This window comes from Streptomyces sp. NPDC055962, assembly GCF_042270185.1.
GTDB lineage: Bacteria > Actinomycetota > Actinomycetes > Streptomycetales > Streptomycetaceae > Streptomyces.
On the sequence record NZ_JBHJYN010000006.1, the window covers coordinates 1 to 57,671 of the forward strand.

Consider the following 57,671-nt stretch of genomic DNA (forward strand, 5'->3'; position numbering starts at 1 on the left):
TGCGCGAGGTGCGCAACGACCACGCCCCCGCCCCCGCCCCGCGCGGGGGGCCCGCTCTCTCCGCCGGGGGGGGGGGGGGGGGGGGGGCGCCCGCCGCCGGGGGGGGGGGGGGGGGGGGGGGCGGCCCCGGCCCGGGGGGGGGGGGGGGGGGGGGGGGGGGCGGGGGGGGGGGGGGGGGGGGGGGGGGCGGGGGGGGGGGGGCCCCCCGCCGGGCGCGCGGGCGCCCGGCCGGCGCCCCCCCCCCCCCCGGCGTTTCCGGACGCTACGCGGACACGGTGACGACCTCCACGGCCTCGGCCGCCGCGAGGGCGTTGGCGGCGGCCTCCTCACGGTCGGATCCGAGGGCGACGACCTCGCCCGCCCGGGACCAGGAGCTGGTCAGAGGCGCCACCCGCCCGCCCGGGTCCACGGACATCCAGATGTCCACGACACCGGGCAGGGCGCGCGCCGCGTCCAGACCGCGGATCTCCCGGACGGTGCCGGGGGCCGCGTCGAGGAAGCGGATCGCCGCGCCCCTGACCGGGGCGGCGGCCATCGTGGGCGGCCGTCCTTCGAGCACGTCGAGCAGGCCGCGCACCAGGTCGCTGTCGTAGGCGAGCGCGATGAGCAGCGGGATGTAGTCCCCGGGCAGCCGGGCCGCGCACTCCAGGAGATGGGGTGTGCCGTCGCGCAGGATCCACTCCGCGTGCAGGATGCCGCTGCGGAAGCCCGTGGCGGCCACGAGGGTGTGCATCGCCTTCTCGGCCGCCACCGCGTCATCGGCGGCGGCGGGGACGACATGGCCGCGCTCGACGGGGTGCGGTCCCGGGTAGAGCTGCGTCGCGGTCGCGTTCAGGAACACGACCGCGCCGTCGTGGACCAGCGCCTCGACGCTGAGTTCGGGGCCGTGCAGCCACTCCTCGGCCACGTAGCCGGCGGTGCCCGCGCGCCCGGTGCGCAGGTTCGCCTCGTCCGCGGCCGCCGTCCGCCGCCACGCCTCGACGGTGTCGTCCCCGGCGCCGATGAGCTGGATACCGACGCTGCCCTGGAGATGCGTCGGCTTGAGCACGCACTCACCGCCGTGGGCGGCACGGAAGGCCGCCACCTCCTCGGGGCCGTCGACCCGCCGCCAGTCCGGCTGGGCGATGCCCTGCTCCGACACCCGCTCACGGAGCAGGGACTTGTCACGGAAGGCGCGGACGGCCGCAGGGCCGCCGTTCGGCAGCCCCCAGGACTCGGCCAGTGCGGCGGCGGAGACCACCGTGTACTCCAGCCCCGGCAGCACGGCGCGTACGGTGGCCGGCCGTTCGACGTGCTCGGCGAGCCGCGCCGCACCGGCCTCGTCCTGCACCGGGGCCTCGGCCAGCCCGGCGGCACAGGCGAAGCGTGCCAGCTGCCCGGCCACGTCCCTGGCCGCGCATATCGAGGGTTCCTCGACCACCAGCACCGAACCGGGCGGCAGCACCCGCTCCAGCTGGTTCAGCAGGCCGACGCTGTACCCCAGGACCACATGGGAGATCTCAGGAGATTCGGATTCCATCAGCGTGCTCATCGCTCCTCTGCAGGGGTGACACGGACGTGGATGCGGCCGACCGCCTCGTCCAGGACGCGGTCGCACGCAGTGGCGTCGTCGCCGGTGGCGATGACGGCCGCGAGCCGGGGCACCACCCCGCGCGGCGGGAGCAGCAGCTGCTGCCCGGCCTCCGCCAGCGCCACCGCACGCTCGACACCCGGCACCTCGCGTGCGGCGGACACGTCCAGCCGGTCGACGGTGCCGTCCTGTTCGGGATAGAGGAAGCGCACGGCGGCGCAGCGGTCCCGGGTGGGCCGCAGATCGGGGACGATGCCGAGCGAGGCGTCCAGGGCGGCCGCCGTCAGGTCGACGCCGGTGGCCAGCCGGCCGAGCAGCGGGATGAAGTCGCCGCCCAGGCGCCCGTTCAGCTCGACCAGGCGCGGCCCGCCCCCGGTGAGCCGCAGTTCGGCATGGGTCACGCCGGCCGTCACACCGAGCGCCGAGTGGACGCGGGTGACGATGTCGGTCAGGTCGTCCGCCCATGGCTCCTGGCGCCACGGCGACACCAGGTGCCCGATCTCCTCGAAGAAGGGCGGGTAGCCGATCCGCTTGCGCGCCAGGTTGACGCAGCGCACCTCACCGGAGACGACCACGCTGTCCAGGCTGATCTCCGGTCCGTCCAGGTACTCCTCGACCATCAGGCCGTCGAGCGCGTCGAGACCCGCGAAGGCGGCCCCGGCGGCATGCCGGTGGACCTCGTCGAGATCGGCGGGGGAGCGGGCCAGCACCACTCCGCTGCTGCCCGCCAGGGCGCGCGGCTTGAGGACCACGGGATAACCGATCCGCGCCGCCGCCTCGTGCGCCTCCGCGAGGGACCTCACGACGGTGTAGCGGGCGGACGGCAGTCCGGCCCGCTCCAGCAGCTGCCGGGTGCGGAGCTTGTCACGGCAGTTGCGTACCGCCTGCGGTGTCATGTGCGCCAGCCCCAGACGCGCGGCCGCCCGGGCGGTCCGCTCCAGGTGCACCTCGCTCCAGGTCAGGAGGCCGGCCGGGCCGCTGTCCGGCTCCAGCAGCCCCGACACGGCCCGGGTCAGGGCGTCGACGTCCCCGGTGTCCACGACCTGATGCGCCGTGAGGTACGGGGACTCCCACTCCGGGGCGGTGTCCCCGACCGCCAGCACCCGGCCGTGCGCGGCCGCGTCCCGCAGCGCGTACTCCCGGTAGGCGCGGCCACCGGAGGCGACCACGACCACCCGCGCCGGGTGGGCCGGGTCCACCGGCTCGCACCGGAAGTCGAGGCGTTCCAGCGTCCGGGCGATCGCATGCTCGACGTCGGCGGAGGTGCGCCCCCGGAAGCGGAAACGGGCGCCCGAGTGCTCGTATCCCGGCAGGTCGGCCAGATACCCGCCGGGTGTGGGAAGCCGCTCGGCGTACGGTCCGTCCGCCTCGCCCGTCTGGGACGTCGCGGCCAGGACCCGGCACGGGCGCGCGGCCGGCGTGGGGACGAGCAGCCACCCGCCGTACGCCTCTTCCTCCTCGCCGGTCTCCGCGCCGGGGGAGTGGCCGTGCAGCGGCCTGCCCATCTGCACGTCGACGGTGGCGGCCATCAGGTCGACACCGTGCACCTCGCGCCAGACGAAGGGCACCTCGGCGCCACCGGGGCGGGCGCCCACCTCCAGGACGTGGAACACCGGGTCGGTGCTGTCGTCGGAGGCGAACAGCTCCAGATGGAAGACCCACGGGTCGGCCGACATCGCCAGCACGGCCCGCCGGGTGAACTCCCCGATGTTCTTCAGCAGCACCGGATCGTCGATCTCGGCCGAGCCGAGGGCTTCGCCACGGGCGAAGTCCAGGCAGGTGTTGACGTACCGCGACGCCCGCCACACCCGCAGATCGCCGCCGTCGACGATCCCGTCCACGTGCAGGACCGCGTGCGGGAGGTACGCCTGCACCATGAGCGGGAGGTCCGGCGGGAAGACGTACGCGTCCAAGGCGGCGGGGCCGTCCAGCCGCGTGACATCCGAACTGGCCGTGCCCCGGACCGGTTTGAGGACGACCGGCCAGCCGTGCCGACGGGCGAACCCGGCCACCGCCCGGTGCCCGGGGGCCGGTTCGGCGGCGGGCACCCGCACATCGCGCGCGGCGAGCCGCCGCGACATGGCCAGCTTGTCGCGGAAGGGGTGGAGCCCGGCCGGGGTCTCGCCCGGCACCCCGAGGTCCTCACGCAGCTCCGCGGCGACGTCCAGGTCCACCTCGTGCAGGGCGACGATCCGGTCGGGGCGGCCGTGGATCGCCACGAGTTCGCCGACCGCGGCGCGGACCGCGCCGCGGTCCTCGGTGCTCGGCACGACGCGGACGCCGGCAGCGGCGTCGGGCAGGACCGGACGGGCGCGTGCCGTGGTCACGTAACTGACCCGCAGGGCGCGGTGGTCGAGGTAGGAGGCGTAGTCGGCGTAGGAGTCGGTCCAACGGTGGAGGACGATCACATGGGCAGGCACAGGAGGCTCCATGGACAGAAGGTCGTGGTCCGGATCAGCGGGTGAGCCGGGCCGGGAGGCCGGCCGGCGGAAGGCGGCCGGATCGGGAGCCGGCCGGGGTCAGGCAGCCGCGTCCGTCAGCCGGGCGACGGTCCCCTCCAGCAGGTCCCGGGTGAGCGGGTCCGCCAGCCCCATGGTGCGCAGCCGCAGGTGGAGCGACTCGCCGCCCTCGTCGGTGGCCCGCAGATAGCAGGGGTGCCCGATGCGGGAGAAGGGCGACTCCCGGAGGGTGTCCGACTCGGCCGGGGCGCCGGGTGGCGGCGCCGCACCGGTGAGGAAGTTGAATCCGAGCGACGCCTCGTACGGCTCGCGGCCGGCCCGGACCTTGTCGCGCAGCAGATCCATCTCGTCCACGTCGTACATCCCGTACCGGTAGGCCAGCAGGCTCTGGGTGTTGACGTGCCCGACGTAGGCCGCGAAGTCGTCGGGGGCCGGGCCGACGGAGGCGGCCGTCCACTGGTTCATGGAGCTGACCACGGTGTTCCACGGAGGGACGAAGCGGTTGGAGGACATGAGCTGCGCGACCAGGGCGCCCGGCCCCGCCGCGTGCTCGACACTGCGGGCGAACGCGGCGAGCACCACGCTGGAGACCGGGACGGACAGCCGCTCCGCCAGGCGCCGGCACCCGGAGTACACCTGCCGGGAGCGGACGGAGTACTGGCACGCGGTGCCGGGCGGTGCCGGGGGCCCGGCCCCGGCGAGCGAGGCGGCGCTGAGGCCGAAGATCCGCTCCCAGTACGCCGTCAACGCGGCGCGGCGGGCGTGCCGGCCCTCGGAGCGCTGCCACGCGGCAAGCCCCCGGGGAGTGGAGACGGGCGCGGCGGCCGCCGGAGCGGACGCGCGCAGGGCCGTCCGGAAGTCAGACTCCAGGATGCCGTTGCTCCAGCCGTCGGCGGTGATGTGGTGCTGGACCAGCACCACCACCCGGGGGCGCCCCCCGTGGGTGAGGACCCGGAACCTCCAACTGGGCGCGGCACGCAGGTCGAAGGGCTCGGCCGCCAGCCGCGCGACGACGTCGTCGAACCCCTCCGGACCGCACTCGACCACACCGCGGTCCACCCTCTCCAGGAAGGGCAGCACCCGCTGGGCCGGGGCGAAGGGGTCCGTGAGGTCGTAGGCGGTCCGCAGCGACTCGTGCCGGCCGACGAGGGTCAGAACGGCGTTCTCGACCTCCGTCGCGCCGTACTCCTCGTCCTCGGGCAGCTGCCAGAACGTCTGGGTGTTGGCTTCGTGCCAGCGGCCCCTGCTCAGCTCCCGGACGTCGCGCCAGACCGAGAGCTGGCCGTAGGAAAGGGGGGCGGGCTCATTCACGGACGGCTCCGTTCGTTCGCACGAGGCTTGCGCCGGTACTGGTGACGCCGCGTCAGCCTAGAAGCGCCGCCCGGCACGGGAACAGGCAAGCGGGCGGCAGCTTGGGCACCTCCGGCGACAGGCAGCAAAGTTGCCTGCGTACTACCTGGACGCACCCCGTCCGCCTCGCCCACCGTGAGTGCCGGTGTCCCCCCGGTTCTCCAGGCTGAGCAGATGACGAGAGGTGTTTCCGTGGCCGATGCAGCGCTGGGCCTCCGGCTGTACGCGACGATCCCACCCCCCACGGGTCCCGGCGGCTATCCGGAGACGGTCCGGCGGGCCGCGCGCGCCGCCGAGGCGGCGGGCTTCACGGGCGCCCTCGTCTACTCCGACAACAACACCGTCGACCCGTGGGTCGTCGCACAGGAGGTGCTGGCCGCCACCGCGGACTTCGTCCCGCTGGTCGCCCTGCAACCCCTGTACGTGCACCCGTACGCGGTGGCGAAGAAGATCGCCACCTACGCCTCGCTGTACGGGCGCCGCATCGCCCTCAACCTGGTCGCGGGCGGGTCCGTCGGCGATCTCGCGGCGCTGTGCGACGAGAACGGCGCCCACGACGACCGCTACCGCCGGCTGACGGAGTATGCCCAACTGGTCGGGCTGCTGCTCGCCGGTGACGGACCGGTGACCTTCGAGGGCGACTACTACCGGGTGCGGTCCCTGCCGCTGTCACCCGCGCTGCCCGCCCACCTGGCACCCGAGCTGTTCATCTCGGGCTCCTCCGACGCGGGGCGCCGGGCCGGGCGGACCTTGGGGGCGGTCCCGGTGCGCTACCCGCTACCGCCGGGCACCGGCACGCGGGGGACGGGGGGCGACCCGGGAGGCGGCGGCGTACGCATCGGTGTCATCGCCCGCGACACCGACCAGGAGGCATGGAGCGTGGCCCACGAGCGCTTTCCGGCGACCAGGGCGGGCCGCCTCGCGCAGAGGGCCGCCCGCGGCGTCTCCGATTCGCGGTGGGTGGCCGATCTGTCCACCGCGGACGAGTTCCCCGGCGGGCCGGACAGCCCGTACTGGATGGGCCCCTTCCTCAACCACGCCACCTACTGCCCCTATCTGGTGGGCAGCCACGAGAAGGTGGAGCACGAGATCCGGAGCTACGTGGACTCCGGGTGCGGGACGTTCGTCCTGGACACGGCGCGTGCCGACGACGACTACGCCAGGACCGCGGCGGTCTTCCACCGTGCGCTGAAGCGGTGAGCGCCGAAGCGGGCCTGGCCGTCGGCGCGTCCGACCCGGTCGCGCTGCGCCGGGTCTTCGCCGCCTTCCCGACCGGGGTGACGGCCCTGGCCGCGCTCGTCGACGGCGAGCCCGTCGGCATGACCGCGTCCTCCTTCGTCCCCGTCTCGCTCGACCCTCCGCTGGTGTCGTTCTGCACCGCGCTCACCTCGACCACCTGGCCCCGGCTGCGCCGCGCCGCGCGCCTCGGGATCAGTGTGCTGAGCGGCAGCCAGGAAGAGGCCAGCAGGCAGCTCGCGTCCCCCGGCGCCGAACGCTTCGCCGGCCTCGCGTGGTACGGGACGCCCGGCAACGCCGTGCTGCTCAGGGGTGCCAGCGCCTGGTTCGACTGCTCGACCGAGCGGGAGATCGGCGCCGGGGACCACCGGATCGCCCTCCTCAGGGTGCACGCCATGGGCGTCGACCCGCAGGTGCCGCCCCTGGTCTTCCACGGCAGCAGGTACCGGAGACTCGCCGGCCGGTGACCCCTCCCGTCGGGCGGCAGCGCGCCGGAGGACGACCCCGCCCGGCGGTGACCGGTCCGCAGCGGCGGGAAGCAACCCACTCACGAACGAAAGGCACCCCCATGCCGCAGCACGTACAGGCCGGACAGCTCCCGAGGCAGGCGCGGATCGCAGCGGTCGGGGGCTACCGGCCGCGCCGCGTCGTCGGCAACGAGGAGATCTGCCGGCACGTGGACTCCACCGACCAGTGGATCCGCCGCCGGACCGGGATCGAGACCCGGCACGTCGCCGAGCCCGACGAGACGCTGGAGGTGATGGCGGCCGCCGCCGCCGACAAAGCTCTCGCCGAGGCCGGAGTGGACCCGTCCCAGGTCGGGGTGGTCATCGCGGCCACCATGTCCTACCTCTACCAGGCACCCCCGCTGGCCGCCCGGGCCGGCGCCCTGCTCGACGGGTTCCGGGGCGCGGCGTTCGACGTGTCGGGGGCCTGCGCCGGGTTCTGCCACGCCCTGGAACTGGCCCGTGTCCTGGTCGCGTCCGGCAGCGCCGACCACGTCGTCGTCGTCGGCGCCGAGCGGATGTCCGACATCGTCGACCCCACCGACCGGTCCACCGCCTTCCTCTTCGGCGACGGTGCGGGAGCCGTGGTGGTCGCACCGTCGCGCGAGACCCGCATCTTCCCCCCGGAATGGGGCAGTGACCCGTCCGGCGCCGACGCCATCGCACAGCCCGATCCGTGGGACTGCGGACCGGCGCGGCCGGAACCGGCGAACCGGTACCTGGGCATGCACGGGCAGGAGGTGTTCCGCTGGGTCACCGACTCCGTGCCCGCGGTCGCGGAAGGCGCACTGGCCCGTGCGGGCATGAGCGTCCAGGACCTCGCCGCTTTCGTGCCGCACCAGGCCAACCTGCGCATCACCGAGACCCTGGTGCGCCGACTCGGTCTCCCCTCGGAGGTACGCGTGGCGCGCGACGTCGTACGGACGGGGAACACCTCGGCCGCCTCGATCCCCCTCGCCCTGGAATCCCTGCTGGCCCAGGGAGAGATGTCGGGGCGCCCGGCCCTGCTGCTCGGGTTCGGATCAGGGCTCGGCCACTGCGCCCAGACGGTCCTCCTGCCCTGAACACCCCCGCGTCGTGCACCCGCTGCCGTGCTGACCCACAGGACGTGCCGTGACACGGCCCGGTGCGCCCGGACCGGATGCCGTGCCGGTCCACCGACCCGGCCCCCATCCCGCGAGAGGAACGCCCACGTGTCCGTCCAAGACCCGACCCCCCTGCGGAGAACCGCGGACCCTGCGGGCCTGGCCGCCCCCGACCGGACCGGGCCGCTGACCTGGGTCCAGCGGCTCTGGCTGCCCGAGGCGCCCGACCGCCAGATCGCCTCGCACGAGGACAACCAGTTCCGCGAACTGTCCCTCGCCACACCCCTCGACCCCGGCACCGCACGACGGGCGGTGCGTCAGGTGCTGGCCCGCCACGAGGTGCTGCGTACCCGCGTCACCGGCCTCGGAGACGACGCCCGGCAGGTCGTGGACGCCCTCGACCCCGGATACGAGCGGGTCCTGCGGACCGTCGACCTCGACACGTGGGACGAGGCCGTCGCCGAGGCCCGGCGCACGTCCTTCCGACTCGCCTCGCAGTGGCCGCTCACGCTGCTGATGGGCATCCGGGCGGGAAAGGTCCTGCGGGTCGCCGTGGTGGTCGATCACTGGGCCTCCGACGGCCTCGGCGTCCTCGTGCTGCACGACGACCTCGCCTCGGCACTCCTGGCCCATGCCCGCGGCACCGGCTGGACCCCCGCCGGACCCGTGGAACAGCCGGTCGACCTCGCCCTGTGGGAGTCGGCCACGCCCGCCGGAGCCGCGCACCTGCGACGGGCCCTGGCCTACTGGCGGAAGCAGTGCGAGCGTCTGTCACGGGACCTCTCCGGCCACAGGCCCGACCCGGTGCCGAAGGCACCGCTCGACGGCACCCCGCTGTCCTTCCCGGGCTGCACGATGACGTCCTTCCGGCTCGCCGAGGCCGCGTCCACGGTCGCCGACCGGCTTCGGGTCCCGGTCTCCGCCGTCTACCTGGCCGCCTTCAGCAGCGCCATCGGTGCCGCCGAACAGGCCGGTGTCGTCGGCACGCTGATGCTCTCCGCCAACAGACTGACGGCGGCCGCCATGCGTTCGGTCCGCAACGCCGTCATCAGCGCGCCGGTCGCCCTGGACCTCACGCAGCCCGGCGGTTTCGCCGCGACGGTGGCTGCCGCGGCGTCCCAGCAGGTCCAGGTCTTCCGGTACGCCAACGCCGACCACCGGCTGACGGGGGACATCGCCGAGGAAGTCCTGGGCGATCTGCGGGACGGCGCGCTCACCGGCGCGGTCTTCAACTTCATGCCCGAGGCCGCGCTGCGGGGCGACCCGATTCCGGCAGTCATGCGGGACGCGCCGTGCGACGTCGTGGAGGCGATGCCGAAGCGTGCGACCGCCGCTCCCCGCATGCTGATGGTCATCGCGCGGCAGGACCGGGTGACCCTGACCCTGCGCTGGCGCGAGGACACGAGCTGGCAGCGGTGGGCCGAGCCGATGCTCCGTCACATCGCCGACCTCATCACCCACGAGGCGGCACCGGACAAGCCCCTGCCGGCCTTCGGAGGCTGACCCGGAGTGCCGGCCGTACCGACGGAATCACCGTGTGCACATCCGGCGCCGGTGTCCGCGCCGGGCGTGCCGCGGACACCGGCGCCGGACGGCCGGAACCGGACCCGCCCCGACTGCCGCGCCCATGCCCGGGAGCCGGGGTGCGGAGCGGGGGACAAAAACGTTCCAATTCCCGACCGAGGGTGCAGCAGGCGCCCGCCGAAGGCTCTTCCGGTGTTCGTGCCGCCTCTGGCCCGAAGGCCCTGAGCCGGGCGCGTGCGGCGCGGCTGACCCTGCCGAGCCGGGGCGGACCGCACCTGCCCGCAGGTGTTGAAACCATTCACCTCATCGGCCGAATGGGCCTGCCCCGGTAATGATCATTGCGCTGTCCGGCTGATGCGGCTCAAGGCCCGCCCGGGATGTGGACGAAAGGTCAGGTGTTCGCACGTCGCGGACCCGTCGTGGTCCGCGATCCGCTCCTCCACCTCAAGGGAGAACGCATGCGCCTGCGCGCCCGCTGGGCACCAGCCGCTCTACTGCTGATCGCGCCCCTGATCGGCACCACCACGGCCGCGGCCGACACCGGCGAGACGCTCGTGCCGGTGCAGAAGTCGGCCCGGGCCGTGCCCGGCCAGTACATCGTGACCCTCTCGCCCGAGCAGACGCCGGGCGCCATGGCCGAACAGCTCGGCGTCAGCACCCTCTTCACGTACAGCAAGGTCCTGCACGGCTTCGCGGCTTCGCTCACGCCCGCGCAGCTCGAGCAGGTGCGGGGCGCGGCCGGCGTCCAGACCGTCGAGGAGAACAGCGAGGCGTCCGTCGCGCCGCCCGCCTCCAGGGCGGCGGGGAAGCGGGCCGTGGCCGGGAGCTGGGGGCAGGACCGCATCGACCAGCGCAGTCTGCCCCTGGACGGCACGTACGACGTGTCCGGTACCGGCCAGGGCGTGACCGCGTACATCCTCGACACGGGTATCGAGGCCGCCCACAGCGAGTTCGGCGGCCGGGTGGGCGCGGGCTACGACGCGATCGGGGACGGCCGCAACGGGGAGGACTGCAACGGCCACGGCACGCACGTGGCCGGGACCGTGGCCGGTGCGACGTACGGTGTCGCTCCCGCCGCCTCCCTCGTGCCGGTGCGGGTCCTCGACTGCGAGGGGTCGGGCACCTGGGCCGGGATCATCGCAGGCCTCGACTGGATCGCCCAGAACGCCGAGCAGCCGGCCGTGGTCAACGCCTCCCTCGGCGGGCCGGCGTCCTCGGCCGTCGACGACGCGTTCGACGCCCTCGCGGCGCAGGGGACCCTGCCGGTGGTCGCGGCGGGCAACGAGAACCAGGACGCCTGTGACGTCTCCCCGGCCCGCGCCGACGGTGTGCTCGCCGTGGGTGCCTCCGACAACCGGGACCGGCAGGCGACGTTCAGCAACTGGGGCACCTGCGTGTGGCTGTACGCCCCGGGTGTGGACATCGTGTCGGCGAAGCTCGACGGCGGGTCCACGGCGCTGAGCGGAACCTCCATGTCCAGCCCGCACGTCGCCGGGGTCGCGGCTCTCTACAAGGAGCAGCACCCCGACGCGGCGCCGCAGGAGGTCGCCGACTGGCTCGCCGCCGAGGCGACTCCGGACGTCCTGACGGGCCTGGGCTCCGGCTCGCCGGACCGGCTGCTGTACACCGGCGGTCTCTGACCTCCGGCCGGCTCCATCGGGCGGGGTCCGCGTGCGGCGGGCCCCGCCCTCCGTCATGCCCTGGAGCAGGCACTTTCCGACGGCTTGCAGATCTACGCAAAATACTTACGTACAGCGGACGCATGGACCTGCCCTCGATCCACGCCTGAGCGTCACCCCAAACGTGTTGCAGGGGCGGCCCTTTGGGCGTCATCCATGATGTTTTCCGCTGCTCCGTTTTCTGTCCCAACCGTGGACGCTCTCGCACTTGTCTGCAACTCTCTGACGGCAAAGCGCAAAACTCGGCTCGTCGCATGCAGAAACAAGTGCCGACGGGTCGTGCCGACAGAGCCGCGTCCTCGGTGTGTCCCGCGCCGAGGCCCAAGATCGGGGACATATGAGAGCCCAACGCTGGAGATGGCGGGCCCTTTCCGCTGTGGTCACCACCAGTCTTCTGATGATCGGATGGCCGTCGTTCACCGCCTCGGCGGCCGACGGGCCCAACATCGCCGCAGGCCGGACCGCCGCGGCGAGCAGCGCGGGCGGCGAGTACGTCGCCCGCAACGTGACGGACGGCAACCAGGCGACGTACTGGGAAGGTTCGGGCGGCGCGCTGCCGCAGTGGGTGCAGGCCGACCTCGGCACGACCGCCCGGGTCGACGAGGTGACACTGAAGCTCCCCGCGGGATGGGAGACCAGGCAGCAGACCCTCTCCGTCCAGGGGAGCGCCGACGGCACCAGCTTCTCGACGCTCAAGAGCTCGGCGGCGTACACCTTCAGCCCCGGCACCTCCAACGCCGTGAAGATAACCTTCCCGGCCACCCAGACCCGGTTCGTGCGGATCAACGTCACGGCCAACACCGGGTGGCAGAACGCACAGCTCTCCGAACTGGAGGTCAGGGCCGCGGGCGAGTCCTCGGCCAACCTCGCGGCGGGCAGGACGCTCCGGGCCAGCAGCTACACGGAGACGTACACGGCCTCCAACGGCAACGACGGCAACCGGGCGAGCTACTGGGAGAGCAGGAACAACGAGCTCCCGCAGTGGATCCAGGCCGACCTCGGTTCCTCGGTCCGGGTCGACCGGGTCGTGCTCCGGCTGCCCGACGGATGGGAGCAGCGCACCCAGACCCTGAAGATCCAGGGCAGCGCCGACGGCACGGAGTTCAGCGACCTGACCGCGTCCAAGGCGTACACCTTCAACGCCGCGGGCGGCCAGTCGGCGACGATCTCCTTCGACGCGACCACGACCCGCTACGTGCGGGTGCTCGTCACGGCCAACTCCGTCCAGCCGGCCGCGCAGCTCTCCGAACTGGAGATCTACGGCCCGTCCACCGGTGACACGCAGGCGCCGACCGCGCCGTCGGGTCTGGCCCTCACGGAGCCGGCCACCGGGCAGATCAAGCTGACCTGGTCGGCGTCCTCGGACAACACCGGCGTCACGGGCTACGACATCTACGCCAACAACACCCTGCTGACCGGTGTGGCGGGCGGTGTCACCACCTTCGCCGACACCCGCCCGGCGAGCGAGACCGTCTCCTACTTCGTCCGGGCCAAGGACGCGGCGGGCAACCAGTCGGGCAACAGCAACACCGTCACCCGCACCGGCGACTCCGGTGACACCCAGGCGCCCACCGCGCCCTCCGGTCTGGCGTTCACGGAGCCGGCCGCCGGGCAGATCAAGCTGACCTGGACGGCGTCCTCGGACAACAAGGGCGTCACCGGTTACGACGTCTACGCCAACAACGTGCTCCGCAAGAGCGTGGCCGGCGACGTGACCACGTACACCGACACCCAGTCCGCCGCCACGACCGTCAGCTACGTCGTGCGGGCCAAGGACGCGGCGGGCAACGTCTCCGGCGCCAGCAACACCGTGACGCGGAACGGGTCCACGAGCGGCGCCTCCAACCTCGCCGTGTCCAAGCCGATCACCGCCTCGTCGGTCGTCCACACCTTCGTCGCGGCCAACGCCAACGACAACTCCCTCAGCACGTACTGGGAGGGCGCGGGCGGCAGCTACCCCAACACGCTGACGGTCAAGCTCGGTGCCAACGCCGACACGGAGAGCGTCGTCGTCAAGCTGAACCCGGACAGCAGCTGGGGAGCGCGCACCCAGAACATCCAGGTGCTCGGCCGTGAACAGGACGCCACCTCGTTCACGAGTCTGGCCGCCGCCAAGGACTACGCGTTCAGCCCGGCGACGGGCAACACGGTGACGATCCCGGTCACCGCCCGGGTGGCCGACGTCCAGCTGAAGTTCACGTCCAACACCGGTTCCGGTGCGGGGCAGGTCGCCGAGTTCCAGGTGCTGGGCGCTCCGGCACCCAACCCGGACCTCCAGGTCACGGCGGTCACCGCCGCGCCCTCGGCCCCCGTGGAATCGGACGCCATCACCCTGTCCGCCACCGTCCGCAACTCCGGCGCCATCGCCTCTCCCGCCGGGAAGGTGGACTTCGAGCTCGGCGGTTCCAAGGTCGCCACCGCTTCGGTGGGCGCTCTCGCCGCAGGCGCCTCCGCCCAGGTCACCGCCTCCATCGGGGCGCGCGACGCGGGCAGCTACACGCTCGGTGCCGTCGTCGACCCGGCGGGCGAGATCATCGAGCAGAACGAGACGAACAACCGCTTCACCAGCGGCACGCCGCTGGTCGTGAAGCCGGTCTCCAGCTCCGACCTCGTCGCGAGCGCGGTCACGACCTCCCCGTCGAGTCCCTCGAACGGCGACACGGTCACCTTCTCCGTCGCCGTGAAGAACCAGGGCTCCGTGGCCTCCGCGAGCGGCAGCCACGGCATCACCCTCAGCCTGATCGACTCCAAGGGCACCACGGTCAAGACCCTCACGGGCGCGCACAACGGCGCCATCGCCGCGGGCGCCACGACCGCCCCGGTCTCCCTGGGCACCTGGACGGCCGCCAACGGCTCGTACACGGTGAAGGTGGTGCTCGCCGACGACGCGAACGAACTGCCGGTGAAGCGCACGAACAACACCAGCACCGAATCGCTCTTCGTCGGGCGCGGCGCGAACATGCCGTACGACATGTACGAGGCGGAGGACGGGGTCACCGGCGGCGGCGCCAAGGTCGTCGGCCCCAACCGGACCGTCGGTGACATCGCGGGCGAGGCGTCGGGCCGCAAGGCGGTCACGCTCGACAGCACCGGCAACTACGTCGAGTTCACGACACGGGCGACCACCAACACCCTGGTCACCCGGTTCTCCATCCCGGACTCCGCGGGCGGCGGCGGCATCGAGTCGAAGCTGAACGTCTACGTGGACGGCACCTTCCTCAAGGCGATCGACCTCACCTCGAAGTACGCCTGGCTGTACGGGAACGAGACCGGACCGGGCAACGACCCCGGCTCGGGCGCGCCCCGGCACATCTACGACGAGGCGAACCTCATGCTGGGGAAGACCGTCCCGGCGGGCAGCAAGATCCGGCTGCAGAAGGACGCGGCCAACACCAGCACCTACGCGATCGACTTCGTCAGCCTGGAGCAGGTCTCCCAGGTCGCCAACCCTGACCCGGCCACCTACACGGTGCCCGCCGGATTCACCCACCAGGACGTGCAGAACGCCCTGGACAAGGTCCGGATGGACACCACGGGCAAGCTCGTCGGCGTCTACCTGCCGGCGGGTGACTACTCCACCGCCAGCAAGTTCCAGGTCTACGGCAAGGCCGTGAAGGTCGTCGGCGCGGGTCCCTGGTTCACCCGGTTCCGTGCCCCGTCCACGCAGGACAACACCGACATCGGATTCCGTGCCGAGGCGAGCGCCAAGGGCTCCTCGTTCTCGAACTTCGCGTACTTCGGCAACTACACGTCCCGCATCGACGGGCCCGGCAAGGTGTTCGACTTCTCCAACGTCTCGGACATCGTGATCGACAACATCTGGAACGAGCACATGGTGTGCCTCTACTGGGGCGCCAACACCGACAGCGTGACCATCAAGAACTCCCGGATCCGCAACATGTTCGCCGACGGCATCAACATGACGAACGGGTCCACCGACAACCACGTCACCAACAACGAGGCACGTGCCACCGGGGACGACAGCTTCGCGCTGTTCTCGGCGATCGACGCCGGCGGCTCGGACATGAAGAACAACGTGTACGAGAACCTCACGTCCATCCTCACCTGGCGGGCCGCGGGAGTGGCCGTGTACGGCGGCTACGACAACACCTTCCGCAACATCCACATCGCCGACACCCTGGTGTACTCCGGGATCACGGTCAGCTCGCTGGACTTCGGCTACCCGATGAACGGGTTCGGGACCGCGCCCACGGCGATCGAGAACGTGTCGGTCGTGCGGGCCGGCGGCCACTTCTGGGGGACGCAGACGTTCCCGGGCATCTGGCTGTTCTCGGCCTCCAAGGTCTTCCAGGGGATCCGTATCTCGCACGTGGACATCGTCGACCCGACGTACAGCGGGATCATGTTCCAGACCAACTACGTGGGAGGACAGCCGCAGTTCCCGATCAAGGACACCGTGCTCACGGACATCTCGATCTCCGGCGCGCGCAAGAGCGGTGACGCGTTCGACGCGAAGTCCGGCTTCGGGCTGTGGGCCAACGAGATGCCGGAGGCGGGCCAGGGCCCTGCCGTCGGCGAGGTCACCTTCAACGGGCTGAAGTTCAGCAACAACGCCCAGGACGTGAAGAACACCACCCCCGGATTCAAGATCAACATCAACCCGTAGGGGCGGGGCCGGTCCACGGGCCCGTGCGGGCCTGCTCCGGCCTCCGGTGCGGCCTCCTCCCCGGGGTCGCACCGGAGGCCCGCACGGGCCCCTCCAGGGCTGCGTGGAGGGGCCGGGGTGCAGACATGCCTCGCGTAATCTCTTTGCAGTCATAAGTCTGTCTCTTGCGGCCCGAGGTCCGGAATTCGGTGGTGTCCCGCCCGGAGAGGGTGGGGCTCCCGAGGGTCGTCCCAGCTGCGCGAATCTGCCCGGCTCGCCCTGTGCGAGCCGGGCAGAGCCATGTCCGATCGGCTCCGAGCGGCTTGTGGGTGGCGACTCCTCACATGCGGAGCGCTGTCGAACATTTACGAAATCTGCGCGAGATATTGCGCTCACATGTCGCTGGTGGTTGAGTATGCCGCGCCCCGGCAGAGAAGTCGGCCGAGGCCTTCCGTGCTCATGCCCGAAGGGGACCACCGATGAGAAGTGCTGGGATTCGCCGTACCCGCCGTGCCTCCGCGGCCGCCGTCGTCACCGCGCTCGCCCTGACCGCCCTTGCCTCCTGCGGCACGAGCAGCAGTGGCGACACGAACGACGACTCCGGCAGCGGCTCGTCCGATCCGTCGGCACCGCTCGACCCGAAGGCCAAGGTGACGCTGTCGATCGACTGCATGCCGCCGGCCGCGAAGGCCGCGGAGCTGCGCGAGTGGAACGAGGACATCAAGACGTTCAACAAGAAGTACCCGAACGTCAAGATCAACGGGAAGTCGACGCCCGGACAGTGCCTGGAGCCCCCGCGGTTCACGGCCATGCTCAAGGGCAAGTCGCAGCCGGACGTGTTCTACGCGTACTTCACCGACCTGCAGCAGGTGCTGGACAACGACGGCGCCGAGGACATCTCCGCGTACGTCAACGACACATCCGTGCCCGCGCTGAAGGACATCCAGCCCCAGGTGCTGGACGTGGCCCGCAAGGACGGCAAGCTCTACGCTCTGCCGACCAGCAACTACACCATGGGCCTCATGATCAACCGGAAGCTGTTCACGCAGGCCGGTCTGGACGCCGACACCCCGCCGGCCACCTGGGACGAGGTCCGCGCCGCGAGCAAGAAGATCGCGGCGCTCGGCAAGGGCATCGCCGGCTTCGGCGAGTACAGCGCCGGGAACAACGGCGGCTGGCACTTCACCGCCACGCAGTACGGCCTGGGCGGTGACGTCGTGGATGCGAGCGGCAAGAAGGCCGCCTTCAACGACGACAAGGGCAAGCAGGTCCTCCAGCAGCTGCACGACATGCGCTGGAAGGACGACAGCATGGGGCAGACCCAGCTGCTGAAGTGGGGTGACCTGCAGAAGCAGATATCCACCGACAAGCTCGGCATGTTCCTCGCCGCACCCGACGACATCGCCTACATGGTGCAGCAGCTGGGCGCGAAGTACGAGAACTTCGGGCTCGGCCCGATCCCCGGCGCCGAGGGAACCCTGTTCGGCGGCAACAACTACATGATCAAGAAGGGCAGTTCGCCCGACAAGATCAAGGCGGCCGTCGCCTGGCTGAACTTCAAGAACCTGACCCCGGGCAAGGGGCAGTTCGAGTGGGCGCGCACCAAGGCGGACCAGCTGCCCGTCGGACTGCCGCAGCCGAACTTCTTCACCGGCGAGAGCAAGACGAAGGACGACGCCGACCGCGCCGCCAACGCCACGATGCCCGTCGAGAACTTCAAGGCCTTCATGGACAACCCCGTCCAGGGCAAGGCGGAGCCGCCGAAGGCCCAGGAGATCTACAAGATCCTCGACAACGCGATGTCCGGGGTCCTGACCAACAAGGACGCCGACATCGACAAGCTGCTCGACACCGCCGAGCAGCAGGTCAACCAGGTTCTGGCGAACCAGTAACGGACGTGCGGAGGCCGGGCCGGGCGGGCCCGGCCCCCGCATCCGTACCGTCTGCGAGCGACTGCACCGAGGAGAGACCATGTCGGCCCCCACCCTGTCCACCGGGAAGGCGAGCGCACCGCCACCCGGGCACCACCCGCGGCCCACCGGGCCGGACTCCGCCCGTGAGGAGTTCGTGCGCGCCCTGCGCCGCAACATCTCGGCGCACGGCTTCCTGATCGGAGCCGTCCTCTGCTTCTCCTTCTTCTCCTGGTACCCGATGGTCAGGGAGTTCGTCCTGGCCTTCCAGAAGACAGAGGACGGCACGACGACCTGGGCCGGCTGGTCCAACCTGAGCTACGTGTTCAACGACCCGGCGTTCTGGCAGGCCTGGCGCAACACGCTGCTCTTCACCGTGCTGGCGCTCGTCCTGGGATTCGCCGTCCCGTTCGTCGTCGCCGTGGTGCTCAACGAATTCCGGCACGCGCAGGGATACCTGCGCCTGCTGGTCTACCTGCCCGTCATGCTGCCGCCGGTCGCCTCGGTCCTGCTCTTCAAGTACTTCTACGACCCCGGCTACGGACTCTTCAACCGCATCCTGGAATTCCTCCATCTGCCGGCCCAGCAATGGCTCCAGGACCCCAGCACCTCGATGCTCTCCGTCGTCATCGCCTCCACCTGGATGAACATGGGAGGGGCCACGCTCATCTACCTCGCCGCTCTCCAGGGCATCCCCGGAGAGCTGTACGAGGCGGCCGAGCTCGACGGCGCGGGGCTCCTGCGCAAGATCTGGCACGTCACCATCCCGCAGACGCGGCTGATCCTGTCGCTGCTGCTGCTCATGCAGATCATCGCGACGATGCAGGTCTTCACCGAACCGTTCCTGCTCACCAACGGCGCCGGCCCCGAGGGCTCCACCACGACCGTCGTCTACCTCATCTACCAATACGCCTTCAACTTCAACAACTACGGCGGAGCGGCGGCCCTCGGCCTCCTCCTGCTCGTCGTCCTCGCGGGCTTCTCCGCGGTGTACGTACGCCTCAGCCGCAGCAGCGAAGACTAGGACGGGAGCACGACGATGGCATCGAACACGCTTGTCTCCCGGCGCGGACCCGGCGCGGGCAGGGCCCGCCGCCGGGAGGCCGACCAGGGCCGCCAGCGGACCCTGATCTCACCGGCCCAGCTCGGCCGGCCCCGGGGCAAGGCCCTCTACTGGATCATCTTCGCCGTGGTGGTGGCGGCGTTCACGCTCGCGTTCCTCGGCCCCCTCTACTGGATGGTGACCGGCGGTCTCAAGACCACCCAGGAAGTGGTGCAGAGCCCGCCCACCGCCTTCCCCTCCTCGATCCACACGGAGAACTACTCCCAGGCGTGGACCGTGATGGACCTGGCCCGACTGCTCTTCAACACCCTGTACTACGCGTTCGGGGCGCTGGCCTTCCAGCTCGTCCTCGACGTGGCCGCCGCCTACTCGCTGTCGAAGCTGCGTCCCGTGTTCGGCAAGGTCATCCTCGGCATGATGCTCGCCACGCTGATGATCCCGGCAACCGTGCTGGTGGTCCCGCAGTACCTCACGGTCCTCGACGTGCCGATCTTCGAACGCAACCTGCTCAACTCGCCCTGGGCCATCTGGCTTCCGTCGGTCACCAATGCCTTCAACATCTTCCTGCTGAAGCGGTTCTTCGACTCCATCCCGGGCGAACTGCTCGACGCCGCGGCCATCGACGGGGCCTCACCGCTGCGCACCCTGCGCTCCATCATCCTCCCGATCTCCCGGCCGATCCTCGGAGTCGTCTCGATCTTCGCGGTCGTCGGAGTCTGGAAGGACTTCCTCTGGCCCATGCTCACCCTGCCCGACCCGGGGAAGCAGACCCTCAACGTCGGCATCTACTCGCTCTCCAACGGGGTGCCGCAGAACGTCCTCATCGCGGCGCTCACCATCGCGTCCGTCCCGACGCTGATCATCTTCCTGCTCTTCCAGCGCAACATCATGAGCGGTCTCACCGCGGGCGGTCTGAAGGGCTGACGCCCACCCCGGAACACCGCCTCCCACCAGCACTCCGCCGCCGGCCCTCCATCCGCACGCCCCGCGCCCGGGCCGGGGGCGGAGTACCTCCTGCCCGAAAGGAACGTCACGTGGCAGCCATCCGTCCGACCGAGGCCACCGCACCGTGGTGGCGCGACGCCGCCATCTACCAGGTCTACGTACGCAGCTTCGCCGACGGCGACGGAGACGGCACCGGCGACCTCGCAGGAGTACGGGCCAGGCTGCCGTACCTCGTCGAACTGGGCGTCGACGCACTGTGGTTCACCCCCTGGTATCTCTCCCCGCTGGCCGACGGCGGCTACGACGTGGCCGACTACCGGGCCATCGACCCCGCCTTCGGTCACCTCGCCGAAGCCGAGAAGCTCATCGCCGAGGCGCGCGAGCTGGGCATCCGCACCATCATCGACATCGTCCCCAACCACGTCTCCGACCGGCACAGCTGGTTCCGAGCCGCGCTGGCCGCCGAGCCCGGCAGCCCCGAGCGCGAACTCTTCCACTTCCGCGAGGGGCGGGGCGAGCACGGGGAGATCCCGCCCAACGACTGGGTCTCCGAGTTCGGCGGGACCCCGTGGACCCGGATCGACGACGGCCAGTGGTACCTGCACCTGTTCGCCTCGCAGCAGCCCGACCTCAACTGGGCGCACCCCGCGGTCCGCCAGGAGCACGAGGACGTCCTGCGCTTCTGGTTCGAACGCGGCGTCGCGGGTGTCAGGATCGACTCGGCCGCGCTGCTCGCCAAGGACCCGGCGCTGCCCGACTTCGTCAAGGACACCGACCCCCACCCGTATGTCGACCGGGACGAACTCCACGACATCTACCGCTCGTGGCGTGCCGTCGCCGACGCGTACGACGGCATCTTCGTCGGCGAGGTCTGGCTCCCCGACTCCGAGCGCTTCGCCCGCTACCTGCGGCCCGACGAGCTGCACACCGCCTTCAACTTCAACTTCCTCGCCTGCCCCTGGGACGCCGCGCTGCTGCGCTCCGCGATCGACGACACGCTCGCCGAGCACGCCCCGGTGGGAGCCCCCGCCACCTGGGTGCTCTGCAACCACGACGTGACCCGCACCGTCACCCGCTACGGGCGCGAGGCGACCGGCTTCGACTTCGCCGCCAAGGTCTTCGGCACCCCCACCGACCTGGAGCTCGGCACCCGCCGGGCCCGGGCGGCCGCCCTGCTCTCCCTCGCACTGCCGGGCGCCGTCTACCTCTACCAGGGCGAGGAGCTCGGCCTGCCCGAGGCCGACATCCCGCGCGACCGGATCCAGGACCCGATGCACATGCGCTCGGGCGGCGTCGACCCCGGGCGCGACGGCTGCCGGGTCCCGCTGCCGTGGTCCGCCGGCGAACCGTACGCGGGCTTCGGGTCCACGGCCGAGCCCTGGCTGCCGCAGCCCGACTCCTGGTCCTCGTACGCCGCCGACGAGCAGGCCGGTGACCCCGCCTCCATGCTCACCCTGTACCGCGAGGCACTGGGACTGCGCCGCGGCGAGCCGGGCTTCGCCGCCACGCCCGGTGAGACCGCCGACGGCCGGCTGAACTGGCTGCCGTCCCCTCCGGGCGTCCTCACCTTCGCGCGGGGGCACGGCCTGATCTGCGCCGTCAATCTCTCGGGGAGCCCGGTCCCGCTGCCGGACCACGACGAGATCCTGCTGACCAGCGCCCCGCTGGACCCCTCCGGTCTGCTCCCGGGGGATACCGCGGTCTGGCTGCGCGGGAAGCGATAGCGGGGGAGCGGAGGCTGCGGCACAGTGGGCGTATGGACGATCTGGACGTTCTCGCCGACGAGCACCTCGCCGCAGCCCGCGCCAACGCCCACGGCCGCAGCGCGCACCTGCTGCTGCGCCAGGAGCCGCTGCGGCAGACGGTGATCGCGCTCACCGGGGGCTCCGCCCTCGACGAGCACAACGCGCCGCCCGCGGCGTCGCTCCAGGTGCTGCGCGGCGCGGTCCGGCTCACGGCGGGCTCCGGTGACGTGGACCTCGCGGCGGGCGTGCTGCACCCGATCCCCCAGGAGCGGCACGGCCTGCTGGCCCTGGAGGACGCGGTCGTCCTGCTCACCGCCGTCAACGACTGAGCCGGCCTGGAGTACACCGGCGGTACCGAGGCATGAGAGAAAGGGAGACGACCGGGGCGCCCGCACATCCGAGCCGGCGCCCCGGTCGTCCGCCCCCTCCCTACGTCCCCCGGAGTATCCGCGTGCCCAGCAGGACCGACGACACCGTCGCGGAACCGTCCTCGACCCCGGCAGGGCGCGCCGCCCGGGCGAGGCGCTGGCGCACCGCCCTGCGTCGGACCCCCGTGTCGTTGTGGAACGACGACCTCTCCGACTGGGCGGCGGCCCTCACCTACTACGCCATCCTCGCCCTCCTCCCGGCGCTCCTGGTCACGGTCTCCGTCATCGGCCTGGCCAACCCCGGCGCCACCAACGCCCTGATCGCCGACATCACGGCCTTCGCGCCCGCCGAGTCGGGTGCGGCCCTGCGCCGGCCCCTGGAGGCCGCCACCCAGGAGCGCACCGCCGTCTGGCTGTTGGTGGCCACGGGAACCGTCAGCGCCGTCTGGTCGGCCTCCAGCTATCTCGCGGTCTTCCGCAGGGCGATGCACGCGATGCACCAGGTGAAGGACACCCGTCCTCCCCTCCGCCAGGCGCCCATCATCGTGACCTCGGCCCTCGGGCTCCTCGTCCTGCTGATGGCCAGCGCCTTCGCCCTCGTCCTCACCGGCCCCCTGGCCCGGTGGCTCGGCGGCAAGCTGGGCCTGGCCCAGGCGGGTGAGACGCTGTGGGCCGGCCTGAAGTGGCCCGTACTGCTCTTCCTGGTCGTCTGCCTCATCGTGGTCCTCTTCAGCACCGGCCCCCGCTCCGCGCGCGGGGTCCGCCAGGGGCTGCCCGGCGGTGTCCTCTCGGCGTGCCTGTGGCTGATCGCCTCGGCCGGGTTCGCCCTGTACGCGACCCACGTCGGCAGTTACAGCAGGCTGTACGGCTCGCTGGCCGGCCTGGTCGTCTTCCTGATCTGGATCTGGTTCACGAACCTGGCGCTCCTCACCGGCGCCCAGTTCAACGTCGAGCTGGCACGCACGGCCGCCGACCGGGAGGGCCAGGTGCCCTGAGGGGCCCCAGGGCCTTGTGGGAGCGCTCCCAAGCAGCAAGGATGGAGCGATGACCCGGCCCGCGTACGTACGCCCCTACCGTCCCGCCGACCAGGAGGCCCTCGCGGACGTCTGCGTCCGCACGGCCGACAACGGCGGCGACAGCTCGCATCTGTACCCCGACCCCGGCCTGATGCCCGCGCTCTTCGCCGAGCCCTACGCCCACCTCGAACCGGAGCTGGCCTTCGTCCTGGACGACGGCACCGGCCGGGCGGTCGGCTACGTCCTGGGGACCGCGGACACCCGTGCATTCGTGGACGCCTTCCGCGAGGTCTGGCTTCCCAGGGTGACGGACCGCTTCCCCGAACCCGCGGGCGAACCGGGCACCCTCGCCGAGGCGATGACGGCCCTCCTGTACCGCCCCGAGCGGATGATCCTCCCGGAGCTGCACGGACACCCCGCACACCTGCACATCGACCTGCTGCCGCCGTGGCAGCGCAAGGGGCACGGCAGGGAGCTGATGGGCGCCTTCCTGGGCGCGCTCCACGACAAGGGCGTCCGGGCCGTGCATCTGTCCATGCTGACGGCGAACACCCCGGCCAGGGCCTTCTACGACCGGCTCGGTTTCCGGGTGATCGACGTGCCCGATCCCGGGCCGCTCACCTATCTGGGGCGTCCGACGGCGGGTGTGGGGACGGAGAGCTGGGCAGGTAGTGGGTGGCGAGCCCGGGAGAGGGCCCGGACCGCCGGTTCGGAGGGGTGAGCGGCATGACCGAGGGCAGCGCATGGAGTTTCGCGGACGACCGGGGCCGGCTGGTGGAGGCGGAGCGCCGGCCGTCCCGGGTGCTCGCGTACGTCCAGGCGGGAGCGACGTTGTGGGACCACGGGGTACGCCCGGAGGGGATCTTCGGCTCCGGGCACGACGGGGCGGAACCGGACCGCGCCAAGACGGGCACGCTCCCGCTGGACGCCGTGGACTACCGGGGTGCGGGTGACGACCTGGGCCTGGACACGCTGTTACGGGGCGGGCCCGACCTGGTCGTCGCCGTCAGCTACGGCCACGGCCAGCTCTACGGGCTGGACCCGGACACCGCAAAGCACCTGGAGGAGCGGGTCCCGGTCGTCGTGATCGACGTGGGCCAGGCCCGCACCCTGGACCGGGTCGCCGACCGGTTCGCCGAGCTCGCCGGCTCGCTCGGCGGCGCGCCGGCCCCCGGCGCTGCGGACGACCTGCGCGCCGCCCGCGGGCGGCTCCGCGCCGCAGCCCGGGCGGGCGGCCCGAGGGTGGTGGCCCTGTCGCCCGCGAGTCAGGACCAGGCGTACGTGGCCCGGCCGCACATGTGGCCCGAGCTGCGCGTCCTTGCTGAGCTGGGGGTCGTCCTCGCGTCCCCGCCCGAGGGTGCCGGGGTCAACTGGGCCACGGTCCGCTGGGCGGACGCCGCCGCCCTGGAGCCGGACGTCGTCCTCGCGGACGTCCGGTCCCACGCGATCCCCCTCGACGAGATCGCGGCGCCCGACTGGGGGCCCACGGGGGGACGCGTACGGACCGTGCCGTGGAACCCGGAACCCCTGTGCAGCCCCCAGGCCCACGCACGGTTCCTCGGGCTGGTGGCCCAGGCGCTGGAGGGGGCGGCGGGCGACTGAACAGCTTTCCCAAACAAATTCTGCAAAAATACTTTGGCAAAGCGGGGATGCGCTCTAGGGTGCCGTCATGGACACCGACGCGACCCACCGGGTGCTCGACCCCGAGCGCGACCCGGCGGCACTGAAGGCGCTCACCCACCCCCTGCGGCTGAGGCTGCTCGGCCTGCTGAGGCAGCACGGTCCGGCCACCGCGAGCGAGCTGGCGGTGAGGACGGGGGAGTCGTCGGCGTCGACCAGCTACCACCTGAGGGTGCTGGCCAAGTACGCCTTCGTCGCGGAGGCGGAGCACCGTGACGGACGGGAGCGCCGGTGGAAGGCCGTGCACTCCGTCACCTCGGCGAGCAACGCGGCCATGCTGGCAACCCCGGCGGGGCGGGCCATGACCGTACTGGGCAGACGCCGGCAGATCGAGCACCTGCAGCAGTCGGTGGACCGGCACGAGGCGGACATCGAGGCGGGCCGGCTCGGTGAGGAGTGGCACGACCCGTCCGGGATCGACGACCTCATGCCGCGGCTCACCCCGGAGTCCCTCCGCGAGCTCCGGGACGCGTTCGGCGCCAAGCTGGCGGAGCTGACCGCGCGCGACGAGCACGATCCCCGCGCCGAGCGGGTCGTGCTGCTCACCGCCGGCCTCCCGCTGGCCCCCGACGACGGAGGCTCGGGCACACCCGGCGGCGAGCGGCCTCCGGAGGGTCAGGGCTCACCCGGCGGCGAGGCGCCCGCGGGCGGTCAGGGCGCGACCGGCGACGGACCTTCGGGCGGCCGAGGAAGCGCACCCGGTGGACACGGTGCCCCTGACGGCCGGAACGGCGCACCCGGCGGCGAGGCCCCCGGCACCGGGAACGCCGCGTGAGCCTGCCGCCGGGCACCGGGCTCGGGGAGCACGCCGCGCGCCGCAGATTCGTCACGGTGTCGTTCCTCTTCTGGCTGCCCGCGGGCCTCGCCCTGGCCCCCATGGTCCTGCTGCTCACCGAGCGCGGGCTGACGCTCGCCGCCGTCGCCGCGGCCTACGCCGCCCACTCCCTGACCGTGGCCGTCCTCGAACTCCCCACCGGTGGCCTCTCCGACGTCATCGGCCGTCGCAAGGTCCTGGCCGGCGCCGGGATGCTCAACGTCCTCGCCCTCGTCCTCATAGCCCTGGGGACGGCCCCGTGGGTGATCATCCCCGGCATGGCCCTCATGGGTGCGGGGCGAGCCCTGTCCAGCGGCCCCGCCGAGGCCTGGTACGTCGACACCGTGCACGCCCATGCGGGCCCCGACGCGGACCTGCGCACCGGTCTGGCGCACGGCAGCGCCGCGTCCTCCGGCGCGATCGCGCTCGGTGTGCTCGTCGGCGGCGCCACGCCCTGGCTGCTCGGCCTCGGCGACGACCCGGGGGAGGGCCTGCGGGCGCTCACCTCCGACCTGGTCCTGCCGCTGTCCGTGCCCGTGCTGCTCGGCGCGGCCGTCCACGTCGTGTTCGTCCTCTACGTCCTGACCGCCCTCACCGAGCCGCCCCGGCCCGCCGCCACCCTGCGCGGAGTCGTGCGCAGCGTGCCCGGTGCCATCGGCGCGGGGCTGCGGCTCGGCGCCGGGGACACCCTCGTCCGCCGCATCCTGCTGTCCACCGGCGCCGTCGGCACCGCCCTCGCGGCCCTCGAACTGCTCACCCCGGGCCGCGCCGCCGCGCTGACCGGATCGCCGGAGTCCGGCGCGGTGCTCTTCGCGGGGCTCGCGGCGGCCGGGTTCGTCTGCTCCGCGCTCGGCAGCCGGCTGGCGCCGCTCGTCGCCCGGCTCGCGGGCGACGGCGAACGCGCGGTCATGGCCGGCCTCGGCGCCGGCACGGCCGGCCTGCTGGCCCTGGGGGCCACCGCGGGCGCCGACGGCGGGGTCGCGGCCGCACTCGCGGTGGCCGGCTACGGGCTGGTGTACCTGGGTCTCGGCGCCGCGGGGCCCAGTGAGAACGACCTCCTGCACCGCAGGGTCGACTCCGGGGGCAGGGCGACCGCGCTCTCCGTGCAGTCGCTGGCCCAGCAGATCCTCGGAGCCGCGGCGGGCCTCGTCATCGGCGTACTGCCCCTGGGCCCGCTGCCCTGGCTGCTCGGCGCCGTCGTGCTCCTGGGCGGGACCCTTCTCTGGACCCGCCGCGCCCCCGCCGTGCCCGTCCCGTCGCCCGAGTGAGGCGGGGCCGGACACTGCCCCGTACGGCCGTCCCGGATCGCGCCCGCACCCGCCCTTGGCGAGGCTGGCCCGGAGCCGGGACGCGAGATCCCCGTACCCCCAGGAGCAGACATGCAAGAGGACAAGCACCCGCCGTACCGTCCCGTGGTCTTCCGCGACCGCTCCGCCGGATACGCCTTCCTGACCCGGTCCACGGCGTCGAGCGAGCGGACGATCGACTGGGACGACGGCAACAGCTATCCGGTGATCGACGTGGAGATCTCCGCCGAGAGCCACCCGTTCTTCACCGGTAAGGCGAGGGTGGTCGACACCGAGGGCCAGGTGGCCAAGTTCGAGAAGCGCTACGGCGAGGAAGCCTGAGCCCCGGGTCTCCGCCGTTCACCGCGCACGGGCAGAATCGGCGGCACCCGTGCGCGGCGGCCCTGCCGCACCGGGCGTCCCGTCCGCGTCCTCCAGGAGACCCGCCCCATGCCCGACAGTCCCGCCCTGCTGGTCATCGGCGAATGCGTCGCCGACGTCGTCCGGCTGCCGGACGCCCCCGACCGGACCCACCCCGGCGGCAGCCCGGCGAACGTCGCCTACGGCCTGGCCAGGCTCGGACGGGACACCACGCTGGTCACCCAGCTCGGCCCGGACTCCCACGGACGGCTGATCGGGGACCATCTGGCCTCGGCGGGGGTGCGGGTCCTGACGGACGGGAGCGGGGCGCCCACCCCGGCGGCCACCGTCGATCTCGACGTCGCCGGCAGCGCCGCGTACACCTTCGAGATCACCTGGACGCTGGGTCCCGTCGAGCTGCCGGCGCAGCCGCCCCTGCACGTGCACACCGGGTCCGTCGCCACCGCCCTGGAGCCCGGCGCGGACACCGTCCTCGGTCTCGTGCGCCGGCTCCGGGCCGACGCCACGGTCAGCTACGACCCCAATGTGCGGCCCGCGCTGATGGGGGACCACGGCCGCGCCGTGCGCCGGGCGGAGAGCTGCGTCGCGCTGAGCGACGTCGTCAAGGCCAGCGACGAGGACCTGCGGTGGCTGTACCCGGGGGAGGAGCCCGAACAGGCCGCCCGGCGGTGGCTGCGTTCCGGGCCGGCCATCGTGCTGCTCACCCGGGGGCCCCGGGGCGCGCAGGCCTTCCTGCCGGGCGGGACGGTGGGCATCGGCGCGCCGCCCGTCGGCGTCGCGGACACGGTGGGCGCGGGCGACGCCTTCATGTCCGGGACGCTCCACGCGCTGGCCGCGCACGGACTGCTCGGGGCGAAGGGCCGCCCGGGGCTGCGCTCCCCGGACCCCGCCGTCGTGGCCGACGTGCTGCGCCACGCCGTGGCGTCGGCCGCCGTGACCGTCGCGAGGGCCGGCGCGCTGCCTCCCTGCCGGGAGGAGCTGGCAGCGGCCCTGACCAGCACGCCGGTACCCGAGCCGTAGCGCGTCCAGGGGTGTCCTCCCGCGTACCGCGGTCGTTGATTTCGTTATGACCGTGACCCTTACCGACACCGCCCCACCCTCCACCACGGACCTGCTGACCGGCGTCCTCCTCGGTCCGGAATTCCGCCGGGAACACGGGTTCTGGCAGCGGCTGATCAGCACAGAACCGTTCCGCCGCCCCGCCGGCGGAACGTCCGAAGAGCGTCTGGAACTCGCCTACGACCGGTTGAGGATCCTCAACCGGTCCCTCGACAGCGGCGCCCGCCTGGCCTCCGACCCCCGGGCCCTGGCCGCCCTCCACGCCTGGCTCGGCCCGGTGGACCCCGCCCTGACGACCGTGGCGGGCATCCACTACAACCTCTTCCTCGGCAGCCTCCTCGACCACGACCGCGCCGGCCGGCGCGACCTGTCCGACTACCTGACGATGCGGCGCATCGGCACCTTCCTCTGTACGGAGGTGGCGCACGGAAACAACGCGGCGGCCATGGAGACCACCGCGACGTACGACCGCGAACGGGACGGCTTCGTCCTGCACACCCCGAACGCGGGCGCACAGAAGTTCATGCCGAACACCAGTCCGGCCGGCGGGGCCAAGTCCGGACTGGTCGCCGCACGCCTCGTCGCCGACGGCCGTGACCACGGTGTGCGCCTCTTCCTGGTGCCGCTGACCGATGACGCGCGGGCGCTCCCCGGCATCCGGGTGCGACTGCTCCCCGCCCGGATGGGCAGTCCCGTGGACCACTGCCTGACCTCGTTCGACCGGCTGTTCGTGACGCGGGACGCCCTGCTGGGATCCGGCGAGGAGGGCGGCGACCAGGGGGAGTTCCGCACCGGGCCCGGGGACAGGAGGCGGCGATTCCTCGCCTCCATCGGGCGGGTGACCCCCGGCCGGATCTCCATGAGCGCCTGCGCCGCGGGATCCGCCCGCGCGACCCTCGCCGTCGCCGTGCGCTACGGCGGCCACCGGCTGATCTCCGGTACCCGGGGGGCCCCGCCCGTGCCGGTCGACGCCCACCGGACCCACCACGGGCCGCTCGCCTCGGCGATGGCCACGGTCTTCGCCATGACCCTGCTGTACCGCAGGGCGCAGGAGCGGTGGGAGACGCGCACGGACGAGGACGGCGGGGCGGAGGCGGGGCGGCTCGTCGACGTGGCCAAGGCGTGGATCACCTGGCGGGCCCGCGAGGTGATCGTCGAGAGCCGCGAACGCTGCGGCGCACAGGCGCTGCTGGAGAACAACGGCATGACCGAACTCGTCACCGGCGTCGAGGGCGCCATCACCGCGGAGGGCGACAACATCGCCCTGTACGCGAAGGCGGCGGCCGACATGCTGTTCGCCGCGCACCCCTCCGGCGGCGGCCCGGACCGGCCACCGAACCCCGGGGACCTGTCCGACCCGCTGTTCCTGCGCAAGCTCCTCGCCTCCGTCCAGGAGATCTGGTTCGCGCGGGCCCGCGAGCGCGTCGTGCGCGCGCCCGAAGCCGACGCGCTCGGCCGCTGGAACGCGGCCTCGGGACCCGCCCTGCGCGGGGTCGAGGCCTTCGCGTACCGGCAGGCGGCCGAGGCGTACGCCGAGGCCCGCGCCGCGCTCCCCGAGGGAGCCGCCAGGGACCGGCTGGGCGAGCTTGAGCGGCTGTTCGCCACCGAGTGGGTGGCCCGCAACAGCGGCGATCTGCTGGCCGCGGGACTCCTGAGCGGCGATCAGGTCGACGCGCTGGCGGAGACCGGGGAGGAGCTGATCGCGGCCGTCGCCGCGCACGCGCGCGAACTCGCCGACTCCTTCGCCCTGCCCGAGGCGCTGCTCGCCGACTGGCCGATCGCCGGGCCCGGTTACGCGGACGCCTACGACGATCCGGAGGGCCCCTGGATCTCCTCCCCGGCGGAGGCCCGATGAGTGCCGAACGCGGGGAGCGGGCCGTGTGCAGCCGGGTGGGCGAGCGCCTGGAGGCCCTTGGACTGCGCGCGGTCCTGCTGGCCTACTGGGGCACGACGTCCGTGCTCGCCCGCCGGTGCGGGAAACCGCGGACGGACCGCGGCGAATCGGTTCACCCCAAGCGCTGACCCGCCGAGCCCGGCCGGGAACGGAGGCGGCGACGGCCCTCGAAGCCGTCGCCGCACCGCGTGATAGCTTGCAGACGCCAGTCACACTCCATGGGGAGTCAGGGAATCCGGTGCGAATCCGGAGCTGACGCGCAGCGGTGAGGGGGACGGGCGGGGCCACGGCCACTGGATCACCCCTCGGGTGGACCGGGAAGGCGCTCCGTCCGGACGAACCCGAGTCCGAAGACCTGCTGGCACCCGCTTCCGTACCGGGAGCGGAACTCCGTCACGGGCTTCGCGCATGAGCCCAGAACCGCAGAGGGACCTTGTGCCGCCCATAGCCAGCACCGCACGCCGAACCGCCCTGCTCATCACGGGACTTGTCCTCCTGACCGCCTGCGGCGGAGGCGGGAGCACATCCGACGGCGCGGCGCGGGAGGGGTCCGCCGACGGCTACCCCGTGACCCTGGAGAACTGCGGCCGTACGGTCACCGTCCACGCCGCTCCGCACCACGCCGTCTCCCTGAACCAGGGATCGACCGAGATCCTGCTCTCCCTGGGCCTCGCCGACCGGCTCGCCGCCACCGCGACCTGGACGGACCCGGTGATGAAGGGGCTGGAGAAGGACGAGGCCACCGTTCCCCGCATCGCAGGGAACCAGCCGTCCTCCGAGAAGGTCCTCGCCCAGGAACCCGACTTCGTCAGTGCCTCGTTCGAATCGACCCTCGGCAAGGGCGGAGTGGCGTCCCGCGACCAGTTCGAGGACCTGGGCGTGCCGACCTACCTCGCCCCCTCCGACTGCGTGGGCAAGGACAACACGGGCAGCGGTGACGGTTCCCGCGCCGAGCCGCTGACGATGGACCCCGTCTACGACGAAGTGCGCGACCTGGCCGCGGTGTTCGGCGTCCCGGAGAGGGGCGAGGAGCTGGTCACGAGCCTCCGGGGCCGCATCGACAGGGCGACCGCGGACATCGACGCCTCCGATGCCACCCTCCTCTACTGGTTCGCCAACGCCGAGGCCCCCTACCTCGCGGGCTGCTGCGGCGCCCCCGGCATCATCACCGAGGAGCTCGGCGCGAAGAACGTCTTCGACGACACGCACGAGGAATGGCCCCAGATCAACTGGGAGACGGTCGCCGACCGCAACCCCGACGTCCTGGTCATCGGCGATCTGACCCGCAGGTCGCAGACGGCCGAGAACGCCCGGAAGAAGATCGAGTTCCTGGAGTCCGACCCCGCCACGAAGAACCTGGACGCCGTACGGCACAAGAGGTACGTGCTGCTCAGCGGTCAGGCGATGAACCCGACCATCCGCACGGTGGAGGGCGTGGAGCGTGTCGCGGCCGGGCTGCGCTCGTTCGGGCTCGCGAAGTGACGAAGACCGGGCACGCTCCGGACACACGCGTCCAGGTGCCCTCCGCCGCACGGCCGGCCGCCGGGGCGCGCGTCCTGCGCGACGGCCTCCTGTGGAGCGCCGGAGGAGCCCTTCTGCTCCTGTCCGTCGCGGTCGCCGTCACCATCGGCCCCGCCCGCATCTCCGTCCCGGACGTGTGGTCGGCGGTGGCCTCGCACCTCGGCCTCGGTGATGCGCGGCTGACCCCGATCCGGGACGGCATCATCTGGAACCTGCGCATGCCCCGCACCCTGCTCGCCGCGGTGTGCGGTGCCGGGCTCGCGGTCTGCGGCACCGTGATGCAGTCGCTGCTGCGGAACCCGCTCGCCGATCCCTTCGTCCTCGGCGTCTCCTCGGGAGCGTCGACGGGGGCGGTCGTGGTCGTCGTCCTCGGGGTCGGCGGGGGAGCGGTGTCGGTCTCGGCCGGCGCCTTCGCGGGGGCGCTGTGCTCGTTCGGTCTCGTCCTGCTGCTCAGCCACACGCTCGGCGGGTCCACCGACCGGGTCGTCCTCTCCGGGGTCGCGGCCATGCAGTTGTTCTCCGCGCTCACCTCCTTCGTCGTGATGACCGCCGCCGACGCCGAACAGACCCGGGGCGTGCTCTTCTGGCTGCTCGGCTCGCTGAGCGGGGTCGGCTGGAGCGAGGTGTGGACGTGCGCGGCCGTGCTGGTGGTGACCCTGGGGATCTGCCTCGGGCACGCCCGTACCCTCGACGCCTTCGCCTTCGGTCAGGACGCCGCGGCCGCCCTCGGGGTGCACGTCGCCCGCACCCGGCTCGTGCTGCTGTGCACGACCGCGCTGCTGACCGCCGCTCTCGTCAGCTCGGCCGGCGCCATCGGGTTCGTCGGGCTCGTCCTGCCGCACGCCGCCCGGGCGCTGACCGGTTCCGGGCACCGGAGGCTGCTGCCGGTGACCGCGCTCGCCGGAGCGATCTTCCTGGTCTGGGTCGACACCCTGGCCAGGACCGTCCTCGACCCGCAGGAGGTGCCGGTCGGCGTGGTCACCTCCCTCATCGGGGTGCCCGCCTTCGTCCTCGTCCTCCACCGCACCCGGAGGAGCGCATGACGACGGCAGGGCACGGAACGGACACCTTCCCCGACGGGCTGCGGGCCGCGCGGGTCAGCCGGGAGGCCGGCGGGAGGATCGTCCTGGACGGGGTGAGCATCGCCCCGCCCCCCGGCACGACGGTCGGTCTGCTGGGGCCGAACGGCTCCGGCAAGACCACACTGCTGCGGGTGATGGCGGGCGTGCTCGCCCCCGCCTCGGGGGTCGTCACCCTCGACGGCCGGACCCTCGCCGAGACCGGCCGGCGCGCCGTGGCCCGCCGTGTGGCCGTCGTCGACCAGCACGCCGTCACCCAGGTCGACCTGAGCGTGCTGGACGTCGTACGCCTCGGCCGCATCCCGCACCGGCGCGCCTGGTCCGCGCCGGGTCCCGGGGACGAGGCAGCCGTGCGCGAGGCGCTGGCACGCACCGGACTCCAGGACCGCGCCATGCAGTCCTGGCACACCCTGTCCGGAGGCGAGCGCCAGCGGGTCCAGATCGCCCGCGCCCTCGCTCAGCAGCCCCGTGAACTGCTGCTCGACGAACCGACGAACCACCTGGACATCCAGCACCAGTTGGAACTGCTGTCCCTGATCGCCGCACTGCCCGTGACCGCGGTGGTCGCGCTGCACGACCTGAATCTGGCCGCGATGTTCTGCGACCGGGTGACGGTCATGAAGGACGGCCGTGTGGTGGCCGCCGGCACGCCCTCGGAGGTGATCACCGAGGAACTCGTGGCGGACGTCTACCGGGTACGCGCGGTGGTCACGCCGGACGGGCCGGAAGGACGGCCGTCGGTACGGTTCCTGCCGGGCTGACTCCCGGCGTTGTACCCGTGCGGGGAGCCCGTGCGGAGTCACCCGTACACAGAAGCCGAGCCGTGACGAAGGGGCGGGCCCGTGCACGTGCGGGTCCGCCCCTCGCCACTGTCGTGCGGCCTCTCGCCGCTGTGGGAGGGGTCAGCGACGACGTCCCTGGCCGAACTCGCCGCCCATGTCCTTGTCGCTGCCCATCTCCTTGCCGTCCGCGTAGTCGATCTTCTCCTTGCGGAGCTCGGCGGAGATTTCCTTCTGCTCGGTGACCTTGCTGGTCTCCAGACGGACCCGCTCCACGGGGACCGCCTCCTTGCGGACGGTGGCTCGTTCGGCGTGCAGGGTGACCTCGACGTCCTGTTCGCCGAGCTCGCCGCGCCCCTTGGTGCCCGCTCCCTTCTCGCCCGGCTGCAGAGGCTCGCGCACCACGCGCACCTCCTCGTGGGACACGGGCACCGTCCGGGTGACGTTCTCGGTCACCACGTACTTGTGCAGGCGTGCCTTTCCGCTCTCGTACTCCTCCGTCCCGACCTGGAGCTGCTCCTCGGACCGGATCATCTCCTCCCGGCCCCCGGCGCCCGTGGCGGACCGCTCGGCTCCGGCTCCCGCGAGCGGACGCGAGGTGGAGGAGGTGTCCATGTCGCGGTGCCTGCCGGTCCCTGCGCCCGCACCGGTGGTGCCCATGCCGGCCGTGGTCCCGGTGGTGGCCTTCGCCTGGCCGCCCGAGGCGGTACGGGCCGTTCCCGCGGCCCCGGCCGCACCCGCGGCACCCATGGCGGCCGTCCCCGTGCCCGACGTCGTGCGCGCGTCGCCGCCCGCACCGCCGCGGGCGGCTCCCTTCCTGGTCAGCCCGTAGTGGCGGTAGAGCTCCTCCTCCTCCGATACGGAGAGGTGCGCGTCCGCGTCCACCCGGGGAGCGTCCTTGACGCTGTCCTTCGGATGCGAGACGTGCAGGTCGGAGCCCACACGGCGGGCCCCGGCAAGCGGTACGAAGCTCTCCTTCATGCCGAACATGCCGGTCTTGACCGTGATCCAGTCGGGCTTGCCGGTGTCGTCGTCGACGTACACCCGGCCCACTGTGCCGACCTTCTCGCCGTCGCTGTCGTAGACGGTCAGACCGTCGAGTTCTCCGGAATCCGTGAAACCGTCAGCGGCTCCCATGGCCGATTCCTCCTCGCCCGGGCGCGTCCTGCGGTTGGGTCCAGCAGGGGAGGCGCGTCCGGGTTCCATCGCGCCTCACCCGGTTGGACGCTGCAACTTCCCGGCCTGGGCGCCGGACGGCCCAGGGCACCGGGGAAGGGCGGTGGCCCCGCTCCACGCGGTTCTCCGCCCGCCACAGGCGTTACGCCATTCGGGTGAGCACTCCGTCGGGTGCACCTGATGTGCGGAGCCGGTCCGACCGTATGATCGACGCGCCGCTGCCGACCGCCGGCAGGCCTCTCACGGACCGGGGTGCGCCATCGGAACCACGAGCACCGCACTGCCCCGGCAGCGTGGCGAGTTGCTGGCCCGCCAGGAGGACGGCGCAGGACTGCACCATCTGGTCTGGCGGCTCGGCCCCGGCTGGAGGGTGTGCAGCAGCGCCGTGCTCGGCGGCGGGATCGGCGCACGCGCCTGGATCCTGAACGCCCAGGTGCCCGGCGGCTACCCCCGGCTCGACCCCGACCGGCACCTGGCGGAGATCGCGGCGTCCGAAGCGCTCGACGGCCCGGGCGCCGGGCTCATGACCGCCGCCGACGTCACCGCGTACGCCGTCGCCGACGACGGCGGCGTGACCACCACCGTCACCAGCGGTCTCGGCGTACGGGGATGGGCGGCGGCCCCGGCCGAGGGCGCCGACGGTGCGCTTCCCCCGGGCACCGTCAACATCGTCGCCGTCCTCCCCGTGGCGCTCTCCGACGCGGCCCTGGTCAACGCGGTGGCCACCGCCACCGAGGCGAAGGTCCAGGCGCTCCTCGACGCCGGGCTCGACTGCTCCGGCACACCGACGGACGCCGTGTGCGTCGCCGCGCCCGACCCGGGAGCGCAGCCCGGCGAACCCTTCGCCGGGCCCCGCTCGCGGTGGGGCGCGAGACTCGCCCGGTCCGTGCACCGCGCCGTCCTGGAGAGCGCGCTGCGGCAGTCTTGAACCCCACCGGACCGCCCGTACGACGAAGGGACCCTCCATGACCACCGCATCCGCTGCCGAAACGGCCCCCGGAACCCCGACCGTCGCGGTCCTGGGCACCGGGATCATGGGATCCGGGATGGCCCGCAGCCTGCTCAGGGAGCGGATCACCGTCCGGGCCTGGAACCGCACGCGCTCCCGGGCCGAACCGCTCGCCCGCCACGGCGCCACCGTCACGGACACGGCCGAGGAGGCGGTACGCGGGGCCGACGTCGTCCTCACCGCGCTGAACGACGGCCCGTCCGTGGCCGAGACCCTCACCGCCGCGGCCCCCGGGCTGCGCGAGGGACAGGTCTGGCTGCAGAGTTCCACCGTCGGTCTCGATGCCACGGCCGACCTCGCCCACCGGGCCGCCGGTCTGGGACTCGTCTACCTCGACGCCCCGGTCTCCGGCACGAAGCAGCCCGCCGAGCAGGGCGCCCTCACGGTGTTCGTCTCCGGCCCGTCCCGTGCCCGCGCCACCGTGGTGCCCGTCCTGGAGGCCATCGGGCAGCGCACCGTATGGGTCGGGGAGGACCCGGGAGCCGCCACCCGGCTGAAGCTCGTGGCCAACACATGGGTGATCAACATGGTCAACGGTGTGGCCGAGTGCCTGAATCTCGCCGAGGGGATCGGGCTCGACCCGCAGCTGTTCCTGGACGCGATGAAGGGCGGCCCGCTCGACACCCCGTACCTCCAGGGCAAGTCGGCTGCGGTGCTCTCCGGCGACCTCAGCCCGAGCTTCGCGCTCTCCACCGCGCTCAAGGACACCCGGCTGATCCTCGACGCGGCCGAGGCGGCAGGGGTGAGGCTCGACCTGGTCGCCGCCTCCGCCGAGCGTTTCAGCCGGGCGGAGGCGGCCGGACACGGCGGCCAGGACATGATCGCGACGTACTACGCGGGCCGTCCCGCATGACCGGTCAGACCACGGTCACCGGGTGCCTCACCACCGCGTCGAAGAGGTAGCCCTGCGTGTTGTGGGCGGTCGTGGCCGGCTGCGTACGGCCCGAGCGGTCCGTCGCCCGCGCCAGCAGCACACCCGGGCCCGTCACCTCCGGGACCCAGTCCGCCGTCCACCGCACCCAGCTCCCGGCCCGGGGCTCGTCCCGCAGCCGGGCGGGGCGCCACCGGTCGCCGCCGTCGGTGCTGACCTCGACCGAGCGCACCGGGGCACCGCCCGACCAGGACCGGCCGGTCAGCAGATGCCTGCGGTGGACGGCGAAGGAGGCGCCCTGCGCCAGCTCGAAGGCGCTCTTGAGCGTCTGGCGGGTCAGCGGCGCGCTGCCCTCGGGCGGGTGCCCGGGACCGAAGAGCCGGTACAGGCTTGTGTTCCACGGACTCACCAGCGGCTGGGCGCTCACCTCGATGTCACCCACCCACTTGATGTTCGCTATACCCACCCAGGACGGCACGATCAGCCGGACGGGAGCGCCGTGGTCGGGCGGCAGCGGCTCACCGTTCATCTCGTACGCGAGGATCACGTCGTCCATCGCCTTCGCCACCGGGAGCGGCCTGCGCACCCGGCCCAGATTCGTCCCGTCGCTGACGACCTCCGCGTCCAGGCCGCGCGGCAGCACGTCGACCGCGTCCCGGCCCAGGCCCGCCCGGCGCAGCACGTCGGCGAGCCGCGCGCCGCGCCAGCGCGCCGTCCCGATCGCGCCCAGCGTCCACGCGGTGCCGCTGACCTGCTGGCCCTGCTGCGAGCCGAAGAAGCTCCGGCCGTTGCCCGCGCACTCCACGAACGCGGTGCGGCTGACCGACGGCAGGGCGCGCAGCGCCGCGTACGAGAAGTCCACGGGACCCCCGGTCAGCCCGCTGCCCCATACCGTCAGCCGCCACTGCGCGGCGTCGACGAGCGGTGTCGCGGTGTGGTTGCGCACGAAGAAGCGGTCGGCGGACGTGAGCAGCCCGGTGTCCCGCAGCGACGCGAAGTTCGTCTCGGCGTTGGTGCCGCGCAGCGTGAACAGCTCCGCCGGCAGCGGCTTCACCACCCCCGGAAGCCCTTCCGCCGCGCGGGCGGGCGAGGCGGCGGCGGGGACCAGCGGGGCGGCGGCCGAGGCCGCCGCGACGAGCCTCAGCAGATCACGCCGGCCGATCCCGGCCGATCTCGCGCGGCCGCGGCTCCATTGCCGGAGCCGCCTCCGGTCGTAGGCGGCCTCGGACACGGGCAGGGAACTCATGGGCGCTCCAGGGGTAATGGGATCGGGGGACAGGGGATCGGGTTCACAGGCCGGACAGCAACTCCCGTACGAGAGAGCCCACCTGGTCGGTCTCGATCAGGAAGCCGTCGTGTCCGTACGGGGACTCGATGATCCGCAGGCGATCGGCACCCGGCAGCAGCGCGGCGGCCTCCGCCTGCTGCGCCTGCGGGTAGAGGCGGTCCGAATCGACGGCCGCGACGAGGGCCGGCATGCAGGCCCTCCGCAGCGCCTGCGCGACACCGCCCCGGCCCCGGCCGATGTCGTGCCCGTTCATCGCCTCGGTGAGCGCCACATAGCTGCCGGCGTCGAAGCGGCGCACCAGTTTGGCCGCGTGGTGGTCGAGGTACGACTCCACCTCGTAACGCCCGCCCTGCGAGGGAAGCTCACCGGGCTGCGGCCGTCTTCCGAACCGCGCAGCCAGCTCCGGCTCGCTGCGATAGGTGACATGGGCGATCCTCCGGGCGAGTCCGAGCCCTCGGTGGGGTCCCGAACCGGGCGGCGCGTCGTGGTAGTCGCCGCCCCGCCACCCCGGGTCGTCGCGGATCGCGGCGATCTGCGTGCTGCCCCAGGCGATCTGCTCGGCGGAGGACGCGGCGGGAGCGGCGAGCACCAGCAGCGATCCCGTCCGGCCGGGGTGCCCCACCGCCCACTCCATCGCCCGCATCCCGCCCATCGAGCCACCGATGACGGCGGCCCACCGGCCGATCCCCAGGGCATCGGCGAACCGCGTCTCCGCCGCCACCTGGTCACGGACCGTCAGATAAGGGAAGTCCCCGCCCCAGGGGGCACCACCGGGCCGCCGCGAGGAGGGGCCGGTGCTGCCCTGGCACCCGCCCAGGACGTTCGGCGCCACGACGTACCAGCGGTCGGTGTCCAGCGCCCGGCCGGGCCCCACCAGCGCATCCCACCATCCCGCCGACGGGTGGCCGGGCCCCGAGGGACCCGCCACGTGGCTGTCACCGGTCAGGGCGTGCAGGACCAGCACGGCGTTGCCGCCGTCCGGTGCGCGCCTGCCCCACGTCTCGTACGCCAGCCGGACACCCGGCAGCATGGCACCGGACTCCAGCCGGAGCGGGCCGTCGAGCTCCACCCACGAGCGGCGTCCGGCGGGATCCCCCTCCCGACGGCCTCCGGCAGCCGGGGGGAGGGGGAGCGCGGAGGGTGCGGCGACCCGGTTCAGGACGCCGCCTTCGCGGCGCGGAAGCCTGCCTCCAGGTCCGCCTTGAGGTCGTCCACGTTCTCCAGGCCGACGGAGAGCCGGACCAGCCCCGCGGTGGCGCCGGTGGCGGCGAGCTGCTCCTCGGTCAGCTGGCTGTGCGTGGTGGACGCGGGGTGGATGATCAGGCTGCGCACGTCGCCGATGTTGGCGAGGTGGCTGAACAGCTCGACCGCGTCCACGAACCGCTTGCCGGCCTCCACACCGTCACGGAGCTCGAAGGCGAGCACGGCACCGGCGCCGCGCGGCAGGTAGCGCCGGCCCGCCCCGTACCAGGGGCTCGACTCCAGCCCGGCGTAGTGCACCGCCGACACCTCGTCACGGCCTTCCAGCCAGCGGGCGAGTGCCAGCGCGTTGGACGTGTGCCGCTCCAGGCGCAGGCTCAGTGTCTCCACCCCCTGGAGGAGCAGGAAGGCCGAGTGCGGGGAGAGCGCGGGGCCGAGGTCGCGGAGCAGCTGGACCCGCAGCTTCACCGCGAAGGCGCCGTGCCCGAGGTCCGGCCAGTACCGCAGGCCGTGGTAGCTCGGGTCGGGGGTGTGGAAGTCCGGGAAGCGCCCGGCGTGCGCGCCGAAGTCGAAGGTGCCGCCGTCCACGACGACACCGCCGATCGTGGTGCCGTGGCCGCCGAGGAACTTCGTCGCGGAGTGGATCACGATGTCCGCCCCGTGCTCCAGGGGCCGCAGGAGGTAGGGGGTGGGCACCGTGTTGTCCACGATCAGCGGCAGCCCGGCCGCATGCGCCGCGTCCGCCACGCTCCGGACGTCGAGGACGTCGCCGCGCGGATTGCCGAGGGTCTCCGCGAACAGGGCCTTGGTGTTCGGACGGATCGCGGCCCGCCACGCCTCGACGTCGTCCGGGTCGTCCACGAACGACACCTCCACGCCGAACCGGGGGAGCGTGTGCCGGAACAGGTTGTACGTACCGCCGTAGAGGGAGGCGGAGGAGACGATGTGGTCCCCCGCGCCGGCCAGGGTCAGCAGGGCGAGGGTCTCCGCCGCCTGGCCGGAGGCGAGCGCGACGGCGGCGACCCCGCCCTCCAGGGCGGCGATCCGCTGTTCGAGGACGTCCTGCGTCGGGTTGTGGATCCGGGTGTAGATGTTGCCGGGCTCGGCCAGCGAGAACAGGTCGGCGGCGTGCCCGGTGTCCTTGAAGACGAAGGACGTCGACTGGTAGATCGGCACCGCACGGGCACCGGTCGTCGGATCGGGGGCCGCGCCCGAGTGGATCTGCTTCGTCTCGAAGGACCAGGCGGTCGTGGCGTCCTGACGGTCGTGGTCCTCAGGGGTGTGCCCCGCGGCGACGGAGTCGACGGGCTGGCTCATGTCATACCTCGCACGGTGGTCCGGGGATGTCCGCGCGAGCACGGTGGCGCTGCGGCGGCGTACTGGTTACGGACCGTAGAGGCCGCCCCGGCCGGTGCGGAAGCAGCTCGCCCACGTGGCCACGAAGCTGCAATGCCGCCGCAACAGAGCGCGCCGGTCCGGCCCCGCGGTGTGCGGATGGCCGGACCGGCGCGCTCGGTCGTGGCGGGTCAGTCCTGGGCGAGCATCCCGTCGCGCAGCTTGCCCAGGATGCGGCTCAGCAGCCGGGAGACGTGCATCTGTGAGATGCCGAGCTCCTCGCCGATCTGGGCCTGGGTCATCTCCTGGCCGAACCGCATGTCGATGATGCGGCGCTCCCGGGCGTCGAGGCCGCCCAGCAGCGGCGCGAGCGCGTGGAGGTTCTCCACCGCCTCCATGGCGGGGTCGGGCTCACCCAGCACGTCGGCGAAGGTGCGCGCGCCCGAGGCGCGGCCCACCGGCTCGGCGGCGTCGGCGGGCATGTCGAGCGAGCCCGCGGTGTAGCCGTTGGCCGCGACGATGCCCTCGGTGACCTCCGCCTCCTCGAGACCGAGGTCCTCGGCGAGCTCCTGCACGGTGGGGTCCCGGTCGAGGTCGACGGCCAGCCTCTCCTTGGCCTTCGCGAGGTCCACCCGCAGTTCCTGAAGCCTCCGCGGCACGTGCACGGACCAGGTGGTGTCCCGGAAGAAGCGCTTGATCTCGCCGACGATGTACGGCACGGCGAACGAGGTGAACTCGACCTCACGGGCGAGGTCGAAGCGGTCGATCGCCTTGATCAGACCGATGGTGCCGACCTGGACGATGTCCTCCATGTCACCGCTGCCCCGGTTGCGGAAGCGTGCGGCGGCGAACCGTACGAGCGACAGGTTCATCTCGATGAGGGTGTTCCGGGCGTACTGGTGCTCGGGCGTGCCCTCCTCGAGCAGCTGCAGCCGGTCGAAGAAGAGCCTCGACAGATTCCGCGCGTCCCGCGGGGCTATCTGCCCGGCGTCCTCGATCCAGGGGAGACCGTCCGGAGCGCCTGCTCGTTCCGCACCGGCGGTCTGTGCAGTGTGCACGGTCATCCCGTCACGCTCCTCAGGTTGAATGCCATGAGGTACAGGCGCCTGCCCGGTGCTCCTCAACTCATGCACGAGAAGGTTGATTTGAGCCACACCGGCCGCCGCATTGGCTGAAAACGCCCGAATTCGTCCTCGTGGCCGCAGCGACGGGACCCCCGTGCGCACGTGAGCACACAGAACCGCCCCACCGGTACGGGGGAGCCCGGTGGGGCGGTCGTATCCAGGGTGCCACAGGCCGGGGCCCGTTGGGGCCGTTCCGGACCAGCGGCGCGCGATTCCCCGTATCCGTCCGCGCGCACGCCCGGCGGTGCCGAGGCGCCCGCTCTGCGCGGAGGGACCCAGGGTGCGGCGGAACGGGGCAGGTGACAGCTGCTCCGGCAGGGTCGGGGCCGCACGCAAGCCGGCGGATCGGCGGCCCGGGAATACACGCGGGGTGGAGCGGCCTTCCATCCGTGTCGCCGGCCGCCGATCCAACCGGAGTGAGAGAGTCCATGCCCGAGGTCACCCCTCTGCCCACGAACCCGTCGCCACGGGCCACCGACCCGTCCCTCGTGCGGGCGGCCGGCCCGGCTGCGTCGCGGGGGTCCGGCCCCCACGGCGGTACCGGGGAGCCCCACCCGCTGGACAACCCCGTCCTCGCCTCGCTGCACGGCCCGCACGCCCACTTCGCCGAGCGGCGCGGCCGCATCCTGCGCTACAGCCCCGACGTCACCCCGTGGGTCGCCCTGCCGGACGAGCCCGACGCCCGGGACTGGGCCGACGTCGCCGCGCTCGCGGGCCCCGGCGCGTCCGCCACCCTCACCGCCTTCCGCGAGCCCCCGCCCGCCGGCTGGGAGATCGTCTTCCACGCCGAGGGCGTCCAGCTGGTCGACGACACCCTGGACGCGGCCCCCGATCCGGAGGCGCTGCTCCTGGGACCGGCCGATGTGCCGGAGATGCTGGACCTGGTCGAGCGCACCCGCCCCGGCCCGTTCCTCCCGCGCACCGTCGAGCTCGGCACCTACCTCGGCATCCGCCGCTCCGGCGTCCTGGTCGCCATGGCGGGCGAGAGGCTGCACCCGCCGGGCTGGACGGAGATCAGCGGCGTGTGCACCGACGGGTCCGTGCGCGGTCAGGGGCTCGCGACGCGTCTCATCAGGGCCGTCGCCCACGGCATCAGGGAACGGGGCGAGACGCCGTTCCTGCACGCGGCGGCGGCGAACACCTCGGCCGTCCGGCTCTACGAGTCCCTCGGCTTCACCCTGCGCCGGAAGACCTCCTTCCTCTCCGCGCTCGTCCCGGCGGACGCCCCGGTGGGCACGGACCTGCACACCGACGCCAGGACCCGGGACCGGGGGACGGGTAGCTTGGAACAGGTGGGGCGTTAGCGACGAACATGCGGGAGGCCTGCCGTGGTCATGGGACTCCGGCGCCCGTCTGCGGCGCGCACGGCGCCGCTGCCCGGGGCGGATCCGGCCGAGACGACGGCGGGCGACGCACGCATCGGGAGCTGGGCGCTCGCGGTGTGGCTCCTCCTCCTGACCGTCGCGGTGGTCCTCCTCGACACCTTCACCGGCAACGACCTCCCCCTCATCCCGCTCCTGGTCGTGCTCCCCGCCCTGGCCTCCGTCTTCTGCACGGTCCGCCAGACCACCGGTGTGGCGGTATGGGTCACGCTCGTCGTCGTCGGCTCCCGGATCGCGTCGACGGGGGCCTTCTGGGACGTGGTCTTCCTCATCGGCTTCACGGCGCTCGCCAGCGCTCTGGGCGTCGTCGCCTGCGCCGCGCGCATCCGGCACGCCACGGAGGTGGCGAGGCTGCGCTCGGCCGCCGTGGCCCTGCAGCGCCAGATCCTGCGGCCCCTTCCCATCGTCACGCGACAGGTCTGTGCCCACGGCTTCTACGAGCCGATCGAGGAGGACCGGTTCGTCGGCGGAGACATCTACGAGGTCGTGCAGTCACCCCACGGGACCCGGGTCATCATCGGCGATGTGCAGGGCAAGGGCCTGCCCGCGATCGGCACCGGTTTCGCCGCGCTCGGCGCGTTCAGGGAGGCGGCGGTAAGGGAGCCCGATCTCACCGCGGTGGCCGGCGCGGTCGAGGACGCGGTCGTCCGGCACAACGCGTTCTCCGCCGAGACCGGTGACGCCGAGCGCTTCGTCACCGCCCTGCTGCTCGGTTTCGACGGCGGCGACCGGGTGCGAGCGGTGAACTGCGGCCACCTGCTGCCGTGGCTGCTGCACGACGGGGCGGCTTCGGCGGTCGACCTGCACCGGACGTCCGTACCCCTGGGGATCGCCGAGCTCGGTGGTGAGGCGCGCACCGCGGAGTGGATCGACTTCCCCCCGGGCGCCGCCCTCATGGTCTTCACCGACGGGGTGACCGAGGCGCGGGACGCCACGGGCGACTTCTACCCGTTCGCCGAGCGGCTCGGCCGCTGGGCCGGGCGGGGGCCGGACGAAGTCCTGAAGGAGCTCCAGTCCGACCTGCAGACGTTCTCCGGCGGAGTGCGCCGCGACGACGTCGCCGTACTCGTCCTGGAGCGGCCGCCGGCCGCCGGCGGCGCGGCGCCGTGCCCGGACGCCGGGACGGGCGAGCCCGCGCCGCAGCACCCGTGACTCCGGGCGCCGGCGGTCCGGTGGTGCCGAGCGCTGGTTCGAGGGTCTGCTCTCCGGCGGGCGAAAGGCCCGGTCCGTCCTCCCGTCCGTGGTTAGAATGGCGCCATGGGTTCGTACTACTTCTTTCTCTGATCCACGGCAGGACACGCCACCCGCGACGCCGGTCGTCGCCGTGTGACCTCCCGGTCCACACCGTGTGCCGCAGTCCTTTCCGCCGTCCGACACCCAGCCCCGCAGCGCACGCGTGCACGTGACACCGCTGTGCGCGCAGCCGAGGCATGTCACTCCAGGGAAAGCACCCATGACTTCTCAGCACCCCCGCGCCCAACTGGCCTTGACCGACGTCTCCAAGACCTACGGGGACCGGCCCGTCCTCGACCAGGTGTCCCTCACCGTCCGCCCCGGGGAGAAGGCCGGGATCATCGGCGAGAACGGGTCGGGGAAGTCCACCCTGCTCCGCCTGATGGCCGGGGCGGAGGCTCCCGACAGCGGTGAGATCACCGTCGCCTTCCCCGGCGGTACCGGTCACCTCGCCCAGACCCTCTCCCTCGACCTCCGCAGCACGGTCCAGGACGCCGTCGACACCGCCCTCGCCGAACTCCGCGCCCTCGAGCAGCTGATCCGCGCGGCGGAGGAGGCGATGTCCGCCGGCGATGCCACCGAGGCCCGGCTCGGGGCCTACGGGGACCTGCTGGCGGCGTACGAGGAGCGCGGCGGGTACCAGGCGGACGCCAGGACGGATGCCGCACTGCACGGCCTCGGACTCGGCCATCTGACCCGGGACCGCGTGCTCGGCACCCTTTCCGGCGGCGAGCAGTCCCGGCTGGGCCTGGCCTGCGTGCTGGCCGCGGCGCCGGAGCTGCTGCTCCTGGACGAGCCCACGAACCACCTCGACGCCGCCGCCGTCGGCTGGCTGGAGGACCACCTCCGCGCGCACCGGGGCACCGTGGTCGCCGTGACCCATGACCGGGCGTTCCTGGAACGGACCACGACCGTGATCATCGAGGTCGACCGTGACCTGCGGAGCGTCTCGCGCTACGGGGACGGCTGGGACGGCTACCGGACGGCGAAGGCCGCCGGGCTCCGCCGCCGTGCCCAGGACCACCAGGAGTGGCTGGCCGAGGTCCGCCGCGCCGAAGAACTGGTCAGCGCGTCCGGGCGGCGCCTCGGGGGCACCGGGAAGGATCCCCTGCAGGGCTTCGGGAAGCACCGCAGGTCGCACGAGGCCAAGCTGTCGGGCCAGGTCGGAGCGGCCAGGGCCCGCCTCGAGGAGCTGCGCCGCTCGCCCGTTCCCGCGCCTCCCCTGCCGCTGCGCTTCACCGCCGAACCGGTCCTCGCCCACGGTGGCGATCCCTCGGTGGCGGGGGCGGGGAGCTCCGCGCCCGTCGTCGAACTGGACTCCGTCCTCGTGGGTACCCGGCTGGACGTGGCGTCCCTGCGCGTCGAGCCGGGCCGGAGGCTCCTGGTCACCGGGCCCAACGGCGCGGGGAAGACCACGCTCCTGCGGGTCCTGGCCGGTGACCTCGCACCGGACGCCGGTACGGTCCGGCGGCGCGGCCGCATCGGCTATCTGCCGCAGGAGCTTCCCGTACGGCCCACCCGCCGCTCCCTGCTCGCCACCTTCGCCGCGGGACGGCCCGGCCACCCCGACGCGTACGTGGACGACCTGCTGGCCCTCGGCCTGTTCCGTCCGGAGGACCTGGCCGTGCCGGTGGCGGACCTCTCCGTGGGACAGCAGCGCCGGCTGGTCCTGGCCAGACTCGTGACACGCCCGGCGGATCTGCTCGTCCTGGACGAGCCGACGAACCACCTCGCTCCCGGTCTGGTCGAGGAGGTGCAAGCCGCACTCGACGGGTACGCGGGGGCCGTCGTGGTCGTCTCGCACGACCGCAGCTTCCGCGGCCGCTTCACCGGCGGGCGACTCGAACTCCGCGCGGGCCGCGTCGTGGAGGGATCCGGTCCACCGAGGCGGTGACGGAGCGTCCGTCGAGCCGGACCCGGCCGGGATCCGCCTCCCGTGCGGGAGGACCTAGGCCTCCGGGGGCGTGCCGTCCTCCCGCACGTGGGCGAGCAGCCGCTCCACGAAGGCCCGCTGGCCCGCCACCAGCCGTTCGAGCGCGTCCTTCGGGGTGCACCAGGCGAACCGGTCCAGCTCCGGGAACTCGCACAGCACACCGGACCCCGTCGGCCACTCCATGGTGAAGGTGCCCGGCACGGCCGCGCCGGGATCCAGCCACGCCTCCACCGCCCAGACGGTCACGATCTTGCCGCCGGACTGGCGCGCCTCGCCCAGCGGCACCCAGAGGCCGTCCGGGACCGGCAGTCCGAGTTCCTCCCCGAACTCCCGGCGCGCTGCGGCGGCGGGCTCCTCGTCCGGTCCGTACTCCCCCTTGGGGATGGACCAGAAGGCCGCCTCACGGTGGGCCCAGAAGGGTCCGCCCATGTGGCCGATCAGCACCTCGACGTCCCGGCCGCCGTCCTCGCCGGGGACGACGCGGTAGAGCAAAACTCCGGCACTGCGCTTGACTGTCGACATGTCGTCAAGTGTGTGGCGTGGCCGCCGGTGCAGCCACCCCGCCGTGAGGATCGGCGCCCGCCGGGGTCACTCCTTCGCCGCACGCTGTTACCCCTGATGTCCCCGTTGTCCTCTGGTGCGTCCCACCCGGCGCGGTCATGCTGTCCGCCGACAGCGCATTCCGCGCGCAATCCGCTCCGCACCAGGAGGAATTGTGGGCCTTGGCACCTTCCGCGCCGCCCTGCGGCCACTCGTGCTGCTGGCGACCGTGACGGCTCTGGCGGCCGGAGCCGTCGCGCCCGCGGCGGCCGACTCCACCCCGGACCCCCGCCCGCACACCCCCGCCGAGATCCTCAGACCCGTCGCGCCACCGGCCGCGAGCGGCTCCCGGGGCGACGCGAGATCCGTCGTCGACGGCGACGGCATCGAGACCGCCCGCGCCTCCCGCCCGGTCGCGCCCGGCGTCGAGCTGAGCTCGTACGACCGTCTCGAGTCCGACAAGTGGCTACGGGTCGACAGCCTCTCCGTGGACCTGGACGGCAGCGGGGTGCAGGCCGACTACCTCTCCTCGGGCAAGGTCACCGACCGGCGTCCGGTCTCCGAGCTCGCCGCCCGGCACGACCCGGGGAAGGGCCGCCGCACCGTCGCCGCCATCAACGCGGACTTCTTCGACATCAACCAGACGGGCGCGCCCCTGGGGCCCGGCGTCGAGAACGGCCGGACGGTCCATTCGCCGGCTCCGGGTGTCAACCGCGCGGTGGGCATCGGGCCGCAGAACGCCGGCCGTGTCCTGGAGCTGTACTTCGAGGGCACCCTGACCCTTCCCTCCGGCACACACCCGCTCGCCGCCTACAACGCGGCGGACGTACCCGCCCAGGGAGTGGGCGCCTACACCTCCGCCTGGGGCAGCGCCGACCGCGCACCGACCGTCGACGACACGCGGCCCGTCGCCGAAGTGGCCGTGCGCGACGGCAAGGTCGTCTCCCGGTCGGACACGCCGGGATCTGGCCCCGTGCCCGAGGACACCGTGGTCCTCGTCGGCCGGGAGGCCGGGGCCGGGCTGCTGGCCGCCCTGCGGCCGGGTGACCCGGTGGGCATCGCGTACCGGGCGCGCACCGACGGCGGAGCCGTGCCGCGCACCGCCGTGGGAGGTCGGGAACTCCTCGTCGTCGACGGCGCCGCGCAGAACCACGACGGCGAGGGCAACAACACCGCCGCACCCCGTACCGCCGTCGGTTTCTCCAAGGACGGCAGGACCATGCAGGTCCTCACCGTCGACGGCAGGCAGACGGACAGCGGCGGCGTCACCCTCACCGAGCTGGGCGAGATGATGCGCGAGGCCGGTTCCTACAGTGCGCTGAACCTCGACGGCGGGGGCTCCTCCACCCTCGTCGCCCGTGAGCCGGGCAGCGACGCGCTCCAGGTGGAGAACAGCCCGTCCGACGGCAGCGAGCGCACCGTCCCCAACGGCCTCGCCCTGACCGCGCCCGACGGCAGCGGCCGGCTCCAGGGCTTCTGGGTCGAGACCCGTACGCCTGCCGGTACGGCCCCCGGCGACGACCCCGTCCGAGGCGGTCACCCCGAGCGGGTCTTCCCCGGCCTGACCCGCCGGCTCACCGCCGCCGGCTACGACGAGACCTACGGTCCCGCGGCGGGAGATCCGCGCTGGCGTACCGTCAGGCCCTCGGTCGGCAGCACCGACGCGCGGGGCACGTTCACCGCCCGTCGCGGCGGGACGACCGACGTACGGGCGGAACGGGCCGGCGCCCACGGCGCGATCCGGCTCACCGTCCTGGACCGGCTGGACCGGATCCGGTCGACCACCGCGCGCGTCGGGCTGGCGGACAAGGACGCCGCCGGGAGCTTCGGCATCGTCGGATTCGACGCCCACGGGACGAGCGCACCCGTAGAGCCGGGTGACATCACGCTCGACTACGACCGCACGCTGTTCACGGTCGACGACGACGGCGAGGGGTCCTTCACCGTGCGGTCCCTCACCGGCTCCGGGGCGGGCCGGATCACCGCCACCGTCGCCGGCGTGAGCACCACGCTCGCCGTGAGCGTCGGCCTCACCGAACAGGCCGTGTCCGACTTCGACGACGCCGGATCCTGGACGTTCAGCCAGGCCCGCGCGGACGGATCGCTCGCCGCGACGCCCGAGGGGCACACCGGCACCGGCCTCCGGCTCACCTACGACTTCACCCGGTCGACGGCTACCCGTGCCGCCTACGCCGCACCGCCGCGGCCCGTCGCCGTGGAGGGCCAGCCGCAGGCCTTCACCCTCTGGATCAAGGGGGACGGCAACGGAGCCTGGCCGACCCTGCACCTCAAGGACGCCGCCGGATCCGACCAGCTGCTACGAGGGCCGTACCTCACGTGGACCGGCTGGCGGCAGGTCACCTTCGCGGTGCCACCGGGTGCGGCGACCCCGCTGTCGGTGTACCGCTTCTACCTCGCCGAGACGGCCGCCACCCGGCAGTACACCGGTGAGGTCGTCGTCGACGACCTCACCGCCCAGGTGCCGCCCACCGTGGAGCTGCCCGAACAGGAGCCGCCCGTCGATCCGCTGGTGGACACCGCCGCGGTGACCGAGGGCCGTGACTGGCGCTTCGCCGTCATGTCCGACGCCCAGTTCGTCGCGCGCGACCCGGACAGCGCCATCGTCGGACAGGCCCGTCGCACCCTGCGCGAGATCAGGGCGGCGCGGCCCGACTTCCTGGTCGTCAACGGGGACCTCGTCGACGAGGGGTCGCCCGCCGACCTCGCCTTCGCCCGCCGGATCCTCGAGGAGGAACTCGGTGACGCGCTGCCCTGGTACTACGTCCCGGGCAACCACGAGGTGATGGGCGGGAAGATCGACAACTTCCTCACGGAATTCGGTCCGGCCCGGCGCACGTTCGACCACGAGGGCACCAGGGTCCTCACACTCGACACGTCGAACCTGAGCCTGCGCGGCGGTGGGTTCGCCCAGATCAAGGAGGTACGTGCCCAGCTGGACGCGGCGGCGAAGGACCGGTCCGTCAGCTCCGTGATGCTGATCGAGCACGTGCCGCCGCGCGATCCGACCGCGCAGAAGGGGAGCCAGCTCGGCGACCGCAAGGAGGCCGCCCTCGTCGAGCGGTGGCTCGCCGACTTCCGGCGTACGACGGGCAAGGGAGCGGCCCTCGTCGGCAGCCATGTCGGCGTCTTCCACGCCTCGCACGTGGACGGGGTCCCGTATCTGGTCAACGGCAACTCCGGCAAGGCGCCGGCCGGTCCCGCGGACGAGGGAGGCTTCACGGGCTGGTCCCTGATCGGCGTCGACCGCGTGGGGCCCGTCCAGCAGGCGGCGGCGCGCCTGGAGCCGTGGCGGGGCGGACCCGACTGGGTCTCCGCCCAGACCCGCGCCCACGTCGACGCGCTCACCCTGGAGGTCCCCGCCGCGCTCGTCGCGGGGGAGCGCGCCGAGGTCGGCGCGCAGGTCACCCAGGGCACCCGGACCGTGCCGGCCGCCTACCCGCTCAGCGTGGACTGGACCGGATCCCCGAACCTCCGTATCGGGAGGACGGACGACGCCCGGGGACGGCACATCGCGACGCTGGACCCGGTGACGGGGACGCTCACCGCGCTCCGGCCCGGCACCGTCACGCTCGCGGTGACCGTCAACGGCGTCACGCGGCAGGCACAGGTGCGGATCGCGGCCGGGGCGGTGGCGCCCGCCGCCTGACGCCCCGCCGCCTGACGCCCCGTCGCACGCACACATCGTCGTACGTACGGATCGCCGCACGCACGGATCGCCGCACGGCTCCCGGACCCGCCCGGGAGCCGTGCGGTGTTCTCCTGCGCGCGTCCGGCCGGTGGGGAGTGCGCGCATGGGGCGGCCAGCCGAGCCGTGCGCGCCCTCGCACCGGCGCCGTGGGTTCCACGCCGATACGGAACGGGAGCGCTCCCGAATCGCCGGACACGAGTCCGTGTGCGGCCACCCTGCACCGGCCGTCCCTCCCTGCGGGGGCGCCCGGCGCAGTCCCTCACGCCTTCCGGTACCCGTAGGCGTCCGTGGCGGCCGCCTCCACCGTGTCCAGATCGCCTCCCGCCGACGCGGTCACCAGCGCGGCGACCGCGCCCTCCACGAACGGGGCGTCCACCAGCCGTGCCCCCTCCGGCAGTTCACCGCCCTCCGCCAGCATGGACTTCACCGTGAGGACGGCGCTGCCGAGGTCGACGAGCAGCGCGACCCCGGCACCCCTGTCGACCCTCCGGGCCGCTTCGGCGATCAGCTCCGTACTGGTCCCCAGGCCTCCGGCCGACGTGCCTCCCGCAGCCGCCACGGGAGCCGTCGCACCACCGGCAGCCAAGCCCTTGGCGAGCTCGACGACGGACTCGGCGACGGGCCCGCTGTGCGAGACCAGCACGATCCCGACCTGCTTCTCCTCGCTCACGCGTCGTCCCCGCCGCTCGTCCCCGCCGCCTCCGCGAGCGCAGCCAGGAGCAGCGCGGACGAAGCGGCGCCCGGATCCTGGTGCCCGATGCTGCGTTCGCCCAGATAACTGGCCCTGCCCTTGCGCGCGCGCAGCGGCACGGTCTCCAGGGCCCCTTCCAGAGCCGCGTCCCGCGCCCGGTCGAACGAGGCGCCCAGCACCCTGACCGCGGGGAGCAGTGCGTCGAGCATCGTCTTGTCGCCCGCCTGCGCCCCGCCGAGCTGCGCCACGGCGGCGACGCCCGCCCCGAGGGCCTCGGCCAGCTGCTCCCGCGTCACTTCCTCCGCGTCGCCCAAGGCCTTTCCGGTGCGACGCAGCAGCGTCCCGTACAGAGGCCCGGACGCTCCGCCGACCGTCGAGATCAGGTGCCGGCCGGCCAGCGTCAGCACCGTGCCCGGTCCGGTGGGGGCCTCCTTGTCGAGGACGTCGCTCACCGCCGCGAAGCCGCGGCGCATGTTGCTCCCGTGATCGGCGTCCCCGATCGCGGCGTCGAGCTCGGTCAGCCGGTCCGCCTCCCGGTCCATGGCGGCCGCGGTGGCGGTCATCCAGCGACGGAAGAAATCGGTGTCGAGCACAAGATCTCCTGTTCCTCACACACGGTGGAAAGGGCGGGAAGTACGGTCAACGGCCCCAGCGGAGGGCGGGCGTCTCCACCGGCGCGTCCCAGAGCCGCACCATCTCCTCGTCCACCTGGCACAGCGTCACCGAGCAGCCCGCCATGTCGAGCGACGTCACGTAGTTGCCCACCAGCGTACGAGCCACCGCCACGCCCCGCTCCGACAGCACCCGCTGCACCTCGGCATTGAACCCGTACAGCTCCAGCAGCGGTGTCGCGCCCATGCCGTTGACCAGCACCAGCACGGGTCCGCTCGGCCGCAGGTCCTCCAGCACCGCGTGGACCGCGACATCGGCGATCTCCCCGGACGTCATCATCGGGCGGCGCTCCCGGCCCGGTTCACCGTGGATCCCGATCCCCAGTTCCAGCTCGCCCGGCGGAAGATCGAACGTCGGTGTGCCCTTCGCCGGGGTCGTGACGGAGCTCAGGGCCACCCCGAAGCTCCGGGAGGACTCGTTCACCCGCCGGGCCATGGACTCCACACGCTCCAGCGGCGCGCCCTCGTCGGCGAGTGCGCCGGCGATCTTCTCGACGAACAGCGTCGCCCCGGTCCCGCGCCGGCCCGCCGTGAACGTGCTGTCGGCCACCGCAACGTCGTCGTCGACCAGGACCCGGGCGACCTGGACACCCTCGTCCTCCGCGAGCTCCGCGGCCATGTCGAAGTTCAGGACGTCCCCCGTGTAGTTCTTCACGACGAACAGCACCCCCGCGCCGCTGTCGACGGCGGCGGCGGCCCGCACCATCTGATCGGGCACCGGCGAGGTGAAGACCTCGCCGGGACAGGCCGCGGAGAGCATCCCGGGCCCGACGAACCCCGCGTGCAGCGGCTCGTGCCCCGACCCGCCGCCGGACACCAGCCCCACCTTCCCGGCCACCGGCGCGTCGCGCCGTACGACGAGACGGTTCTCCACGTCCACGACGAGCTCCGGGTGGGCGGCGGCCATTCCGCGCAGTCCGTCCGCGACGACGGTCTCCGGCACGTTGATGAGCATGCGCAACGGTTCCTCCTGGGGGGAGCGCCGGCCGGCAGTGTGCATCCGGCCGACTTGTCAGGTGCGTACGGCCCCAGTATCGAAGAGACCCCGGTGATCGGGAAGCGACGCGTCGGAACGCGCGTCCGGCGGATGGGGCCGGGCCGCTCCCGCCGTTCTTACGGTCCGGTGACGTGGGCGTGCCGTGCCGCCCCTCCCGCCTCCGGTCCGCCTAGCGTGGCGGGCATGCGCGTACTGGTCACCGGCGGAGCCGGCTTCATCGGGTCGTACATCGTCCGGACCCTTGCCTCCGGCGGGCACGAGCCCGTCGTCCTCGACGCCCTGCTGCCCTCGGCGCACGGACCGGCCCGGGAGCGGCCCGCCCTCGCCGGGAACGTTCCGCCCGGCGTCCGCACGATCGTCGCGGACGTACGCGACGGCGACGCGGTCGCCCGGGCGCTCTCCGGGATCGACGCCGTGTGCCACCAGGCTGCGATGGTCGGCCTCGGCAAGGACTTCGCGGACGCGCCGGAGTACGTCGGATGCAACGACCACGGCACCGCCGTACTGCTCGCCGGGATGGCCGCGGCGGGGGTCCGCGGCCTGGTGCTCGCCGGATCGATGGTGGTCTACGGCGAAGGGCGGTACGACTGCCCCCGGCACGGCTCCGTCCGGCCCGGTCCGAGGGCGGTGCCCGATCTGGACGCCGGGCGGTTCGAACCGCTGTGCCCGGCCTGCGGGGCCGAGCTGGTGCCCGGCTTCGTCACCGAGGACGCGGCCGGGGACCCCCGCAACGTCTACGCGGCCACCAAGCTCGCCCAGGAGCACCTCGCCTCCGCCTGGGCGCGCGCCACCGGGGGCCGGGCCGTCTCGCTGCGGTACCACAACGTGTACGGCCCCGGGATGCCGCGCGACACCCCCTACGCCGGGGTCGCCTCGTTCTTCCGCTCGGCCCTGGCGCGGGGCGAGGCGCCCCGGGTGTTCGAGGACGGCCGTCAGCGGCGCGACTTCGTGCATGTACGCGATGTCGCCGCGGCCAACGCGGTGGCGCTCGCGGCCCTGGGGGAGCGCGCACCGGGGACGTTCGACACGTACAACACGGGAAGCGGCACGCCCCACACCATCGGCGAGATGGCCTCGGCCCTGTCGGCGGCCCACGGCGGTCCCGACCCCGTCGTCACCGGTGAGTACCGGCTCGGGGACGTCCGCCACGTGACCGCGGACTCGCGCAGGCTCCGTGACGAGCTCGGCTGGAAGCCGGAGACGGACTTCGCCGCGGGGATGCGGGAGTTCGCCACCGCACCGCTGCGCGCCGCCGGGGAGCAGCGCCCGCCGGCCGTGGAACGCTGACGCAGGCCGCCGCCGGACCGGTGGCGCCGGGGGCCCCGCTCCGGCGGTGACGGCCGCTCAGCCGGCCGCCGGGGCGACGGCCGGCATCTCCCCCGCCGCGGCCGGGAGGGTGACCTCGAAGCAGCAGCCGCCCGTCACGTTGCGTACGTCCGTCCGGCCGGCGTGCGCCTCGACGATCCCGCGGACGATGGCGAGACCGAGACCCGCACCGGCCGGCGGGGTCCTGGCGTGGCTGCCTCTCCATCCGGTGTCGAAGACGCGCGCCAGGTCCTCGTCCGGGATGCCGCCGCACTCGTCGGTGACCGAGACCACGACCCCGCCCGGTGAGCGCCGCGCGGCCACCGCGACCGTGCCGTCCGAGGGGGTGCGGCGGATCGCGTTGATGAGGAGGTTGCCCATGACCCGGCTCATCTCCTTGCTGTCGACCTCCACGGGGACGGCGTCGATCCGTTCCCCGACCAGCCGTACCCCGTGTTCGCGCGCCAGGGGATGAGCCCCGGCGAGGGCGTCCCCCACCAGGTCGTGGGCGGAGACCCGGGTGGGCGCCAGCGTGAGGGAACCCGCGTGGATCCGGGAGAGTTCGAAGAGGTCGCCGACCATGTCGTTCATGCGCTCCACCTCCTTCCGGATCTGCCGCAGGTAGCGGCCGGAGTCGACGGCCAGACCGTCCTCCAGGGCCTCGGACATGGCGCGCAGTCCGGTCAGGGGGGTCCGCAGGTCGTGCGAGATCCAGGCCACGAGCTCCCGGCGCGAGCTCTCCAGTGCCCGCTCCCGCTCACGGGAGTTCTCGAGCTTCGCGCTCGTGGCCGCCAGTTCACGTGTCAGCGCGGCGAGTTCGGCAGTGGGCTGTTCGGCCGGGGCGGCGAACGTGCCTCCGTCCCCGAAGGAGCGGGCGGCCAGCGTCAGGTCCCGGCTCCGGGCGGCCACCCAGCGGCCCAGCAGCACCGCGGTCGCGAGGGAGACCACGGCGGCCATGGCGACGACGGTCGTCACCACCGTCAGATCGTGCGGTGAGAGGAACATCGCCCAGGCCACGGTCAGGGTCCCGGCCAGCATCGCCGCCACCGCGACCGAGGCGACGACGGTCAGGGACACCGCCAGGGGACGGTGCCGCAGCAGCCGCAGGGCGAACGCGCCCAGCAGCCCGGCCGCTGCGGCGCCGAGGAAGGCGAACAGCGCGATGAGCAGGATGTCGGTCACGCGCTCAGCTCCCGGGAGCGGGGTCGGCCGGCATGTCCAGGCGGTAACCGACGCCCCACACCGTCCGGATCAGCCCGGGGCGGGCGGGGTCGTCCTCGACCTTGCCGCGCAGACGGCGCACGTGGACCGTCACCGTCGACAGGTCGCCGAAGTCCCAGCCCCAGACCTCCCGCATCAGCTCCTCACGGGTGAACGCCTGTCCCGGGTGGCCGAGGAGGAACGCCAGCAGGTCGAACTCGCGGAGTGTGAGGGCGAGGTCCCTGCCGCCGCGCGTCGCACGGCGGGCCGAGGGGTCGAGACGGAGGCCCGCGCCACCGAGGACGGCGGGGGAGCCGCCCTCGTCCCGCCGCCCCCGGCGCAGGACGGACTCGACACGCAGGACGAGCTCGCGCGGGCTGAACGGCTTCGTCACGTAGTCGTCCGCCCCGGTCTCCAGGCCGAGGATCCTGTCGTCCTCGTCCCCCCGCGCGGTGAGCATGATGACGGGCACCGGCCCCTGCGCGCGCATCCGGCGGCACACCTCGAAGCCGTCCATGCCGGGCAGCATCAGGTCGAGCACCACGAGATCGGGCCGCCGCGCGGTGAACCGCGCGAGGGCCGCGGGCCCGGCGTCCGCCTGCTCGACGTCGTACCCCGCCCGCTCCAGGTAGCCGCTGGCGACCTCGGCGACGGTCGGATCGTCGTCCACGACGAGCACGTGCCCGCGCGGGCCCCCGTCACGGGGGCGCGGAGGCGTCGCGGCGCGCGTGTCCGCAGGGGAGGAGAAGTTCTGCATGCCGTCCACTGTGGCACTGCCGGCCGCTCGTACGGACGGGCCATCGGCCGCCACACGGTCGACGTCCACGTTTCGTAAGAACCTGAAGACCGAAATGCCCGATTCTGCTCCGTAGGGTGATCGACGTGACCGACACTTCTCCGGCTGACGCCACAGACTCCGTCCGCGCCGACATCGTCCTGCCCTGTCTCGACGAGGCCGCGGCCCTGCCCCTGGTGATGGCCCGTATCCCGGCCGGGTGGCGGGCCATCGTCGTCGACAACGGTTCCACCGACGGATCGGCGGACATCGCCCGCTCCCTCGGCGCGACCGTCGTGGACGAACCCCGCCGGGGCTTCGGCGCCGCCTGCCACGCGGGGCTGCTCGCCGCCGACGCGGAGTTCGTCTGCTTCTGCGACTGCGACGGCTCCCTCGACCCGGCCCTGCTCGCCGGCTTCGTCCGGCGGATCGTCGACGGCGAGAGCGACCTGATCCTCGGCAGGCGCCGCCCCACGGGCCGAGGCGCCTGGCCCGCCCACGCGCGGGCCGGCAACTTCGCCCTGTCCCGGATGCTCCGCGACCGCACCGGCCTGCGCCTGCACGACCTCGGGCCGATGCGGGCCGCACGCCGCGAGGCGCTGCTCGCACTGGACCTGACGGACCGCCGCAGCGGCTACCCGCTGCAGATGGTGGTGCGCGCCTCGGACGCGGGACTGCGTGTCGCCGAGACGGACGTGCCGTACGCGCCCAGAACCGGAAGGTCGAAGGTCACGGGTACCTGGCGTGGCACCTGGCACGCCGTACGGGACATGCGCGCGGTGCTGCGGGAGCCGCGGCGGACGGCGGTGCGCGACGTCCGCGCGGAGGTGTCACGATGAGCACCCCCCTGCCTCCCACCGGGACGACGACACTCCTGGTCATCGCGAAGGAACCGGTTCCCGGCCGCGTCAAGACCCGCCTCACACCGCCGTTCAGTCCCGAGGAGGCGGCCGAACTCGCCGCCGCCTCCCTCGAGGACACCCTGCGGACCGTGCTCACCCTGCCCGCCCTGCGGCGTGTCCTCGTCCTCGAAGGGAGCCCCGGCCCCTGGCTGCCCGGGGGATTCGACGTGGTGCCGCAGAGCGCGGGCACGCTCGACCGGCGGATCGCCGAGGCCTTCGGCGGGTGTGCGGGACCTGCCCTCCTCATCGGCATGGACACCCCTCAGATCACCGCGACCCACCTCGCTCCCGCGCTCGCCCCGGATGCCTGGGACGGCTGCGACGCCTGGTTCGGACCCGCCGAGGACGGCGGCTTCTGGGCCCTCGGCATGGCCGCGCCCGACCCCGGTCTCGTACAGGGCGTCCCGATGTCCCTCCCGTACACGGGAGGACTCCAGCGCGCCCGCCTGGCGGACGCGGGCCTCACCGTCCGGGACCTCGCGGAACTGCGCGACGTGGACACCGCCGACGACGCCCTGAGCGTCGCCGCCGAGGCCCCCGACGGACGGTTCGCGGCAGCCCTCTCCCGTCTGGGCCGGCCGGTGGTCCGATGAGCACGGTGACACCCGCGACGGGCGCCGGCCCCGCCGCCTGGTCGACCGACCCGTACGCCCGTGCACTGAGCAGGGGACGCGGTCCGCTCTTCCTGCGCCGTTCGGACGGCTGGCTGCTGCCGCTGGACGTCGAACGCTGGTGCGCGGACGCCGACGACGCCGACCTGTCGGCGCTCCGCCGC

At 73.1% G+C, this 57,671-nt stretch carries 47 protein-coding genes and 1 riboswitch (1 of these 48 running past the window's edge); of the genes, 33 read left to right on the forward strand and 14 right to left on the reverse strand.

Annotation, left to right across the window (positions count from 1 at the left end; translation table 11 throughout):
* Nucleotides 1–262: 262 nt before the first annotated feature.
* From ACFC51_RS18610 to ACFC51_RS18620, 3 genes are all read right to left on the reverse strand, one after another.
* The gene (locus ACFC51_RS18610; protein ID WP_376380920.1) at nt 263–1,519 is read right to left on the reverse strand and encodes an ATP-grasp domain-containing protein; all 1,257 of its coding nucleotides are present in this window, start codon (nt 1,517–1,519) and stop codon (nt 263–265) included.
* An 8-nt stretch (nt 1,520–1,527) separates the two neighbouring features.
* Nucleotides 1,528–4,002 carry an ATP-grasp domain-containing protein gene (locus ACFC51_RS18615; RefSeq protein ID WP_376529685.1) on the reverse strand — a complete coding sequence of 825 codons (2,475 nt, stop codon included), beginning with the start codon at nt 4,000–4,002 and terminating at the stop codon, nt 1,528–1,530.
* Nucleotides 4,003–4,089: 87 nt separating this feature from the next.
* Nucleotides 4,090–5,340, reverse strand: coding sequence for a condensation domain-containing protein (locus ACFC51_RS18620; RefSeq protein WP_376380914.1), 1,251 nt, complete (start codon nt 5,338–5,340; stop codon nt 4,090–4,092).
* Nucleotides 5,341–5,571: 231 nt separating this feature from the next.
* Here ACFC51_RS18620 and ACFC51_RS18625 point away from each other — a divergent pair, with 231 nt between their 5' ends.
* The 23 genes from ACFC51_RS18625 (at nt 5,572) to ACFC51_RS18735 (ending at nt 33,537) form a co-directional block, all read left to right on the forward strand.
* The gene (locus ACFC51_RS18625) at nt 5,572–6,579 is read left to right on the forward strand and encodes an LLM class flavin-dependent oxidoreductase (protein WP_376380911.1); all 1,008 of its coding nucleotides are present in this window, start codon (nt 5,572–5,574) and stop codon (nt 6,577–6,579) included.
* Nucleotides 6,576–7,082: a flavin reductase family protein gene (locus ACFC51_RS18630; protein ID WP_376380908.1), complete on the forward strand. Its 507-nt coding sequence runs from the start codon at nt 6,576–6,578 to the stop codon at nt 7,080–7,082. The genes ACFC51_RS18625 and ACFC51_RS18630 overlap by 4 nt, the downstream gene beginning before the upstream one ends.
* Before the next feature lie 101 nt (nt 7,083–7,183).
* The gene (locus ACFC51_RS18635; protein WP_376380905.1) at nt 7,184–8,185 is read left to right on the forward strand and encodes a beta-ketoacyl-ACP synthase 3; all 1,002 of its coding nucleotides are present in this window, start codon (nt 7,184–7,186) and stop codon (nt 8,183–8,185) included.
* A 129-nt stretch (nt 8,186–8,314) separates the two neighbouring features.
* Nucleotides 8,315–9,709 (forward strand): condensation domain-containing protein, encoded by a 1,395-nt coding sequence (locus ACFC51_RS18640; protein ID WP_376529687.1) that lies wholly within the window; start codon nt 8,315–8,317, stop codon nt 9,707–9,709.
* A gap of 479 nt (nt 9,710–10,188) precedes the next feature.
* Entirely contained in the window at nt 10,189–11,370 is a 1,182-nt protein-coding gene (locus tag ACFC51_RS18645; RefSeq protein WP_376530060.1) for a S8 family serine peptidase, read from the forward strand.
* 436 nt (nt 11,371–11,806) lie between these two features.
* Nucleotides 11,807–16,036 (forward strand): discoidin domain-containing protein, encoded by a 4,230-nt coding sequence (locus tag ACFC51_RS18650; protein ID WP_376529689.1) that lies wholly within the window; start codon nt 11,807–11,809, stop codon nt 16,034–16,036.
* A 458-nt stretch (nt 16,037–16,494) separates the two neighbouring features.
* Nucleotides 16,495–17,907, forward strand: a complete 1,413-nt coding sequence (locus ACFC51_RS18655; RefSeq protein ID WP_376370604.1) for an extracellular solute-binding protein — start codon at nt 16,495–16,497, stop codon at nt 17,905–17,907.
* A 79-nt stretch (nt 17,908–17,986) separates the two neighbouring features.
* Complete coding sequence (locus ACFC51_RS18660; protein WP_376370602.1) at nt 17,987–18,949, forward strand: carbohydrate ABC transporter permease; 963 nt, start codon at nt 17,987–17,989, stop codon at nt 18,947–18,949.
* A gap of 15 nt (nt 18,950–18,964) precedes the next feature.
* A complete protein-coding gene (locus tag ACFC51_RS18665) occupies nt 18,965–19,912 on the forward strand; it encodes a carbohydrate ABC transporter permease (protein ID WP_376370601.1) in 948 nt (315 codons plus the stop codon).
* Between the two features lie 110 nt (nt 19,913–20,022).
* Nucleotides 20,023–21,657 carry a glycoside hydrolase family 13 protein gene (locus ACFC51_RS18670; protein WP_376370600.1) on the forward strand — a complete coding sequence of 545 codons (1,635 nt, stop codon included), beginning with the start codon at nt 20,023–20,025 and terminating at the stop codon, nt 21,655–21,657.
* Nucleotides 21,658–21,689: 32 nt separating this feature from the next.
* Nucleotides 21,690–22,007 (forward strand): cupin, encoded by a 318-nt coding sequence (locus ACFC51_RS18675; protein WP_376370599.1) that lies wholly within the window; start codon nt 21,690–21,692, stop codon nt 22,005–22,007.
* Between the two features lie 122 nt (nt 22,008–22,129).
* The gene (locus tag ACFC51_RS18680) at nt 22,130–23,041 is read left to right on the forward strand and encodes a YihY/virulence factor BrkB family protein (protein ID WP_376529692.1); all 912 of its coding nucleotides are present in this window, start codon (nt 22,130–22,132) and stop codon (nt 23,039–23,041) included.
* 49 nt (nt 23,042–23,090) lie between these two features.
* Nucleotides 23,091–23,783: a GNAT family N-acetyltransferase gene (locus ACFC51_RS18685; RefSeq protein ID WP_376370595.1), complete on the forward strand. Its 693-nt coding sequence runs from the start codon at nt 23,091–23,093 to the stop codon at nt 23,781–23,783.
* Nucleotides 23,784–23,788: 5 nt separating this feature from the next.
* Complete coding sequence (locus tag ACFC51_RS18690) at nt 23,789–24,664, forward strand: ABC transporter substrate-binding protein (protein ID WP_376529695.1); 876 nt, start codon at nt 23,789–23,791, stop codon at nt 24,662–24,664.
* A 67-nt stretch (nt 24,665–24,731) separates the two neighbouring features.
* Nucleotides 24,732–25,517 (forward strand): helix-turn-helix domain-containing protein, encoded by a 786-nt coding sequence (locus ACFC51_RS18695; protein ID WP_376370592.1) that lies wholly within the window; start codon nt 24,732–24,734, stop codon nt 25,515–25,517.
* Nucleotides 25,514–26,824: an MFS transporter gene (locus tag ACFC51_RS18700; RefSeq protein WP_376370591.1), complete on the forward strand. Its 1,311-nt coding sequence runs from the start codon at nt 25,514–25,516 to the stop codon at nt 26,822–26,824. Before ACFC51_RS18695 ends, ACFC51_RS18700 begins: the two co-directional genes overlap by 4 nt.
* 111 nt (nt 26,825–26,935) lie before the next feature.
* Nucleotides 26,936–27,184, forward strand: a complete 249-nt coding sequence (locus ACFC51_RS18705) for a type B 50S ribosomal protein L31 (RefSeq protein ID WP_376370589.1) — start codon at nt 26,936–26,938, stop codon at nt 27,182–27,184.
* Between the two features lie 108 nt (nt 27,185–27,292).
* Nucleotides 27,293–28,243 (forward strand): carbohydrate kinase, encoded by a 951-nt coding sequence (locus ACFC51_RS18710; RefSeq protein ID WP_376529698.1) that lies wholly within the window; start codon nt 27,293–27,295, stop codon nt 28,241–28,243.
* Between the two features lie 46 nt (nt 28,244–28,289).
* Entirely contained in the window at nt 28,290–30,137 is a 1,848-nt protein-coding gene (locus ACFC51_RS18715) for an acyl-CoA dehydrogenase (RefSeq protein ID WP_376370586.1), read from the forward strand.
* On the forward strand, nt 30,134–30,304 hold the full coding sequence (locus tag ACFC51_RS18720; RefSeq protein ID WP_376370584.1) for a hypothetical protein: 171 nt from the start codon (nt 30,134–30,136) through the stop codon (nt 30,302–30,304). The genes ACFC51_RS18715 and ACFC51_RS18720 overlap by 4 nt, the downstream gene beginning before the upstream one ends.
* A gap of 61 nt (nt 30,305–30,365) precedes the next feature.
* Nucleotides 30,366–30,554: riboswitch (cobalamin riboswitch) on the forward strand.
* A gap of 30 nt (nt 30,555–30,584) precedes the next feature.
* The gene (locus ACFC51_RS18725) at nt 30,585–31,658 is read left to right on the forward strand and encodes an ABC transporter substrate-binding protein (RefSeq protein WP_376370583.1); all 1,074 of its coding nucleotides are present in this window, start codon (nt 30,585–30,587) and stop codon (nt 31,656–31,658) included.
* Entirely contained in the window at nt 31,655–32,740 is a 1,086-nt protein-coding gene (locus ACFC51_RS18730) for a FecCD family ABC transporter permease (RefSeq protein WP_376529700.1), read from the forward strand. The genes ACFC51_RS18725 and ACFC51_RS18730 overlap by 4 nt, the downstream gene beginning before the upstream one ends.
* A complete protein-coding gene (locus ACFC51_RS18735) occupies nt 32,737–33,537 on the forward strand; it encodes an ABC transporter ATP-binding protein (RefSeq protein ID WP_376370579.1) in 801 nt (266 codons plus the stop codon). The genes ACFC51_RS18730 and ACFC51_RS18735 overlap by 4 nt, the downstream gene beginning before the upstream one ends.
* 141 nt (nt 33,538–33,678) lie before the next feature.
* Here ACFC51_RS18735 and ACFC51_RS18740 read toward each other — a convergent pair whose 3' ends face one another.
* Nucleotides 33,679–34,692 (reverse strand): PRC and DUF2382 domain-containing protein, encoded by a 1,014-nt coding sequence (locus ACFC51_RS18740; RefSeq protein WP_376529702.1) that lies wholly within the window; start codon nt 34,690–34,692, stop codon nt 33,679–33,681.
* Nucleotides 34,693–35,032: 340 nt separating this feature from the next.
* Between ACFC51_RS18740 and ACFC51_RS18745 the strand changes: the two genes are divergently transcribed.
* Entirely contained in the window at nt 35,033–35,659 is a 627-nt protein-coding gene (locus ACFC51_RS18745) for an adenosylcobinamide amidohydrolase (RefSeq protein WP_376370576.1), read from the forward strand.
* Nucleotides 35,660–35,696: 37 nt separating this feature from the next.
* Nucleotides 35,697–36,593, forward strand: coding sequence for an NAD(P)-dependent oxidoreductase (locus ACFC51_RS18750; protein ID WP_376370574.1), 897 nt, complete (start codon nt 35,697–35,699; stop codon nt 36,591–36,593).
* A 4-nt stretch (nt 36,594–36,597) separates the two neighbouring features.
* On the opposite strand, the gene ACFC51_RS18755 is transcribed toward ACFC51_RS18750, so the two are convergent.
* The 4 genes from ACFC51_RS18755 to ACFC51_RS18770 form a co-directional block, all read right to left on the reverse strand.
* A complete protein-coding gene (locus tag ACFC51_RS18755; RefSeq protein WP_376529704.1) occupies nt 36,598–37,857 on the reverse strand; it encodes a sulfite oxidase in 1,260 nt (419 codons plus the stop codon).
* A 43-nt stretch (nt 37,858–37,900) separates the two neighbouring features.
* Nucleotides 37,901–38,968: a homoserine O-acetyltransferase gene (locus ACFC51_RS18760; RefSeq protein ID WP_376529706.1), complete on the reverse strand. Its 1,068-nt coding sequence runs from the start codon at nt 38,966–38,968 to the stop codon at nt 37,901–37,903.
* 86 nt (nt 38,969–39,054) lie between these two features.
* The gene (locus tag ACFC51_RS18765) at nt 39,055–40,416 is read right to left on the reverse strand and encodes a bifunctional o-acetylhomoserine/o-acetylserine sulfhydrylase (RefSeq protein ID WP_376370571.1); all 1,362 of its coding nucleotides are present in this window, start codon (nt 40,414–40,416) and stop codon (nt 39,055–39,057) included.
* Nucleotides 40,417–40,625: 209 nt separating this feature from the next.
* Complete coding sequence (locus ACFC51_RS18770) at nt 40,626–41,498, reverse strand: RNA polymerase sigma factor SigF (protein ID WP_376370570.1); 873 nt, start codon at nt 41,496–41,498, stop codon at nt 40,626–40,628.
* A gap of 488 nt (nt 41,499–41,986) precedes the next feature.
* On the opposite strand from ACFC51_RS18770, the gene ACFC51_RS18775 reads away from it, so the two are divergent.
* The 3 genes from ACFC51_RS18775 (at nt 41,987) to abc-f (ending at nt 46,067) form a co-directional block, all read left to right on the forward strand.
* Nucleotides 41,987–42,862 carry a GNAT family N-acetyltransferase gene (locus tag ACFC51_RS18775; protein WP_376529708.1) on the forward strand — a complete coding sequence of 292 codons (876 nt, stop codon included), beginning with the start codon at nt 41,987–41,989 and terminating at the stop codon, nt 42,860–42,862.
* Nucleotides 42,863–42,886: 24 nt separating this feature from the next.
* On the forward strand, nt 42,887–44,092 hold the full coding sequence (locus ACFC51_RS18780; RefSeq protein WP_376529710.1) for a PP2C family protein-serine/threonine phosphatase: 1,206 nt from the start codon (nt 42,887–42,889) through the stop codon (nt 44,090–44,092).
* A 301-nt stretch (nt 44,093–44,393) separates the two neighbouring features.
* Complete coding sequence (abc-f, locus tag ACFC51_RS18785) at nt 44,394–46,067, forward strand: ribosomal protection-like ABC-F family protein (protein WP_376370564.1); 1,674 nt, start codon at nt 44,394–44,396, stop codon at nt 46,065–46,067.
* Nucleotides 46,068–46,121: 54 nt separating this feature from the next.
* Here abc-f and ACFC51_RS18790 read toward each other — a convergent pair whose 3' ends face one another.
* Complete coding sequence (locus tag ACFC51_RS18790) at nt 46,122–46,628, reverse strand: NUDIX domain-containing protein (protein ID WP_376529712.1); 507 nt, start codon at nt 46,626–46,628, stop codon at nt 46,122–46,124.
* 193 nt (nt 46,629–46,821) lie between these two features.
* Between ACFC51_RS18790 and ACFC51_RS18795 the strand changes: the two genes are divergently transcribed.
* Entirely contained in the window at nt 46,822–50,313 is a 3,492-nt protein-coding gene (locus ACFC51_RS18795; RefSeq protein WP_376529713.1) for a phosphodiester glycosidase family protein, read from the forward strand.
* Nucleotides 50,314–50,614: 301 nt separating this feature from the next.
* Here the strand turns inward: ACFC51_RS18795 and ACFC51_RS18800 are convergent, their stop codons facing one another.
* Genes ACFC51_RS18800 through dhaK form a run of 3 tightly spaced genes read right to left on the reverse strand, consistent with a single transcriptional unit; the run spans nt 50,615 to nt 52,678 of the window.
* Complete coding sequence (locus ACFC51_RS18800; RefSeq protein ID WP_376370559.1) at nt 50,615–51,025, reverse strand: PTS-dependent dihydroxyacetone kinase phosphotransferase subunit DhaM; 411 nt, start codon at nt 51,023–51,025, stop codon at nt 50,615–50,617.
* Nucleotides 51,022–51,639 (reverse strand): dihydroxyacetone kinase subunit DhaL, encoded by a 618-nt coding sequence (gene dhaL, locus ACFC51_RS18805; RefSeq protein ID WP_376529715.1) that lies wholly within the window; start codon nt 51,637–51,639, stop codon nt 51,022–51,024. Before dhaL ends, ACFC51_RS18800 begins: the two co-directional genes overlap by 4 nt.
* 46 nt (nt 51,640–51,685) lie before the next feature.
* On the reverse strand, nt 51,686–52,678 hold the full coding sequence (dhaK, locus tag ACFC51_RS18810) for a dihydroxyacetone kinase subunit DhaK (RefSeq protein ID WP_376370555.1): 993 nt from the start codon (nt 52,676–52,678) through the stop codon (nt 51,686–51,688).
* Between the two features lie 219 nt (nt 52,679–52,897).
* Between dhaK and ACFC51_RS18815 the strand changes: the two genes are divergently transcribed.
* Nucleotides 52,898–54,001: an NAD-dependent epimerase/dehydratase family protein gene (locus ACFC51_RS18815; RefSeq protein WP_376370554.1), complete on the forward strand. Its 1,104-nt coding sequence runs from the start codon at nt 52,898–52,900 to the stop codon at nt 53,999–54,001.
* A 57-nt stretch (nt 54,002–54,058) separates the two neighbouring features.
* On the opposite strand, the gene ACFC51_RS18820 is transcribed toward ACFC51_RS18815, so the two are convergent.
* Together ACFC51_RS18820 and ACFC51_RS18825 are read right to left on the reverse strand one after the other, a co-directional pair.
* Nucleotides 54,059–55,201: a sensor histidine kinase gene (locus ACFC51_RS18820; RefSeq protein WP_376529718.1), complete on the reverse strand. Its 1,143-nt coding sequence runs from the start codon at nt 55,199–55,201 to the stop codon at nt 54,059–54,061.
* Nucleotides 55,202–55,205: 4 nt separating this feature from the next.
* Nucleotides 55,206–55,976: a response regulator transcription factor gene (locus tag ACFC51_RS18825; RefSeq protein WP_376370551.1), complete on the reverse strand. Its 771-nt coding sequence runs from the start codon at nt 55,974–55,976 to the stop codon at nt 55,206–55,208.
* Between the two features lie 116 nt (nt 55,977–56,092).
* On the opposite strand from ACFC51_RS18825, the gene ACFC51_RS18830 reads away from it, so the two are divergent.
* The 3 genes in view from ACFC51_RS18830 to ACFC51_RS18840 are tightly spaced (each overlapping or abutting the next) and all read left to right on the forward strand, a layout consistent with a single transcriptional unit that may run on beyond the window.
* Nucleotides 56,093–56,833 carry a glycosyltransferase family 2 protein gene (locus ACFC51_RS18830; protein ID WP_376529720.1) on the forward strand — a complete coding sequence of 247 codons (741 nt, stop codon included), beginning with the start codon at nt 56,093–56,095 and terminating at the stop codon, nt 56,831–56,833.
* Entirely contained in the window at nt 56,830–57,489 is a 660-nt protein-coding gene (locus tag ACFC51_RS18835) for a DUF2064 domain-containing protein (protein ID WP_376529723.1), read from the forward strand. The genes ACFC51_RS18830 and ACFC51_RS18835 overlap by 4 nt, the downstream gene beginning before the upstream one ends.
* On the forward strand, nt 57,486–57,671 hold the start of the coding sequence (locus ACFC51_RS18840) for a class I SAM-dependent methyltransferase (protein ID WP_376370548.1). Its footprint extends 597 nt past the window's final position; only the first 186 of its 783 coding nucleotides appear in the window; it begins with the start codon at nt 57,486–57,488; the stop codon falls past the right edge of the window. Before ACFC51_RS18835 ends, ACFC51_RS18840 begins: the two co-directional genes overlap by 4 nt.

Bases quoted from the DNA above. Each gene is read 5' to 3' on its own strand.
- ACFC51_RS18610 (WP_376380920.1), bottom strand. From the start codon at position 1,519: ATGGAATCCGAATCTCCTGAGATCTCCCATGTGGTCCTGGGGTACAGC.
- ACFC51_RS18615 (WP_376529685.1), bottom strand. From the start codon at position 4,002: ATGGAGCCTCCTGTGCCTGCCCATGTGATCGTCCTCCACCGTTGGACC.
- ACFC51_RS18635 (WP_376380905.1), top strand. From the start codon at position 7,184: ATGCCGCAGCACGTACAGGCCGGACAGCTCCCGAGGCAGGCGCGGATC.
- ACFC51_RS18645 (WP_376530060.1), top strand. From the start codon at position 10,189: ATGCGCCTGCGCGCCCGCTGGGCACCAGCCGCTCTACTGCTGATCGCG.
- ACFC51_RS18650 (WP_376529689.1), top strand. From the start codon at position 11,807: ATGATCGGATGGCCGTCGTTCACCGCCTCGGCGGCCGACGGGCCCAAC.
- ACFC51_RS18655 (WP_376370604.1), top strand. From the start codon at position 16,495: ATGAGAAGTGCTGGGATTCGCCGTACCCGCCGTGCCTCCGCGGCCGCC.
- ACFC51_RS18660 (WP_376370602.1), top strand. From the start codon at position 17,987: ATGTCGGCCCCCACCCTGTCCACCGGGAAGGCGAGCGCACCGCCACCC.
- ACFC51_RS18665 (WP_376370601.1), top strand. From the start codon at position 18,965: ATGGCATCGAACACGCTTGTCTCCCGGCGCGGACCCGGCGCGGGCAGG.
- ACFC51_RS18675 (WP_376370599.1), top strand. From the start codon at position 21,690: ATGGACGATCTGGACGTTCTCGCCGACGAGCACCTCGCCGCAGCCCGC.
- ACFC51_RS18685 (WP_376370595.1), top strand. From the start codon at position 23,091: ATGACCCGGCCCGCGTACGTACGCCCCTACCGTCCCGCCGACCAGGAG.
- ACFC51_RS18690 (WP_376529695.1), top strand. From the start codon at position 23,789: ATGACCGAGGGCAGCGCATGGAGTTTCGCGGACGACCGGGGCCGGCTG.
- ACFC51_RS18695 (WP_376370592.1), top strand. From the start codon at position 24,732: ATGGACACCGACGCGACCCACCGGGTGCTCGACCCCGAGCGCGACCCG.
- ACFC51_RS18705 (WP_376370589.1), top strand. From the start codon at position 26,936: ATGCAAGAGGACAAGCACCCGCCGTACCGTCCCGTGGTCTTCCGCGAC.
- ACFC51_RS18710 (WP_376529698.1), top strand. From the start codon at position 27,293: ATGCCCGACAGTCCCGCCCTGCTGGTCATCGGCGAATGCGTCGCCGAC.
- ACFC51_RS18715 (WP_376370586.1), top strand. From the start codon at position 28,290: ATGACCGTGACCCTTACCGACACCGCCCCACCCTCCACCACGGACCTG.
- ACFC51_RS18720 (WP_376370584.1), top strand. From the start codon at position 30,134: ATGAGTGCCGAACGCGGGGAGCGGGCCGTGTGCAGCCGGGTGGGCGAG.
- ACFC51_RS18725 (WP_376370583.1), top strand. From the start codon at position 30,585: ATGAGCCCAGAACCGCAGAGGGACCTTGTGCCGCCCATAGCCAGCACC.
- ACFC51_RS18735 (WP_376370579.1), top strand. From the start codon at position 32,737: ATGACGACGGCAGGGCACGGAACGGACACCTTCCCCGACGGGCTGCGG.
- ACFC51_RS18740 (WP_376529702.1), bottom strand. From the start codon at position 34,692: ATGGGAGCCGCTGACGGTTTCACGGATTCCGGAGAACTCGACGGTCTG.
- ACFC51_RS18750 (WP_376370574.1), top strand. From the start codon at position 35,697: ATGACCACCGCATCCGCTGCCGAAACGGCCCCCGGAACCCCGACCGTC.
- ACFC51_RS18755 (WP_376529704.1), bottom strand. From the start codon at position 37,857: ATGAGTTCCCTGCCCGTGTCCGAGGCCGCCTACGACCGGAGGCGGCTC.
- ACFC51_RS18765 (WP_376370571.1), bottom strand. From the start codon at position 40,416: ATGAGCCAGCCCGTCGACTCCGTCGCCGCGGGGCACACCCCTGAGGAC.
- ACFC51_RS18770 (WP_376370570.1), bottom strand. From the start codon at position 41,498: ATGACCGTGCACACTGCACAGACCGCCGGTGCGGAACGAGCAGGCGCT.
- ACFC51_RS18775 (WP_376529708.1), top strand. From the start codon at position 41,987: ATGCCCGAGGTCACCCCTCTGCCCACGAACCCGTCGCCACGGGCCACC.
- abc-f (WP_376370564.1), top strand. From the start codon at position 44,394: ATGACTTCTCAGCACCCCCGCGCCCAACTGGCCTTGACCGACGTCTCC.
- ACFC51_RS18790 (WP_376529712.1), bottom strand. From the start codon at position 46,628: ATGTCGACAGTCAAGCGCAGTGCCGGAGTTTTGCTCTACCGCGTCGTC.
- ACFC51_RS18815 (WP_376370554.1), top strand. From the start codon at position 52,898: ATGCGCGTACTGGTCACCGGCGGAGCCGGCTTCATCGGGTCGTACATC.
- ACFC51_RS18825 (WP_376370551.1), bottom strand. From the start codon at position 55,976: ATGCAGAACTTCTCCTCCCCTGCGGACACGCGCGCCGCGACGCCTCCG.
- ACFC51_RS18835 (WP_376529723.1), top strand. From the start codon at position 56,830: ATGAGCACCCCCCTGCCTCCCACCGGGACGACGACACTCCTGGTCATC.